This is a genomic window from Paenibacillus taichungensis (genome assembly GCF_003287275.1).
Lineage (GTDB): Bacteria > Bacillota > Bacilli > Paenibacillales > Paenibacillaceae > Paenibacillus > Paenibacillus taichungensis_A.
In genome coordinates, this window is sequence record NZ_QEVW01000023.1 from 1 (window position 1) to 53525 (window position 53525).

The following is a 53525-nucleotide window of genomic DNA, read 5'->3' on the forward strand; positions in this document are numbered from 1 at the left end:
AGTTTTCAAAGATCAAACTTGATAATTTTCTTGCTTTTTCGTCACCATTTTCTCTCAGCGGCGACTTTTATAATATACCATACTTCGTTTGTTTCAGTCAAGCTTTTTTTGAAATTCTTTTTTCAAGTTCGTATCGAACTCAATCATTTCGTCAAAAGCATTTAACCAAGCAAGCAAAGCAACGAGATATAATGTACCATATAAATATAGAAGGAGTCAACTACCCAAATAAAGAAATTTTCAAACCCAATAATAAACCAACACCCGGCAATCCCAGAATGCTTACAGTACCTATTGTGGCAGGGTTCAGTGGAATGTGAGTTCCGGTGATCCAACCTGAATAATTAACAACATATATCCCCACCGCAGCCAGTACGAGATGAATCCCCAATGATGTAAAAAAGGATAGCCCAATTCTTTTTCTAAATAAGATGATTATCAGTCCTAGTAACGACACAACAAGCACACTACCTAAAATAAGACTCTTCATACTTTCAACACCTCCATAATTGATTGTCACACCTCCACCTACATGCTCACTCCCCGATCACCTATAACTGCCTTATTAATCCCTACACGTTTAGCTCGCTTCAAGTGAATCTGATATTTACGCTCCGCCGCCTCCAGCACATAGATTGCATAATCGATCTCATCCTGCCCCTGCGCCTCTTCAAACTGTCTAACAGCCCGTTCCCACTCCGCCTTGGCTTTCTGTATATCTGAATAAATCTGGTCCTCTTCCATCTCCTTTAACATTCTTTCACGTTTCTCCACCGATCTTCCATTTCGCCATGTAAACATAAGCCATCCCCTTCCTGATCAGCACAGCATATTCTCATACATATCGGGGAAAGGACAAACTTAGAACTGAGCTATATAATTTATTGAATCGTTATTCTAATCTCAAAGAATTCTATGAATTTATAACCAGACTTCAGTAAAAACGAGAGACTTCACATTTAAGCAACGTTAGAAAGGGGATAAAACAAAAAAAGAGAGCCTGATAGGCCCTCTAAGTAATCCAAACTCATCTATTCTTTTCTTTTAGGAAAAAATTCATTATAGACACATGCTCTTATTCAGAAACACGCATTGCTATCTCATCTCTCTGCGCCCTTCCAGCGCCTTCGAAAGAGTCACTTCATCCGCATACTCCAGGTCGCCCCCAACAGGCAATCCATGAGCAATCCGAGTCACCGAGATCTCGAACGGACGGACCAGACGGGAAATATACATCGCCGTGGCCTCACCTTCGATATTCGGATTTGTAGCCAGAATCAGTTCTTTTACACGCTCATCGCTCAAACGGGTCAAAAGTTCCTTCAGACGGATATCATCCGGACCTATTCCCTCCATAGGAGAGATCGCACCCTGCAGCACATGATAGTATCCGTCAAATTCCTTGGTACGCTCCATAGCCACCAAATCTTTGGAATCCTGAACTACACAGATTACGGAGACATCCCTGGATTTATCCTGACAGATTCGACACGGGTCAGTATCCGTAATATTACAACACACCGAACAGTAATGAAGATTCCGCTTCACACTGACGAGTGCTTTGGCAAAATCAATAACGTCATCTTCCTTCATGTTAAGCACATGAAAAGCTAGTCGCGCCGCAGTCTTGGGGCCAACACCCGGCAAACGGGTGAAGGCGTCAATCAGCTTCGCTATCGGTTCGGGATAATACAATCGATTGCGTCTCCTTTGATAGGATCAATTTAAATTAAAATAATCCCGGAATTTTCATGCCACCTGTGAATTTACCCATATCCTGGTTCGCAATTTCATCAGCTTTGGTCATTGCATCATTGACTGCTGTCATAACCAGATCCTGCAGCATTTCTACATCTTCTGGATCAACCGCTTCTGGCTTGATAGTGATAGCCAGCAATTTCTTATGTCCATTAACTTCAGCAGTTACAACACCGCCACCAGAAGTACCTTGGACTGTTTTGTCCGCCAGCTCCTCCTGTGCCTTCAGCATTTGCTCCTGCATTTTCTTCACTTGTTTCATCATTTGGTTCATGTTGTTCATGATTATTCATCTCCTTTGGTATAGTTATCGCGCCAGGCGCATGTATATCTATTCTTTGATCACTACAAGATCCTCACCAAAGAGCTGGATGGCTTCATCAATCCAAGGCTGCTTGTTGCCTGAACCGCCGTCTTCATGCTCAGGTTCAAGCTTAAAGTCCTCCTTTGGCGTTTCAGTAGCTCCTTCCATCGCTCCAGTCCAATCTTTGAGCATCATCGTCACAAGACGAGCTGAACGTCCAAGCTGTTCAGACAGCACCCGTTCAATCACTTCGCGATTAGCCTGCTTCTCCGTAGTTTCACGGTGGATGTTGTTCTTAAACGCCACCAGAACATTGTCTTCCAGCAACGATACCGGTTCACCATCCATAAACCAGGCGTGAACAGTTACTTTCTCTTCTTTGACGCGCTGCAGGATCTGCCCCCACTTCTTGCTGACCTCCGCAAACTCAGGCGATCCCTTACGCGCAACGTACTGATCAAGCTGTGCAGGCAGCTTCGCTGGCGAATTGCCTCTCGACACCGGAGCTCGTGTTGCCGGGCGTGAAGGAGCACTTGATGCAGCCTCCCCACCAGACAAACCACCCTTAAGCGCGCGATCCAGCTTTTTCTCCAGTTCAGCAAGCTGTTGCTTCAGTCGGTTGATCTCCCCACCATCCGCTGGTGTGGTTACAGCAGGAGCCGCACCAACTGTACCCGCCATCTGACCCGATGACGCCCCTTGAGCAGGAATACTGCACAGTTTAAGAAGAGCTACTTCAAACAGCGTCTGCGGCTGTACTGCATATTTCATTTCACTCTGGTACCGATTAAGGGTATCAATCATCTGGAACAGCTGTTCCTTGGTGAATGATTCCGCCATATCACGGAACGACTCGGGATTAAGCACCCGATCCGTCAGTTTATCTGCATCCGGCACCATCTTAATCATAAGCAAATCACGGAAATAATAAAGCAAATTTTCCATGCACTTGTCCGCACTCTTACCTTCATGCATGAACCCTTCGATCATTTGCAAGATATGACCTACATCGCCTTTGAGCAGAGAAGCAGCCAACTTTGCAAACTGTTCGGAAGGAATGCCTCCGGTCATATCCATAACCTGCTGATAGGTTACCTTTCCATCTGTAAAGGAAGAGATCTGATCCAGGACACTAAGCGCGTCCCTCATTCCTCCGTCAGACAAGCGGGCGATATACTGGAGCGCATCCTGATCGGCTTCCATGCCTTCCTGTTCACAAATCAGCGTAAGTCGTGCTGTCTGTTCTTCCAGGGACACCCGGCGAAAATCAAATCGCTGACAGCGCGAAATAATCGTTGCCGGAAGACGATGGGGTTCTGTTGTTGCCAAAATAAACATCACATGTGGCGGAGGCTCTTCCAATGTTTTGAGCAGCGCATTGAATGCCTCTGTCGTCAGCATGTGCACTTCGTCAATAATATACACTTTCTGCCGGACTTCAGTCGGGGCGTATTTCACCTTTTCCCGAAGATCGCGGATTTCTTCAACGCCACGGTTGGATGCAGCATCAATTTCCTGCACATCCATCACAGCGCCAGTCGTAATCCTGCGGCAAGCTTCACATTCGTTACAAGGCTCAGGCGCAGGCCCGCGTTCGCAGTTTACAGCTTTGGCCAAAATCTTGGCGGCACTCGTCTTCCCTGTTCCTCTGGGCCCGCTAAACAAGTAGGCATGGGAAGTCCGCTGTTCACGTATCGCGTTCTGCAAGGTCTGAATAATATGCTGTTGTCCCACCATATCTTGAAACGACTGGGGACGCCAAGCCCGGTATAACGCGATATGCTCCATGATGCGTTACCTTCCTTCCACTTCGCATTCGAGTCCTTTGTCGTTCCCCCATTATACTATATTCCGGGGTGAATCCAAACTTTATCTGACTCATCATACGTGGTTTTTTTAGACATATCAAAAAGACCTCTGCATACATACAACTGCAAAGGTCTCTACATTTAAATGGTAAGCCGTGCACCTGCTATCGATATTTGCGATCCAAGCGGCACCCCTTAACAACAGCTCGGGCTAGGCGACCCTCCGGCACAAGAGTGATCTCACTTATGGCTGCTTCCTTCCGGACCTGACCAGGTTCATGAGTACTCATTGCGGAGGACCCAACCGTCAACACCACGTTAAGGGACCAAACCTCACATCGACAAAACCTCTAGCAGGAATTCAACCTCGCTGTAGCGGATTGCGAGTTACAGGGCACCGCTACCTCCCCATCTAGCACGGTAAGAAATAGTATAACTTAAGGTTGTCTAAATTGCAACCAGAGCAAAAAGGGCAGTGATATAATCACGCGAGAATATATAAAAACCCCTGCCGGAACGGCAGAGGTGATTTGGATGTAATAGTCAGACAATCCCCAGGGAATTGCTGAATTAGATTCCGTATTTTTTCTTGAAACGATCAACACGGCCGCCAGCATCGATAAACTTCTGTTTACCGGTGAAGAACGGGTGGCACGCGGAGCAAATCTCTACACGAAGTCCGTCTTTAACCGAACCAGTCTCAAAAGTATTCCCGCAAGCGCAAGATACTTGACCAATCGTGTATTTAGGATGAATTGCTGCTTTCATTACCTTTCACCTCTTTCCGCCCTGAGCCTCAAGCGGACCCAGAGTAAATGGCACAACATCGAAGATTATAACACGGCCTAATGCCGGTTGCAATCCATTATTGTCATGAGGTGATCAGACGTTTGGGACGTGCCATCCCAGCTGGCGGAACGTGCGTATAGGAGCCTATAACGACATCGGGCAGCTCTTCCTCAAAGATCTCAATCATTTGCTTCATGCCCAAAATATCACCTTGTGCTGGAGGAATCAATTCCAGATAGCTCTCCGGGTCTATATTAAGGTTACGCATTTGAATAAGACGCAAATCGGTTCTGCGAGCAAACTCAATCATCGCTTCAATCTCTTCCTCACGATCCGTTACTCCCGGGAAGATCAAATAGTTAATCGACGTATATACACCCTGAGAAGCAGCGTATTTCATCGATTTTTCTACATTGGCCAGTGTATATCCGCGAGGTTTATAGTATGCATTATAGTGGTCATCCAGAGCGCTGATTGTACTTACACGCATTAGATCAAGCCCTGCATCAACAATACCTCTCATGTGATCATTCAAACCAGCATTGGTGTTAATGTTGATATATCCCATGTCCGTAATGGAACGCACTTCGCGGATGGCTTCAATAATCAACTTGGCCTGTGTGGAAGGCTCTCCTTCACAACCTTGGCCAAAGCTGATAATCGATTCCGGCGTTTTCAAGTGCTCCAGCATGACTTCAACGATTTCGTCCACACGCGGACGGAAATTCATCCGGGTCTGTGGGGAAACGAAGCCACTATCATCCGGTTGCTCTGAAATACATCCAAAACAACCTGCATTGCAGGAATAGGATACGGGAACTCCGCCTTCCCAACGATTCAGGAAGGTGTTGGATGAAGTCAGACATTCATATCCGAGCGCACAATTGGACAAATGGGTATAGAGACGATTTTCGGGATACTGCTTCGTTAAACGTTTAACACCCGCACGTACGTCATCCCGATCACAGTTCAGCGGATTCCATTGATCTGGATGATCCGACATCCGGGCAGTGACGTAAAACTGACCATCTTTCCACACAACAGCCGAGTAACCGAACAAGGGCAGTTTGTACTCCTTATCGGTTTTTACATACCCGGGCAGACACAACCGAGTGAATCCTTGCGGAAGCAAAGCCCCAACCGCCTGTGTATCACTAGGCATTGGCAGCATTTCGCCAGTTTCCGGGTCCATACCAATTGGACGTGTACTCGGCAGTCCAACCAGCGTTGCACCTTCCGGTAAAGGAATCAGCTCATCCTCCATAATTTCGACGATCATATCTCCACTGCGGGCAAGCCCGTACAGGGATGGGTGATCAAATACATTACCTTTTTCATCTGCGTATACTAAATACATGATGTTCTCCTCACATCTAATGGGTTAAAGCCAAACGACGAGTATATTGTTAATTTCCAGCAGCAACGCTGCAAAATTCGAGTTAAATCAATGACGTAATACTAGGTAGTTGTACCGGACGCCGCAGTCTGTCTTGGCGAGCGCCGAGTCGTAGTCGAACCGGAGTTGCTGGTCGGACTGCTGCCCGCTGTATCAAACGCCGCTAGGAACTCAGCATTCGTTTTGCTATTACGCAGTTTCTTCAAGAAACCTTCGACAAAGTCGTGGGAATCGTTCATGTTTTTACGAATCGCCCAGATTGTATCAAGTTCTTCCTTGCTCAGCAACACTTCTTCGCGACGTGTACCGGAACGACGAATGTCGATAGCCGGGAAAATACGACGCTCGGCCAGCTTACGATCCAGGTGAAGCTCCATATTGCCCGTACCTTTAAACTCTTCATAAATGATATCATCCATACGTGATCCCGTATCAATCAAAGCTGTAGCCAGGATCGTCAGACTTCCACCCTCTTCTACATTCCGTGCAGAACCGAAGAAACGTTTCGGACGATGGAACGCTGCCGGGTCAATACCGCCACTAAGTGTCCGTCCGGACGGTGGGATGACCAGGTTATATGCACGAGCAAGACGCGTAATGCTATCCAGCAAAATAACAACATCTTTTTTCGCTTCAACCAGACGGAGCGCACGTTCCAGCACCAATTCCGCAACTTTGATATGGTTTTCTGGCAGCTCATCGAACGTAGAAGCCACAACTTCCCCTTTTACCGAACGCGACATATCCGTAACTTCTTCCGGACGTTCATCAATCAACAGGACAAATAGTTCAATTTCTGGGTTGTTGGTCGAGATGCTGTTGGCGATTTCTTTGAGGAGAAGTGTTTTACCCGCTTTGGGAGGTGCTACGATCAATCCGCGCTGTCCCAGTCCTACCGGGGCGAGCACATCCATAATGCGTGTGGACAAATGGTTGGGGGATGTTTCGAGAACCAGTTTCTTCTGCGGGTACAATGGGGTTAATGCCGGGAAGTGAAGTCTTTCCGCAGCTGCCGATGGATTCTCACCATTTACAGCGTTGACTTGCAGCAAACCGAAGTATCGCTCGTTTTCTTTAGGTGTTCTACACTTACCCGATACGAGGTCACCTGTTCTTAGGTCAAACTTGCGAATCTGTGAGGCTGAGATGTAGATATCTTCCGTACTTGGCAGGTAATTGATCGGACGAAGGAATCCGTAGCCTTCTGGTAGAATTTCGAGCACACCCTGCATGAACATCAACCCACTCTGTTCGGCTTGTGCACGTAATATGGCGAAGATCAATTCTTTCTTTTTTAAAGTGCCGTAGTAGGGAATTTGATATTTTTTGGCCAGTTTGTAGAGGTCCGTTAGTTTCATTTCTTCCAAATCGGAAATTTGTAGATCCATATAATAACCACCTATTCAATTAATAAGTCCGTGAAATGGATAGTTTCGCTTGATGTTCCGGCTATAAGAGCAGCATCGTTCTGCATTTCTCTTCTGTCCATTGTACGGAATGTAACCGTTATAATGCAAATACTTGTCTTTGAGTGTAAGTTTCCGGGCGGGATAGCCAACTTTCGGCAAGATCCGCTAGTGAGTGAACACGAATACATGAGGCGTTCGATCCGGGCAGACCGGCTATGGAGCGCAGTTCAAACAAAACCGGGGTTTGGGGAAAAGGAAATGATGTTCTTAAAGCCATATGAAGACTGACTCAAAAAAAGACCCTCCGGTAAAGGAAACAGGAACATTTCGTCTTATCCCGGAGAGACTGAAGAACTCTATTAAAACAGGTTTACCCAATTACTGAAAGGATATGCAGTTCTGTCAAAATAATCACTTTAATGCCGTAAAAATCGTCATGCAGTACATAATTAATCGGTTTCTCGCCACACATCTGCACCTAGCAGACGCAGATTGGTTACTAGATGATCGTACCCACGATCAATAAACTCAACGCCTGTCACTTCAGTCACACCTTCACTGACGGTGAGACCTGCGATCACTAGCGCTGCACCAGCGCGAAGATCGGATGCTTTTACCTTGGCCGCATTCAATGCACTGCCTTCAATAATAGCTGAACGCCCTTCCACACGGATTTTTGCGCCCATGCGTACCAACTCAGGAACGTGCTTGAATCGATTGCTATATACAAAGTCGCTCAGGACACTCACACCCGTTGCCTGTGTCAACACACTGGTCATCGGGGACTGCAAATCCGTCGGGAAGCCGGGATATACGAGTGCTTTAACGTCCACATGATTGTAGCTTGGTTTGCCAATGACGCGAATACTTTCATCCAGCTCTTCAATGCCAACGCCCATCTCCAGTAACTTTGCCGTCAAAGCCTCCAGGTGTTTGGGAATGACATTGTCAATCAGAACATCGCCACGCGTCGCAGCAGCAGCGATCATATACGTACCTGCTTGTATACGGTCCGGAATGATGGAATGACGGCAACCCTTAAGCTCCGACACACCTTCGATACGGATCGTTTCGGTACCGGCACCCTTAATACTGGCACCCATTGAATTCAGAAGTGTTGCTACATCTATAATCTCAGGCTCTTTAGCCGCGTTTTCGATAATTGTAGAGCCTTTGGCACGAGTAGCCGCCAGCATGATGTTAATGGTTGCACCTACACTGCTTACATCAAGATAAATCTTTGCTCCGCGCAGCTCTTTGGCATGCAAATGAATGGAGCCATGTTCGTTCGTTACGGTTGCGCCAAGCGCTTCAAACCCTTTGATATGTTGATCAATCGGACGAGGCTCAAAGTTACAGCCCCCAGGTAAACCAATGGTTGCTTCTTTAAAACGCCCAAGCAATGCCCCCATCATATAATACGAAGCACGCAGCTTCTTCACGGGACCATTCGGCATGGGAATGGATTTAATATCGGAAGGATCGATTTTCATCTGACTGCCTTCCCAATGTACACGAGCTCCGAGTTCCTCCAAAATTTCTGCATAAACCGCCACGTCACTCAAAAGCGGCAGGTTGTCCAGCACGACTTCTGACTCGGCAAGCAATGCTGCAGGAATAAGCGCGATGGCGCTGTTCTTGGCGCCGCTTATAGTTACAGTTCCCTGTAACGGACGTCCGCCACTAATCATCAATTTTTCCATAAAGCTTAATGTCCCCCTACGTGTTTTGCAGCCGGTTAACGGCAATACGTGCTGTTGGCTTTCGATGTAGAAATAAGGCGTGAAAATGGAAAGACACCGGCTAGGCGGTGTTCTTTCCACTTTCACAGTATGGAACTGGTAAAGAAAAATTACGCTTTGTTGTTGGAACCAAACTCGCGAATTTTACCTTTAACGGTTTCTTTGATTGCATCACGGCCTGGTACGATGAATGTACGTGGATCGTAAGCATCTGGTTTAGCTGCAAGCACTTCGCGAACCACTTTGGAGAACGAAATTTGGTTCTCAGTGTTCACGTTGATTTTGGAAGTTCCCAAGGAAATCGCTTTGTCGATATCATGTTTAGGGATACCTGTACCACCATGCAGTACCAGTGGTACGTTAACTGCATCGCGAACTTCTTCCATTTCTTTGAAGCCCAAGTTAGGCTCGCCATGGTAAGGACCGTGTACGGAACCAAGAGCTGGAGCCAATGTGTCGATACCTGTTTCTTTAACGATACGTACACACTCGTTCAGGTCAGCGTACATGATACCACCGATAACATCGTCTTCTTGTCCACCAACAGTACCTACTTCAGCTTCTACAGAAACGCCTTTAGCGTGTGCATATTCAACTACTTTTTTAGTCATTTCGATGTTTTCATCGATGGAGTGGTGGGAACCGTCGATCATTACGGATGTAAATCCAGCATCGATCGCTTCTTTACACTTATCAAAGCTGGAACCGTGATCCAGGTGAATAGCAACTGGAACAGTGATTTTCATGTCGTGAATGAGTCCTTCTACCATTTTAACTACTGTGTAGAAACCGCTCATGTGACGCGCTGCGCCTTCGGATACGCCCAAAATTACTGGGGATTTCTCTTCTTCAGCAGCAGCAAGAATCGCTTGAGTCCACTCAAGGTTATTGATGTTGTATTGACCAACTGCATATTTTCCTTCGAGTGCTTTGTTCAACATGTCTGTCATAGATACTAATGGCATGGTTTCAATCCTCCTAGGGGTGTTGGGTTGTGTCTATGGTTTTTAGCCGAAATCACATACGGGCTTATTATACCACATCCCATGTCAAATACTAAACAAGCATTTGCAAAAATGCTGTGCTTTGCAGCACAGTTTTCATAGACACAGCATGACGACGTCCCTATTTCCAATATTCCCCGGATGCTTGACCGAAATACCCTGCATACCCACCCGTAAACTCTCACAGCTTCACACGCAAAAAAATCCTGTATCTACAGGATTCAGCTGCACTTATTCGCAGTATCATTTCGAAGCTGCATATTGACTGCCACACGCATTTCATCGATATCAAACGGTTTCGTAAAGTGCATGAGCGCTCCAAGATCCGTCGCTTCTTTGATCATGTCCAGTTCACCGTAGGCCGTCATCATGATGACTTTGATATCCGGATCAATTTCCTTAATATGTTTCAGAATTTCCAGGCCATCCATGCCAGGAATCTTCATATCAAGCAGCACAAGATCAGGTTTGTCATTATTTACTATCTCCAGGGCGATCTTCCCATTAGGCGCTTGGAATGTATTATATCCTTCGCTGCTGAACACTTCCATTAACAGGATTCGAATACCATTTTGGTCATCAACAATCAAAACTTTTTTATTTTCCACTGAGTAACCTCCTAGAATTAGGAAAGCATGTACGTCTGAATCTGGATAACAATCCCATAGTCGTCATGATAAGTATTCTACCTTACCCATTGAAATCCTGCTTACATCCCAAAATGCCAAAAACCATTTTCGGTTAACTTTACGCACTAAAAAAGGATGCCCCCAGCACCCTTATCGGCTGCCAAGAACATCCATTTATTTATAACTTAATGATCAAAACTTATTTTCCAGCGCTCTCCAGGGAAGCTTTTACAAACTCACGGAACAACGGCTGTGGGCGGTTCGGACGGGAAGTGAATTCCGGGTGGAATTGTACTGCCAAGAACCATGGGTGTCCCGGAAGCTCCACGATCTCAACCAGACGTCCATCCGGGGATGTACCCGAGATAACCAAGCCGGCTTTTTCAATCGCTTCACGGTATTCATTGTTGAACTCGTACCGGTGACGGTGTCTCTCATAAACCAGTTCGTCATCATAACAAGACATTGCCAAGGAACCTTCCTGAAGCTTACAAGGATACAGACCCAGACGCATTGTACCACCCAGGTTTTCGATATCTTTTTGTTCAGGCAACAGGTCGATTACCGGGAACTCTGTAGCTGGATTAATCTCGGAGCTGTTCGCTCCAGTCAAACCAACGATGGAACGTGCATATTCAATAACGGAAACCTGCATACCCAGGCAAATACCGAAGAACGGAATTTGTTTCTCACGGGCATAACGAATCGCCGATACTTTACCTTCAATACCCCGATCACCAAATCCGCCTGGTACGAGGATCCCGCCTACGCCGTTCAGCAGATCGCCCACATTTTCATCCGTGATATCTTCGGAATGAATCCAGCGGATCTTCACATCAGCATTGGATGCAAATCCTGCATGAGACAAGGATTCAACAACACTCAAATAAGCATCATGCAAAGCTACATATTTACCTACAATGGCAATCTCCACTGTATGCTTCAGCTTGTTGATACGGTCAACCAGCCCTTCCCACTCGCTCATATCCGGTGCAGGAGTAGTCAGCTTCAGGTGATTCACCACGATCTCATCCAAACCTTCTTCACGCAGGTTCAAAGGCACTTGGTACAATGTGTCTGCATCACGGCATTCCACCACGGCATTTTCATCAATATCACAGAAGAGAGCGATTTTAGCTTTCATGTCTTTGGACAGCTCATACTCTGTACGGCATACAATGACGTTCGGCTGAATTCCGATGCTGCGCAATTCCTTCACACTGTGCTGCGTTGGTTTGGTTTTCACTTCGCCGGCAGCCTTGATGTAAGGAATAAGTGTTACATGGATGTACATGACGTTGTCACGACCTACATCACTCTTGATTTGACGAATAGCTTCCAGGAACGGCAAGCTCTCGATGTCACCTACCGTACCGCCGATCTCCGTTATAACAACATCCGAACCCGCTTCACGTCCTGCGCGGAATACGCGCTCTTTGATCTCGTTCGTAATGTGTGGAATGACTTGTACCGTTCCGCCCAGATATTCCCCGCGTCGCTCTTTGCTGATGACGGAGGAGTATACTTTACCAGTCGTGACGTTGCTGTTTTTGGAGAGGTTGATGTCAATAAAACGTTCGTAGTGGCCAAGGTCAAGATCCGTTTCCGCGCCATCATCCGTTACAAAAACCTCACCATGCTGATAAGGACTCATTGTTCCCGGGTCGATATTGATGTATGGATCAAATTTTTGAATGGTTACCTTCAACCCTCTGTTTTTCAGCAATCTGCCCAGCGAGGCAGCCGTTATCCCTTTGCCCAGGGAGGACACAACTCCGCCCGTCACGAAAATATACTTTGTCACTATTATTACCCTCCTAATATAAGTACAGAAATTCAGGCGATATATGGTATTATCGTAACCCGTTTCCCAGGTAATCATCGTTAAAAAGAGCAATGGCAGAAATTCCCTGCATCTGCGAACTGCTCTTTCATGCGAAGACCGTGTGTAAACAACGTTGTTCTACAGCGTAGAATGGTGCAAACCTTCCGGGAGCCAACTACCGGGCCTGTCCCTAAACAGATATCATTTCATCGATCCATTCGGTGTTTTGGATATACAAAAATAGACCACGGATTGTTGGCCGGGAGCATGCGGAATTCAAATCATTTTGCAAAATTCTGCCTCTAAAAATACAAAAAAAGTACTCCCGCAGGACGGGGCACTTTTTATAAAAAACATAAATATTTTGTCGCTCATTCATAAGCCCATGCAATAGTTTACCCGTTACCCCGTCTGCTGTCAAGGCTGACTATGCGGGGAAAACGGGTAAACTATCGACATCAAAAATGACTGCTACTTATCGGAATCGTCGTCAAATTCACCCTCGTCTTCGGACTCTTCTTCATCGTCTTCATCGAGGTCTTCCTCTTCCAAATCGTCATCTTCAACCAGAACTTCTTCATCGCCATCTTCTTCGTCAAAGATGTCGTCTTCGTCATCATCATCGTCATCATCATCTTCGTCCTGATCATCGTCAGAATTATCGAAGTCTTCGTCGCTGTTATAGCTGTCTTCCTCTTCCCCGAAGTCCTCATCTTCCAGATCATCGTCTTCATCGTTGATGATGCGCGGACGCTTCGCACCCGTCATGGTATCTTCCGATCCAGCTACCGGATACCAGCGCTTCAAGCCCCACAGACTTGTACCGACGCAAGCAAAACGGCCATCGATATTAATCTCGGTATATAGCTGGGCGATAAACTCGTTGATTTCTTCATCAGTCATTCCGCGCTGTTTAGCTACCTCATTCATCAAATCACGGTAGTAATACGGCGTATTGGCCGCTTTCAGCACCATAAAGGCGAGGTCCACCAAAGGAATCTCTCTGACCTTTTCTTTATCAATTTTCAAATTGAGCGAGGTACTCACTGACAGACACTTCCTCTCACACAAAATTCACTTTATATCCCTACGAACTGGAACGTTACGTATAACATATCCATTAACAAACCTAAGTAAAACCTATTTAGCCTCAAAAAGCAAGTTTTTATGTATGGATGTCTCATAATTCCAAGAAGCAACCTCAAACGAGCAATGTACACACCCGTAAGAGACATCTAACTCGTGGACTTAACGTCCTTTGTGCAAAAAAAGCGTCATCATATAAAAAAGACGGAGTCCCCTCCGCCTTCTGACTGTATACCCTTGAAAGGATCGCTCCTCACCAAGGTCCCCGCAAGAGCCCTCTAGCCCTCCATCCATCATATGTCCCTGCGCCCGTTTTGACACGAAGAGAATGTGTTTTTGTAAAAAAAGGGCAGGTTCCCCATGCGGCGGGATCAATGCATTCATAGAATACCTCAGCATGTTCTTCCCGAAGGGGGCTGCCCATTATGGACTATACTGGTTTTCTACATCAATTGGTTGAAGGAATGCAACGTCCCGAACCAGAACAGGGGCGGCGGTACCTGATCCGGTTCGCCAAACCGAAGCAATACGAAGCCTGCCTCGTGGAACTGTCGCGGATGAGGAATGAATTTACGGATCTTGGTATGGTACGCTCCTCCCGGCTGGCCCGCTCTATTATCGCCCCGGTGCATGACCCAGAAGAATTAGCTCGCTACAGTGATGAGATTACGGTAGAAGAAGATGTATCCATTTCCCTGCATGCCACCGCGCTTCACAGTAAACCGAGCAGTGCTCAGGGCATACCTTGGGGCGTCAAACAGATTCACGCTCCCAAAGTATGGTCCGTATCCACAGGACATCGGATCAAAATCGGCGTGATCGACACAGGTGCCGATTATCAACACCCTGATCTTCGCTATTCGCTGGCACGCGGAATCAATCTGTTAAACCGCAGTCTGCTCCCTCATGATGATAACGGTCATGGCACTCATATTGCCGGAACCATTGCCGCAGCCAATAGTACGGCAGGTATGATTGGCGTAGCTCCTCGCTCGCTGATCTACCCGGTGAAGGCATTCGACCATAATGGTTCGGCCTTCGTGTCAGACATTGTGCTTGGCATCGATTGGTGTGTTCGCAATCGGGTCGATATTATCAATATGAGCTTTGGCATGAAAACGCGTAGCAAAGCATTGCTTGATGTTGTGAACCGTGCCTATCAAGCCGGGATTGTCATTGTTGCTTCGTCAGGAAATGACGGCAAACGCCGCAGCATTGATTATCCGGCACGTTATCCTCAAACGATATCGGTTGGGGCAACCGACAAAAACCGGCGGATTGCCTCGTTCAGTAACCGGGGTGCATACGTCGATGTATATGCGCCAGGGGACAAAATTGTTTCCTCCTGGGTGCAAGGCAAGCACCATGAAATGAGCGGCACCTCCATGGCGACTTCGCATGTCAGTGGCGCCATAGCGCTCTTACTTGCTAAGCATCCAGGCCTGTCGCCAGCCGAGATCAAAACGCTCGTGAAGCGCGCAACCGTTCCGCTGCGCGCACGCAAGACCACCACCGCGAAGAGCAAAATACGCGGTGGGGAGATTGACGCCCTCAAGCTGATGCAGGAGGGCGGAGGGTAAACAGCGCCGCCTGCCGCAGGGAGCCGTGCCGTGAATCATCGCTAAGCGCAGCACTGCTGCGCGTTGTGATGATTCACGGTGGTTGCCCCTGGCGGCAGGCAGCGCTCGATCTGGGTGCCTCGGGGCCGTATGAACTCGGCCGCGGGCACAGCAAAAAGTCTCCATGTCCACGCTGCATTGCAAGCGTGGTGCATGGAGACTTTTTGTCAAAGCCATAGGGCGGTTGCACACCGCCAGGGCTCGAATTACATTTTGTCCGGTGCGGATACGCCCACCAGACGAAGCGCTGTTGCGATGACGGTGCGAACAGCACCGATCAGCGCCAGACGCGCCTGGGTTTGTCCTGCGTCTTCAGTAATGACGCGCTCTGCACGATAGTAACTGTGGAACAGGGATGCCAGTTCATATACATAACGAACAATACGATGCGGCGCATATCCCGTAGCAGCAGTCGCGATTTCTTCAGGCAGTTCACCCATTTTGCGAAGAAGGTCATATTCATGTTCCGTTGTCAGCTTCGAGAGGTCGATCTGTGCCAAAGGCAACAGCTCAATGCCTTGTTCTTCTGCCTGACGATATACGCTGCATACCCGAGCGTGAGCGTATTGTACATAGAATACTGGGTTCTCATTAGACGTCGAAATTGCGAGGTCCATGTCAAAGTCCAGATGAGAGTCCATGCTGCGCATGGTAAAGAAGTAACGAATGGCATCAATGCCTACTTCGTCCATCAGATCTTCCATCGTCACTGCCTTGCCTGTACGTTTGGACATCTTCACTTTCTCGCCGTTTTGGAACAAGCTCACCATCTGTGCAATCAGCACGACCAATTTCTCAGGATCGTTGCCCAGTGCTTTCATGGCCGCTTTCATCCGCGGAATATAACCGTGGTGGTCTGCTCCCCAGATGTTAATCATCGTGTCGTATCCACGCGCATATTTATCACGGTGATAAGCAATGTCCGGTGTAAGGTACGTGTACGTACCGTCATTTTTGATCAAAACACGCTCTTTATCGTCACCATACTGCATTGTTTTCAACCAAGTTGCTCCGTCTTGCTCATAGATTTCATTACGATCACGCAATTCGTCAAGTACACGCAATACTTCTCCGTTATCATACAGTGATGTTTCGCTGAACCAGATGTCGAAATTGACGCGGAAGCGATTCAAATCACGTTTGATCTTGTCCAATTCTTTTTCCAAACCGAAGTCGCGGAAATAAGCTGCACGGTCACCTGGATGCATGGACAGTAAAGAATCGCCTTTCTCAGCCACTAGCTCCTTGGCAAACCCTTTGATATCCTCACCATGATAACCGTCTTCCGGCATCTCTGCGTCTTGGCCCAGTTCCTGCAAATAGCGAGCTTCAATGGAACGAGACAGATTAAATACCTGATTACCCGCGTCATTAATGTAATATTCACGTGTTACATCATATCCGGCATAGTCGAGGATGTTGCAAAGCGCATCACCCACAGCCGCTCCACGCGCATGGCCCAGATGCAGACTGCCTGTCGGGTTGGCACTGACAAACTCCATCTCGACCTTGCGCCCTTCACCAACATTGATTCTTCCATAATTCTCACCCTGCTCATGTACAAGGCCCAGCACAGGGTAGAGATAACTCTTGTCCAACTTAAAGTTAATGAATCCCGGTCCGGCAATTTCCGCTTTCTCGATTCCAGCTTCAGTCAGGTTGAGATTGGCAATAATCTCTTCTGCGATCTGGCGTGGATTACGCTTAGCAATCTTGGTCAGTTGCATAGCGGCATTGGTCGCCAAATCGCCGTGTGTTTTCTCGCGTGGTACTTCAAGGGTGATGGTCGGCAGATCTTCCTGCGAAACAATGCCAGCAGTCACAATGGCATTGCCGATGGCTGTACTTACCCGTTCGTTAATCGTATCTAATGGATTACGTGTCATGAAATTGGTTCCTCCTGTATATGCAAACTAATCGCGAAATGTCCGGATTCTTCGTCAAAGCGGTAAAAGTCATAGCTCCACGCTGCGCGTGCGCTCAATCCCTGAATGGAAAGTTCCAGCTCCTGTGTATGCGTGGACAAGGCAAACGACATATACGGCGAGCGGTAAAAACCAGGGAGCTTCCGGTTTAACTCAAATGTTTGCTCCGATTCCACCTCGCCGTGACGTATAATCTTGATGGATTGTCCGCCCAGCTTCAATGTTGTTCGGGTAATACCGCCCTCGGGGCCAGCCTGTGGCTCTTCATAACGTACATAGAGCACAGATCCCTTCAATACGGCTTCACCCTGCATTTCCTGCAGTACATCTTCACCTTCATAACGGCTGTGCAGCCGGATCTGAACCGGTCGCATGTTCGACATGAATGTTAACCTCCATTATATTCGAGGCGACGCAAAATCAGGCACGGCCGGTGAGAACAGCCCTTCCTGTATTGTTGTGCCGCTATACGCGCTCATATTCCCGGATAGCTCGCTATCCTACACTCTACTGTATAACTATATCCAGTTCACCCGCTCAATTCAAATCCAAATTCAGAGTTTTTGCCCATCAGCACCAAAAAAAGCAGAGCCACACCTGTAAAGTGCAGCTCTGCCTTGCTTCATTAATAAAGAAATACGTTTCTGGATCAGGTCCATCGCGGCTCATATGGAAACGGACAGGTCGACTCTACCAGCTTGGCGCGCACCTGTACGAGACAACCACAATAACGACAGGTTGTACCGTATTGTAACCCTGGACAATCAGAGCAAGTGGACAACCGACGCTCATATTCAGCATCCTCGACGGCTGGACGTGAGCGTGAGGCCAGCTCCACGAGCCGGGCCATCTTGGATTCACTAATCTTCACATCATATTGATCGTTACATCCCTTGCATGGTTCCCGATTCCCAGCACTTCTACTATGCACAGATGAATCCATTTGTTCATCCCTTTATAGCGACCACGCCAACCGAGGCCGGAGGCAGTACAAAACGCAGTTTGTTATTTTCGAGTGTAATCCCCTTCCAGTCCTCAGGTTTAACCTGATCGGGCTGTTCAAATGTATTAAATGCACTATAATCTGCGTGATACAGAATTCGTCCCGATACAGCAGAAGCGTCCGTTGAATCAATCTGACAAACCACTTCAAGCTCATCCGTATGACTAAGGTTACACGCCGTCACATGAATAACGCCATCATTGCTGCGAGAAGCCGACAAACTCAGTTGAGGAATGGTCTCTTCTCCGAAAGTGTATCCAGGGCTCTCGTAATTCAGTTCCAACCGCTGCGCGTCCATGTGCACCTGATACATATCGAACACATGATATGTAGGGGTAAGCAGCATCTTCTCTCCTTCTGTCAAAACCAACGCCTGGAGCACATTCACGATCTGGGCCAGATTGGCCATATGCACTCTTTTATTATGTTGGTTAAAAATATTCAGATTGATCCCTGCAAGTACAGCATCACGCATCGTATTTTGCTGATACAGGAACCCTGGATTAGTACCTGGCTCAACGTTATACCACGTTCCCCACTCATCCACGATAATACCAACTTTGCCCTCAGGATCGTATTTGTCCATAATCTCGGAGTGCTTCACAAGTAACTCTTCCATATATAGCGTCTTTTTCAATGTGGTGAACCATTCAGCTTCTCCAAAACCTGTAGCCTGACCTTTATCTGCCCACTCACCAGTTGGAATGGTGTAATAATGCAGGCTGATTCCATCCATAAAACGACCAGCCTCCCGCATTAACACCTCCATCCAGTGATAGTTGTTGTCATTGGGGCCACATGCAATTTTATAAATTTCATTTCCAGAATAATTGCGTACATATGTAGCATAACGACGGTATTCATCTGCGTAATATTCCGGACGCATATTACCGCCGCATCCCCAGTTCTCGTTCCCCACACCAAAGTATTTCAGCTTCCACGGCTCTTCACGACCGTTGCTCTTCCGCCAGTTCGCCATCGGTGATTCTCCATCAAACGTGATGTACTCCACCCATTCCTGCATCTCCTGCACTGTACCGCTCCCCAGATTGCCACTGATATATGGCTGCGTATCAAGTAGCTCACATAGTCTCAGGAATTCATGCGTACCAAAATGATTATTCTCTTCTACCCCGCCCCAGTGAGTATTGATCATCCGGGCGCGCTCACTTTTTGGACCTACGCCATCTTTCCAGTGATATTCGTCGGCAAAACAACCACCAGGCCAGCGAAGTACGGGAATATGGAGTTTTTGCAGTGCATTAAGCACATCATTTCGGATACCTTCCGTATTGGGAATAGGGGAGTCCTCCCCCACCCAGATGCCTTCATAGATACACCGTCCCAGATGCTCTGAGAAATGACCATATATATTGCGATTTATTAATCCTTGTTCCGAATCAGCCTTTAAAATAACATCAACCATAATTTCAACCTCCCAAATAATATTGTTATCGCTTACAATAACTTGTTTCTGAACAGTATTCAACCGTTTTTATTTAAGCCAAAACAAGCCCCTTCCGGCTTCATTTGTCCGGAAAAGGCTTGTTTTTTTTCGCTGGCCTCATCAGGCCAAACAAGTTAAGATTTATACCATTTTAGATTGAAATCGCCTTAAAATTATTCCATGGCATGACGCCATTTACTCGTTTTCAGCGGGCAAAAACATTTTTTGCTTCCATGTTGTTCCACCATCTGTTGTCTCATAAATCGCAGGTGAATTGTCGCTTGTTACGACGAGCCAACCTATTTTGGCAGAAGGAAACGAAATGCGAGAGCTATAACCTGAATCTTTCAGGTCGATATTTTTCCACGTGGAACCTGCATCATAAGAACGCCCAATCCCCACTTTGCCTGCTGCAGGTGACCCTGCAGAGAGATAGGCCGTCTGATTACCGATCAACGCCATGTTCCCTGGGTGACCCCCTGGGTCTGCGGGGCCTTTTCCATTCCCTGTGCTGCTTGCACCTGGAGCCGGGCCACCACCTGCTGTCGATTGAGCAAAGACCTGTCTCCAAGTCTTGCCTTCATTCCCGCTAGCGTAGAGGGAATACGACTGCTGCGACATCCCTGCGTCGCCATAGAGAAGAGCCCATACCTGGTTACCACTTGCGTATAAATCTCCACCACTCCAAGTTGTTGAGGCCACCTTCAGCGATTGCGTCCAGTTCTTACCGCCGTTACTTGTCTGCATAATACGGTAACCCGCACCAGGAACCACCACAATGGCATAACCTTGCTTCTCTGTCGTGAACACAGCTCCGCGTGTATTGGCTGGTGTGGAGATTCGATTCCATGTTTCACCGCCATCCTTCGTCAAATAAGCTCCATTATAGGTGTATCCAAAGCCTTCGTTTTTATTGCGAAAATCAATACGTTTAAATTGTACCCCTTTAGTATCCATCCGTGTCCAGTGTGCGCCACCATCCGTTGAGCGGATGAGATATGTCGTTGGAGAATCCTTTACCTGTGCCAAAGCAAATCCATTCACATTATTCGGGAAATCAAGTTGTGTGAACTGCCATTGCCCCGTATAGATGGACTGCCAGGTGCAGCCTGAATTCGATGTGCCAATGAGGAAGCCTTCACCACCAGCCCGTCCGGTTGTATTGTTTAGAAAATCGATATCCGTAAATTGCAGTCGTTGGTCTTCCACACCACTGCCTTTTTTCAACGTAGCTGTTAATCCGTGATCTCCACTTCCACACGTTGGGGAGGATGCAGCGTTAGCGCCGGGTAGAGTATGTACCGGTCCCAGTCCCCAAGCCAATGTTACCGATAGTGCGAGTGCGCCAATCCGTTTCCATGTCATTCTGCTCTTTGTTGTCATTGTGACACCTCCTTCTATGTTTTTACCCCATTACGCAGGATTTAACGTAACAATTTGTTTAATTCGCGTGACATTATTGCAATTAAAAAACCACTCATGCCCACATTTTTTTCTCATGGGGATGAGTGATTCATCATTAATCTCTGCTAAGAGCTGAATTAAATGGGATATGTCTTAAATGCAATAATCACAAAAGTGATACTTAAAATAAGACACAGGACAAAATGAATTTTATTGTATTTAAGGGTCTTGACGCTAAAAGCAGCATATAACATGGAGAGATTAGCCAGTATTAACGTTAAATTGATGAACAAAGTCATTGTTAATATAAGATTGATGGTAAATATCATAAGTACCGCTATGAACCATTTGGGATACATACTCAATTGAGCCCGGATTGCATGCATAACAAAAACCCCTTCCTCTATTTCCATATTATACATAAGTATTAAAATAGATTCATCCCAAATACGTGTTTTCGCTTAACGCGGGGGCGGAATCAAATGGTAGAGGTACGGGAACGTACGTGCTACAATCAATGTTATGGGCTTGAATTGCAAGCCAAAACCCACCTCATAAGGTCGGAAGCCTGACGGTGGGTTTCGCTTGAATAGCAATATTTAATTCTTGCACGCCGTGGCAATCCACAGTCTTTCGCGGTCCCAAGAGTCTTTACCGTTGGCGCGGTGAAGGCTCTTTTTTAGTATACGTTCGAACCCAATCACCCTATACTTCACGAATGAGATCAGGAGGCAATCACAAAAAAAAAAAAAAAAAACGCCCTCTCCTACGCAGGCTCCAACCTGACGCAGACAGAGGACGCTGTTGTTTTGCGATTACTTCACAAATCCAAGCAGCATTTCACGGATCATCTTGGCAGCCACAATCTGTGTCTGTTCCGTTGGATCGTAAATCGGTGCCACTTCCACCAGGTCACAACCGACCACATTTACATCTGATCCTGCGATCATGTGAATGGCTTCAAGCAGTTCCTTGGACGTAATACCGCCCGCTTCTGCTGTTCCTGTACCCGGAGCCGCAGACGGATCAAGCACATCGATATCGATTGTAACGTACACTGGACGGTTACCCATTTTCGGAAGAGCTTCCTTCATCGGAGCTGCCACTTCAAACGGATAGAAGTTGATGTTCTCCCGTCCGAATTGGAACTCTTCACGGGAACCGGAACGAATTCCGAACTGATAAATATTTTTGCCACCCATCAGTTCAGCTGCTTTACGCACTGGCGTGGAGTGAGACAATGGCTCGCCTTCATAGTTTTCACGAAGGTCCGCATGTGCATCAATATGAATCAGGATAAGGTCCGGATATTTTTTGTACATTTGCTGAATGACAGGCCAAGTGACGAGGTGTTCCCCGCCGAGACCAATTGGGAATTTGTCGTCAGCCAGCAGGCCACCGATGTATTCTCCAATGACTTCGAGACTGCGTCCTGCGTTACCGAAAGGCAAAAGCAGATCCCCAGCGTCAAAGTAAGTCATATCCACAATGCTTTTATCCAGGTAAGGGCTGTACTCTTCAAGTCCAACCGAAGCCTGACGAATATGGGAAGGACCAAAACGGGACCCTGGACGGAAGCTGACGGTGTAATCCATCGGCATACCATAAATGACCGCTTTTGAGTTCTCATAGTCCTCCGAACTGCAAATAAACACGTTACCTGAATAAGCTTGATCCAATTTCATCTAATAACTCCTCCTTATTTCGTAAGGTCTTCCACGAATTTAGGAAGAACAAACGCCGCTTTGTGCAGACGTGGAGAGTAATATTTCGTATCCATCTCTGGAATCTGCGTCTCATCCACCTCAAGCGGATTATGTTTTTTGCTACCCATTGTAAAAGTCCACAGACCGCTTGGGTACGTAGGGATATTACAACCGTACACATGTACGATCGGGAAGATTTCTTTAACGTCTTTATTTACCTTTTGAATCAGATCCGCTTTGAACCACGGGTTGTCCGTTTGAGCAACGAAGATCCCGTCTTCTCTCAGCGCTTCATAGATACCTTGGTAGAAACCGCGTTCAAACAGTGGAGCAGCCGGACCTACAGGCTCTGTGGAGTCAACGATGATTACATCGTATTCATTTTTATGCTCTATAATATGCATGTAGCCATCGTTCACCAGCACTTCAACGTTAGGCTCGTCCAACTTACCGGCGATTTCAGGCAGATACTTTTTGGAATATTCAATCACTTTCCCATCGATTTCGACGAGAACCGCTTTTTCTACAGCAGCATGCTTAATGACTTCACGGATAACTCCGCCGTCACCGCCACCGACAACCAGCACCTTTTTCGGGTTCGGATGTGTATTCAGCGCAGGGTGAGCCGCCATTTCGTGATAAACGAACTCGTCTTTCACCGTCGTCATCACCATGCCGTCAAGCAGCAACATATTTCCGAATTCTTCGGTCTCTACCATAGCCAGATCTTGAAAATCCGTCTTTTCGCTTACATAGGTCTGTTTAATCTTCGCGGTGATTCCGAATGCGGGGGTCTGTTTCTCCGTAAACCACAATTCCATGATCTCTACCTTCTTTCCGTAAAGTTAATGATCAGCCATACCTGACAACGCGCGGGTGCGCTGCCGGTTCGCTCAAGCACGTCCAGCGTTCGGCGCCATACAGCGTTATGGTTGCTGGCTGCGGGAAAGGTCCGCGGTTCACTTCATTATATAGATTAAATTGACCAGAGCGTACATAGCGTCTGACTAATCAAAGAATCCAATCACTGACAATGGGTACTGTTCGACCTTCCTTACCTATTGTATGTTGTGCCGAACTGTTACTTTTCATTACCCTTTTGCATTATACGCGATTGACGTTTATACTGCAAAACGGTTTTTTCCTGCAAAAAAGCTATATTTTAACCCGTTGAACGGGCGGATTGAATATCCATGTCACTGAATTCCCATACTGGAAAGAAAAGAAAGGAGCCCGTTCCATGACCCAATCAAACCAAAAGACCCGCAAACGCGGGTTCCGCATATGGAAAGTCATCAAAAGCCTTTCTCTGCTCGCTATTCTAGGCCTAATCGCCATGGCAGCAGCATTGGTCTATCTATACGCCACCAGCCTGCCACTGGCGGACTCCGATCGCAATTCCAGGCTGCTGGACAGCCAGGGCGAAGTCATTGCCACTTTCTCGGCAGGCGGCAAAGACTCGGTACCGGTACAGTTGGGAGATATCTCACCTGATTTGGTTAACGCTACACTTGCTGTAGAGGACCGCAAGTTCTATGATCATGTCGGCTTCGACATCCGAGGGATGGGACGGGCCGTACTCGTCAACCTGGAACATATGCAGATGTCCCAGGGCGCAAGTACACTGACGCAACAACTCGCGCGCAACTTGTATTTATCCCATGAAAAGACATGGACCCGCAAAGCCAAGGAAGCCATGTACACGGCACAATTGGAGATGAAATACAGCAAGGATGAAATTCTGCAGATGTACCTGAACGAAATTTATTACGGTCACGGCGCCTACGGGATCGAAGCAGCCTCACGGATGTATTTTGGCAAATCGGCCAAACAGCTGACGCTCGCCGAAAGTGCCATGCTTGCAGGGATTCCAAAGGGGCCGACCTACTATTCTCCATATAATCATATGAAGAACGCCAAGGACCGGCAGAAGGTTGTATTGAATGCCATGGCTGACATCGGCAAAATCACGCAAGCGGAAGCAGACAAGGCTTATGAGGAAATGCTCTCGTTTAAACCCGAAAGTGAACGCAAAACCGTGGAAAGTGCACCTTATTTCCGCGATTATATCCGTAATTTGGCCATCAAAGAGCTGGGGATCAGCGAAGCGATGCTGGATCATGGAGGATTGAATATCTACACCACGCTGGATTTGCGTGTGCAAAAAGCGGCGGAAGACGCCGTAGCCAAAGGTATGGACGCCAAAAGCGAGCTCGAAACCGCTCTGGTATCGATCGATCCGCGTACCGGATACATCAAAGCGATGGTTGGCGGCAAAAACTACCGCACCAATCAGATTAACCATGTACTGGCGACTACACGCCAGCCGGGATCGGCTTTTAAACCAATTATGTATCTGGCTGCCCTGGAATCGAAACAGCTCACCAGTGCTTCCATGTTTAAAAGCGAGCCGACCCTGTTTCATTATGACAATGATCGCAAGACCTATAAACCCGGCAACTTCGGGGATAAGTATTTAGGTGAGATTGATCTGAGACAGGCTATCGCCGCTTCGGACAACATCTACGCGGTAAATACGATTATGCAGATTGGACCTGAACAAGTGGTGAAAATGGCCAAAAACCTAGGGATTACGAGCAATATGAGCCCGGTACCTTCCCTTGCACTCGGCACCTCACCGGTTAGTCCACTGGAGATGGCTTCAGCATTCTCCGCTATCGCCGCAGGTGGCCAAAGAACTCCTCCTGTAGCCATTCTGCAAGTGACGGATGCCGCAGGACGAGTACTCTATGAATCACCTCAGACCAAGGCCGAGAGGGTCGTTGAACCCGCTGCCGCTTATGTATTAACACGGCTGATGGAAAGTGTGTTCGAAAATGGTGGAACGGGCAATCGAGTATCTGCAACCATTAAGCGACCTGTCGCCGGCAAAACGGGTACAACCAATACGGATGCTTGGCTAGTCGGCTTCACTCCAGAGCTCTCAACAGCTGTCTGGGTCGGTTACGATCAAGGCAAAGCTATTTCCACATCCGACGGGCGTCGTGCGGCACCCATGTTTGCCCAATTCACGGAACAGGCACTCGCCAGTGTTCCGCCGAAGATTTTCACCGTACCGGATAACGTTGTCAGCGTATATATCGATCCCGAATCCGGCAAACTGGCTGGCAATGGCTGTGCCGAGAAACGGCTGGAAGTTTTTATTGATGGCACGGAACCGACCGAGGTCTGTCGCAGCGCTTCGGACGATCCGGGTTCAGAGAATGATAAAGACAGTCGCGAAGTGCAAAACCAGCAGGGCATACAGGAAGAGAAACATTCATGGTGGAAGGATTTCAAACGCTGGTGGGTTGAATAACCAAAGTGACGTAAATACGTAATGACGTAATTGCGTCAGCATCCGCAAAATTCAATTTTAGCATACAAGCAAAAGCCCCGAACCGATTATCTCGGTCACGGGGCTTTTGCTTCTTCTTTTTTTGAACAGCTTAGAACATTCATTAATTAAGCGAGCGCCTCTTTCAACTCATCCGGAGAAGTGTTCCACCATTCTTCGTTGTGCGTAATCAACAGCGTCTTGAGTGCTGCGCGATCCTCAGGTCCAAGATCATCCAGCATGAACCGCCGCTTCATAGCATAATCCATGCGGTTCACATGATCGGCCAGCAGTTTCCATCCACGACGCGCCTCTGTATCAATCCACATCTCACACGCAGTTGCACCACCATAGAACTGCCCCTGTTCGTTACGGTCCACAGCTACCCATACCAGCCATACCTGGCGTCCATTGGGTACGTCCTCACGGTTGGTTGAGAACTTGATGTTGCGCTCCACTTTACTCTTTGCATGCATCGCACCAATATCGATCTTAGCTTCTCCGTTATCAATAATAACTGGAGACAGGTTGTTCAGATCTATGGAACCTGCACCGAAGCCTTTGTGTTTGCTCTTTGCACTAACGATATTCAAGGCAATCTGTTTTTTGCCGTTTTGCTCGTTTTGGTCCATGTTTTATAGCCTCCAAGGGTTGATACAAATATTTTAACTAATAATCGCCCCAATGCAAACATATACATGCTGTAGATGCTTGTCAACGGGAGGTATTTAACGATGATTCCACGACGCGCCAAGAGCTGGCTCACCGCAATTATAACCCTGTGTGTAGTTGCCGGGGGGATATGGCTTGGTCTGGGTTCCACACGCTCCATTCATTCTGACTTGCCTGCGCTCGCCCCAGAATCGGGCAAGCCTACGGCACCCGTCAAAACCCAAACATCTCCGGAAAGTATACAAACACCTACCGCTGAAGTGTTCAGCAACCGCGTAGTGGAATATCACATGGATGTGAAGCTGGTAGACGGAAATGTACTTCAGGGGACTCAGACGATAACCTGGACACATCCAGGTAAGAAAACTGTCAGCGAGCTTTATTTTCACATGTATCCCAATGCCTTCTCTTCTGCTGACACCACTTTTATGAAAGAATCCGGGGGGAAACTTCGTGGTGATGTCATGCCCACGAACGGTTATGGTTCCATGCATATTACAGAAATGAAAACAGAGGACGGGCTTTCTCTCTTGCATCGGATGCAATATGTGCAACCGGATGACGGAAACATGAAAGATACTACCCTCATTAAGGTACGGCTGCCCAAACCCGTTAAAGGCGGTGAAAGCATAACGCTTCACACCCGATTTGAGGTCAAGCTACCGAAAATTTTTGCCCGCATGGGAACGGCAGATAATTTTGTAATGGCAGGTCAATGGTTCCCTAAACTTAGTGTATATGAGCCAGTAGGCACACGAGGTCAGACGACCGAAGGCTGGAATCTGCATCAGTATCATGGAAATTCAGAGTTTTATGCTGATTTCGGTATCTATAGTGTGCGTATTCGGGTACCGGAAACATACAAAGTAGCTGCTACTGGTTTCCCGACCCAGCAAGCTGTTGTGAAGAACGGAGAAAAAATATATCAGTTCTATGCCGATGATGTGCATGACTTTGCCTGGTCAGCCTCTCCTGATTTTGTTTATGCGGAAGAGCCCTTCTCCGCTCCCAATGTGCCAGGCGTTCGAATCAAGCTGTATCTCGACCCTGCTCATCAGGATCTGAAGGAACGTTATTTCTACGCCGCCAAAGCAGCGCTATCCAATTATAGCAAGTGGTTTGGCCCCTATCCGTATTCCACACTGTCCATCGTTGTCCCGCCCAAATCGGGGAATGGCGCAGGAGGAATGGAATACCCTACTTTGGTCACTGCCTTCGGTGCGGATGATTCTGCACCTGGTTACGATCTGGAACGCACGGTTGTGCACGAGATCGGGCATCAGTATTTTTACGGCATGGTCGCGAGTAATGAATTTGAAGAGGCTTGGCTGGATGAAGGATTCACCTCCTATGCAGAAGACAAAGTGATGGAACAGGAATACGGACTTATCCCGAATCTGCCTGTACAATCAGGTCTCATTACTTCTCCAGCTTCACTGACACAGGACTCCTGGAAGTTTGATTCCCAGAATCAATATGCAGCGAACGTATACACACGAGGCAAGCTTGTATTACTCGGGATAGAACAACAGGTTGGTGCCAAAACGATGGAGCGTATTCTCTCGACCTATGTAAAGAAATACCGCTTCAAGCACCCTACTTCGTCTGATTTTCAAAAGGTCGTGGAGCAAGTAACCCGTACATCCTGGACTGATTATTTCAATCAGTATATATACGGAGACGGAATGGCTGACTTTGCAGTGGAGAAGATCGCAATCAATTCTATCCTAAAAGACGGTCAAACGTTGTACGAGTCGTCCATTACAGTCCAGAAAAAAGGCAGTGAATATAAAAAGGTGCCTGTTCGAATTATGTTCGAAGACGGGAAAACCATGACGAAAGAATGGGATGGCAGCGAGGAGCGCATTACCTACAAACTGACCTACACTTCCCCTGTTTCCTGGGCTATGACTGACCCGCTATACACAATTGTGCTGGAGAACCATCATATAAACAATTTCCTGAGAGCCGGACTGGATGAGCCAACCAAATCCCGCTGGAGCATGAGCGCAACCAAACTTATAGAAGCCATATTCGGAAGTCTGTCATGGTGAGGTGGATACAGTGAAAGCGAAAATACGTGAAGGCTGGTTTCTCGTCCGTCAACATATGTTTATTGCAGCACTCTTATTTCTCTATCAATTAGTATGGGGATACTTTCTTTATCGAATGGTTCAGTCAGCTGTGGTCCCGCTGCTCCTGCGTTATCCCGACCCTGATACAGGGGAACTCAGTACGATTTTATTCAAAATGGAGAGTCAACTCGGCCTGACTATGAATCCAGAGGTCCATCGCTATTTATGGATTTTAGGGGCTATGCTGCTGCTACGGATGCTAATTAGCCCTCTTATTCAGGCAGGGCTGCTCTATTCGCTCCAGCATTATAATCATTCGGAAGAGCGCATTCCATTCATTCGCGGCATCAAAAATTTGTGGAAACCATTGCTGTTGCTCCACACCATTCGCACCCTATTGCTGCTGCTACCGGCTTATTGGCTCGCACCAAAACTTTATTCCATCCTTATGGAAGGTTTTCATTCCCTCCATCTGCTCCTGCCTGGTATTCCCTATGTTGCTGGTTGGATTGTATACGGGTGGGTTATCCATCATATCCTGCTCTACATGCAGTTTGGTATCTCAGCACCTGATGGGGAAGGCGGAGCACGTGGTACGTTTCAAGCTCTATGGATTGCACTACGCCAGGTCATCACTCTAATCGGCATTGCTGTCCTGCTGGGTGGCCTTCATCTCCTGGTATTTGGTGCCTTTACTTCAGCTTCATGGTTACTAACGGGCTTAACCGGTCTTATACTACAACAGACGTATCCACTTGCCCGGTGCTTGCTGAGCCTATGGAAAATATGCGCCCATTTCCGGTTATGGCAGTCCAACTCGGTCAAAGATTAACGTGCATAGTTAAAAATTGTTACCATCTCTATGTAAAGTTGTTTTCATTAAACGCCTTTAAAAAAGCAAACCTCGACCTTTCCCCGTCAAAGGTCGAGGTTTTTTTTGCTAATTTTGCTGTTAAACGTTGCCAAAGTGGTATACCTCTGTTACAATAATCGCAGTGAGTTTTTAGTAACAACTTTGTAATCTTTACCTTCATATTTGTAACTACTTAAAATTTAATCGTCATTTCTTGTTTTCACAGGTGCATAACTAGCAGCCAAATTCCTAGCACCTGGGAAGCGGGGGAACCAGTTATGGGTGAATTGATCTTGCAACAGAGGGATCATAGGGGACCTTCAACCGAATCCTTAAGCTAACCTCGCAGGCATTGGAAGGGGTATATCTCTTGTTTAAAAAGAAATTAACCGCAGCTGTACTCAGCATCACATTCGCATTATCGCTTGGAGCAGGCAGCGCATTCGCAGATTCAAAAATGGACCAAGTCATTGATTCGGCAATGGGAACTACATACAAAAGCGGAGGAACAACGCTTAACGGCTTTGACTGCTCTGGGTTTACAAGTTATGTATTCGACAAGCTGGGTATTGATTTGGCTCGCCAATCGAGTTCGCAATTCGACATGGGTGATTCAGTATCCCGTATGGAAATGAGACCAGGTGATCTGGTATTCTTCAATACAACGGGCAAAGGGGTTTCACACGTAGGTATCTTTGTAGGGGATGGAAAGTTTGCACACTCTTCTTCTTCCAAAGGAGTTACAATCAGCGCATTAAGCGAAAGCTACTGGGCTAACCGCTATGTTGGCGCTAAACGCATTATGAGCACGGACGCATATGAGACATTGGCCATCGACTAGGGACAAGCTGAGCAACGTCATGCTGTAACAATAACACTACTGTAACGAAGCATAATAGAACCGTCTGGTACATTCTCCGCAGGAATGTGTCCGGCGGTTTTTTTGTGCTTCGTTTCCTTTAACGTATTCGAGACAGCTATCAAATCTAACTTTAACTTTTTTTGAGCTATTTTTTGTTGCTTCGTCCGTGCTCTTATAATGTTTTTACCCATCCCACTATAATATAAACGAAATTACCGGAACTTTTGTTTCACTTTTTTTTCTAAAACGGGGGCTTGCCAAATGAACACCTCTTTTGTAGAGTGGAAACAAGCTTAGATACGGAATGACATATGTATATGGACAAATCAGAATCATTATAGCTTGTTCACAATGAGAGGAGCGTACAGTTGTATGGATGAAGCCCCTGTGACGTTTCACGTTGTGCCCATGCAAGAAGAACATGCGGAGCTCATCTGCGATTGGCAGTATGACCCGCCTTATAATATTTATAGCTGGCTGCCCTGGGAGCAGATGAAAGCACTTGAAGTAGAATTCGGCGATCCCCAGCTGCGGAAGGAACAATATGCGGTAGTGCTGGGAGAGGATCAGCAAATTTGCGGTTTCGCTCAATATTTCCCGCTTGAAGGTGTCACCCGCATTGGTCTGGGTATGCACCCTGAACGCTGTGGTCATGGACAAGGGAAGGCTTTTGTATCGGCCATTGTGCAGGAAGCCATTCGCCGGAACCCTGCAAACGAAATTGATCTGGAAGTTCTGACCTGGAATGACCGGGCCATTCGCGTCTATCTTAAAGCCGGATTTGTTACGCAGGATACATATGAACGACAGACGCCGAGTGGTTTGCAACCTTTTTACTGCATGGTCTATGAGGGTCCTCGCGGGTAAATAAGGCTTAAAATCACCCTAAAAAGTCCCCTGTTATGTGATTAGTTCAAAAAATTACCACAAAATGCTATGATGTCACTACAGGTTCCGTTATAATGATATGGATAGTTTCAAGTTAGATGATCTTTCATTCTGGAGGGGACATAAGGGATGCACAAATGGATCATGAGCGGGGTATTTTTTGCAGCGTGCGCTTTAGCTATTGTACTAATGTTTACGCTTCCAGGGAAAGAGGAAGTTGCTGAAGAAGCGAAACCGACGATGCCGCAAGTTACAATGGATGCAGGACAGGCCGAGGCACTGGTCAAAGCAAACTGTATTACCTGCCACGGTGATCAGCTTCAAGGGGGCATGGGCCCTAGTCTGCAGAAGATTGGCAGCCAGGACGATGTGGAGAAGATTTATACGACCATCGTCAAAGGTAAAAGCGGCGGCATGCCTTCGTTCAAAGACAAGCTGAAGGATGAAGAAATCGCGAATATTGCGATGTGGCTGGCGGAGAAGAAGTAATCCAAGACGCCCCAGGCGTTCAGATTGTGGAGAGTTGCAGGTATAGAGAGTGTGGTGGCTTTAGTCACCTCCTGCTCTTTAAGCATGCTATAAACCACGCTGACGCTTGACGCACACGTAGGCAACCCTTATTCGTCTTTCAGGGTTGCTGGATTTATCAATGGTCATACAGAGAAGAGGCTCTTACTCTCCCGTACTGGGAAGTAAGAGCCTCTTGCTCATTTCAGGGATGGGATGCTTGGATGAAAACGTATACCGTGCTAATGCTCCTCTGTTGCAGTGGCTCATCCCACCTACCGCCTCTGATTCAGCTAAAGCATGCATAGACTACTGGGCCTTTGCCTTCTGCTCGGCAAGAAAAGCCTGCACTTCACGTGCGGACGGCATCCCGGACTGGGCGCCGAGCTTCGTCACGGACAACGCGGCTGCGCCCATGGCGAAGCTTACCGCCGCGTCCAGCGTCTCTCCGCGCGCGAGGGCTACTGCCAGCGCGCCGTTGAAGCAATCGCCAGCGCCGGTCGTGTCGACGGCGCTTACGGCGTAGCCGGGCGCACGGCACGCGCCGGCTCGCCCTGCCTGTACGCGGCCGTTAGGCGCTGCCGCGTACACAGCCCCCTCGGGGCCGAGCGTCGTGACGACAGCGGCCCCGAGGGATGCGGCGAGCTCTGCGACCGCCGCATCCACGTCTTCCGGCCGGAGATCATCCCGGCCGGTGAGCACGGCGAGCTCGCTGCGGTTCGGCGTAATGACGTCGACGCACCGCAGCAGCTCCTGGGGCAGACCCGGCACAGCAGGTGCCGGGTTGAGCACCACCAATGCGCTGCCTTCAGCCGCCAGTTGGGCGGCGCGGGTGACCGCAGGCAGCGGGATCTCCAGCTGCAGCAGCACCGCTGCGGCTGCAGTCAGGCTTTTTACCGTATCCGCCTCTTCCAGCATCGCAGGCACAACCTGCCCATTCGCTCCAGGAATAACAATAATCCGGTTATCTCCTTTGGAGAGCCAGATGGAGGCCGTACCAGTAACAGTATCATCGAGAATGCGAACTTGCGAGGCATCTGCCCCGCTTTCCGTTAGACTGTGCAGTAGGCGTTCACCAAAACCATCCGAACCTACCGCACCAACCATCGTTGTCTGTCCGCCCAGTCGTGCAGCAGCAACCGCCTGATTAGCGCCTTTGCCCCCGGCCAAATAATGCAGTTCCTCCCCGCTCACCGTCTCGCCTTCCTCAGGAATGATGTCCGTCTTCACCACCAGATCCATATTAAGGCTGCCTACGACAGCAATAAGAGGTTTGTTCTGATTATCGTCTGACATGTATGTTTCACTCATTTCCGGTAGTGCGATAATAACCGATCCAGGTTATTCCGACCTCATTTTTTCAAAAGCCTCATTATATTGTTGTGCTTCTTTAATATCTACAGATGTGATGCCACCTTCATCCCACGACGTGAGACGCAGTGTGACCGTTGTATAGTCAATCGTAATGAAAGGATGATGATTGAATGCTTCCGAAATCGCTGCGACCTCATCCACAAATGCAATCCCTTTCATGTAGTTGGAAAATACGAACTTGCGGACAATCCATCGTCCCTCTTCCAGTTCCCAGCCTTCCAGCCTTCCCAGATGAGCTTCGACTTCCTCTTGCGTAAAAACCATACGTTATCTTCCTCCCCATATGATGGCTCATCACAGACAACTGTCCATGCTGCCACCGAAACCTTTGGTGCTACCCATAGCAATCCAAACGCATAGGTCCACCGCCCTGCGGTTCGCCCGTTTCATGACTATCATCTTACCACGGACAAGCCTCAAATTCCAATAGTACAAATGGCGCTAGATCCAATAACCATAAGGCTTTAGGGAGATTCTCCAACTCAGGTTTCCGTACCAAATATCTTATGGGAGCATACTAAATGAGAGGTACAAAAGTCAGCTCTTCTTCCCCAATTAAGATATGAATTCGGTGCTGATCCTTGTCATGAATGACCACTCCACTTCCTACCGGAATGACCGACTCCTCACCCAGCGCGTAGAACAGATCTTCCGCGAGCGCCTCATCCACTTCGAGTTGCTCTGTTACACCAAGGCGTGACCATTCTTCCTCATCCATCTCAAAGAAAACATAGCGGTCTGGTATTCGTCCTATAGCCTCTGTCAAATCTGTCAATATTCCTTCATAATCCCGTCCATGCTTTACGCCCATTGGCTTTTCACTCCTATTTAGCCCCTAAGGAGCAGATTTGTTCTTATTATACCTGAAAATAACCCTTAAAAAAAAAGGCCATCTGGTCGATAAATACTATACATGACCGTTTTAACTGTTTCTGCAACCCTAAAGGATGCCTAACATTAAACGGATTGCGGTGTAACGTTCGTCCGGAAGCCCGAATAAAGCCGCTTGAAAGGATTCAATTTTATCTCATGGATGAGGTGTATGATGGAAATTTCAACGATTATCGGACTAGTTTTAGGGCTGGTTTCACTTGTATTGGGTATGTTCCTGAAGGGTGCGCCCCTAATCAACCTGGTTAACAACCCGGCAGCCTACGTTATTATTTTTGTTGGTACGGCAGCAACTATTTTCATGGCGTTTCCCATGTCTGAAGTTAAAAAAATCCCCAAGCTTTTCGGGGTACTGTTCAAAAAGCAACAACTGATTGACCGTGTTTCTCTAATCGGCACATTTATGGACTGGGCTTCCACTACCCGTCGTGAAGGTTTGCTCGCACTTGAATCGAAAGTCGAAGATATTGATGATCAGTTCCTGCGCGGCGGTATGCGTATGATTATTGACGGCAATGATCAGGAATTTGTAAGTGATGTACTCATGGAAGATATTCATGCTACAGAAGAGCGCCATCGTGGAGGTGCATTGATCTTCGCCCAAGCGGGGATGTATGCACCAACGCTCGGGGTACTCGGGGCCGTTGTAGGTCTCATCGCAGCGCTTGCCGATCTCAGTGATATGGAAAAGCTCTCGCATGCGATTGCAGCGGCGTTTATCGCAACACTTCTCGGTATCTTTAGTGGTTACGTGTTGTGGCATCCAATGTCCAATAAACTGAAGCGGATGTCCAAAAAAGAGATGGAAATCAAGCTGATGATGGTTGAAGGCTTGTTATCCATACAATCCGGTGTATCCACCATTGCCATTAACCAAAAATTATCTGTATTCCTGACACCTTCCGAACGTAGACAGTTGGAAGAGAAGGAGGGCTCATCAGGTGAAAAAGGCTAAAAAACACGAACCGCATGAAGAGCACATAGACGAGAGCTGGTTGCTTCCCTACTCCGACTTGATGACGTTGCTGCTCGCTCTGTTTATCACATTATTCTCTATGAGCTCTATAGATGCAACGAAGTTTGAACAGATGGCTTCCGCACTGAGCAGCGCATTAAATGGTGGTTCGGGTGTACTGGATCATACCTCCATGAACCCTACAGAATCTACTATAGATTTGGGTAAGAGCAAACAGCAGCCCGAAGATATCAAGAAGACACCGGCTCAGATTACAGATGCGCAGATGGCTCAGAAAGAACAGGAAGATCTGGAGAAACTCAAGAAACGGCTTGATCAATATATTCAGAAAAACGGGCTTTCCGATCAGCTGAATACGAAACTGAATCAGTCGGAGCTCAAAATCACGATTAGTGATAACGCCCTGTTCTCCTCAGGCCGGGCTGATGTTAAACCAGAGTCACGCTCGCTGGCGAAAGCCATCTCGAGCATGCTGCAGGAGTTCCCGGAATATGAAGTCGTTGTGTCTGGCCATACTGATAATGTTCCCATTTCGAACAGCCAATATAAGGATAACTGGGATTTGAGTGCCGATCGAGCACTGAATTTCCTCAAAATTCTGTTATTGAATGAGGCGCTGGACCCTTCGAAGTTCACACCTAGCGGTTATGGAGAGTATCACCCAGTCGCTAGCAACCAAACAGATGCTGGACGAGCTCAAAACCGTCGGGTAGAAGTTTCAATTATCCGGAAATATCAGAGTAACAACACAGCCGTGAAAGCAGTCGGAAAAGATAACTAAAGAGTTGTTCCGTTGTATCAAACTAATGCTTAAGTCACTCTCCTTCATTACAGGAGAGTGGCTTTTTTCTATCCACTGATATGAAAAAGCGCTGCTTCCCCTGAGGGAAAACAGCGCCTTGGATATTATCATTTATTCCATATTATAATCCAGCAAACTGCTCAATTCAGACTTTTCTGCCAGTGTCAGCTCTCTCCAGGTCCCTGTGGCCTGCTCACCGAGATGAATGTTCATAATACGAATTCGCTTCAACTTCCGAACCTCATAGCCAAATGCGCTGCACATCCGGCGAATTTGACGGTTTTTCCCCTCCGTCAGAATAATGCGGAACACCCGCTCTGATATACGAGTTACCGTACAAGGCAGCGTCATTTCGCCAAGGATCTTGACTCCTGTGCTCATGCCTCTTAAGAAACTCGGCGTTACCGCACGATCCACGGTGACAATATATTCTTTCTCATGACGTCCTTCTGCCCTTAGAATTCGATTGACGATATCACCGTCATTGGTCATCAAAATCAAACCTTCCGAATCCTTATCCAAGCGACCAATTGGGAAAATTCGCTCTGTGTGCCCTACAAAATCAACGATATTCCCTTGAATATGCTGTTCGGTTGTACTGGTTATTCCGACAGGTTTATTAAGCGCAATATATACGTGTTTCCGTTTTTCCTTAATAGGTTGACCATTAATTCTTACATCATCGCCATCTTCAGCTTGACTGCCCAGCTCTGCCTTGACTCCATTAATTGTTACTTTCCCACTTTCCACCAATCTGTCGGCTTCCCGACGGGAACAAAAACCTGTTTCACTGATAAATTTATTAATACGCAAAAGGTAATCTCACCTCGTCTATTTCTCTTCGTCTGTAGGTTCATTGTCCGTCTCATGCTCTTCCTCTATACTCTCCGGTTGCTGTTGGGAAGCAGGCAGCTCGATAATGACGGTCGTTCCCTTGTTCATGACGCTTTTGATATCCATCATGCCCTTATGTGATTGAATAATGCGCTGGCTGACCATCAGGCCAAGCCCTGTTCCCGATTCCTTGCTTGTAAAGAATGGTTCCCCCAGCTTAGGCATCAGTTCTTCTGGAATTCCAGTGCCTTCATCCTTAATTTCAATCCGAACCCGACTATTCTCTATGTCCTGATTAAGTTTAATTCGAATATTACCTCCGTCTGGCATGGCCTCCATGCCGTTCTTCAGCAAGTTAATGAAGACCTGCTTCAACTGGTTCTCTTCACAATGTACCATAACTGAATCGGATGAAGCATTTAATACAAACTCCACACCATGCAGATGCGCCTGGCTATCCAGTAATGATATAACATCTCCCAGAATGAAGCGAATATCCCGTTCCTGAAAATGAACTGCCTGTGGTTTGGCCAGGATCAGAAACTCACCCACAATAAGATTGATTCGATCCAACTCAGACAGCATCAAGTCCAAGTGACGATGATTAAGCTTGTTCGTCTCTTGTTGGAGCTGGAGAAACCCACGTAGGGTCGTAAGCGGATTACGTATCTCGTGCGCAACCCCCGCTGCCAGCTGACCAACGGTCGTCAGTTTCTCGGAACGTCTAAGCAGTTCCTCCATACGGTTACGGCTGGTAATATCTCTTGAAACGCTGATCAGTGCTGTGATCTCGCCTGCTTCATCGCGGACTGGTGCTGTACTCACGCTGACTTCGACACGGCTACCATCCTTCTTCATCCATGTCGTTTCATTGGACGTAATTGACATACCCTCAATCAACTGGGCATGCTGCTCTTCCATCTCCTCTTCAGTGCCAGGAGGGATAATTTTTAACTTACGGCCTTCTACCTCACGACTGCGCCAGCCGTACAACTGCTCAAAGGCACGGTTTACCCGCAAAACATTTCCATCCAGATCCGTAATATGAATCGCATCTGCCGTTTGGTTAATGATCGATTCCAAATGTTCTTTTACCGCACGATTTTCTTCATACATCTGTTTCAGACGATTCGTATAATGGCCCAAATTACGAATCATGGCATTAATGCGATTCGCTAATTGGCCCAATTCGTCTTTCCTTCTCACTTTCAAACGGAAATCAAAGTGACCGTCAGCTACATCATTCACTTTGCCCAGAATAGATTGAATAGGACGCGTAATGTATCCTGCGAGCAAATAGCTGCCAAAGATCACAATCTCCAGTAACACAAGTGAAATCGAGGCATGGCTAACCAATTGTTCCGATACCATGGAGGATATTTGCTTATAGTCCATAACAATACTAATCACATAAGATGATTCATTGGGGGTGAATATCGGAATAAAACTTTTGAGCACCTTCTGTTCATGAGTTTCACTAACAAAGGATACATTCTGCCCAGTACGAATTGCCCGTACTACCGCCTTGTGATCCTCTTCTGCCGCACCATATTGATAGGTACCGAAACGAATTGGCCTGTTATTCAACTTATTGTGGTTTGTATCCCTTCCGTCATTGCTCATGCTCGAGCTACCGAAGGTCAATGGATTGATGCCTGTAATCTCCAGAATAGAAGGATTCACTTCACGAATCTTATTCAAAATCTCGTCTGGACCAGAGATCTTCACATAGTCGTCAACAGCGGCATTATTATAGAAGGGATTGATTATGTAATTCCTTTTCCCATCATGATAGTAACCCCAGATATCAACATCCGACGGATTGGATGTAGAGTATTCGAATCCATCCGACCAAAAATGGTCTAATTTCTGTCCCTGTGAAATCGTAACCTGATGGTTTTCGAACAGCTGTTTAAATGCCTGATACCAGTAAGTCATGGATTTGGTAGATAATCCAATCTCCTTTGGATCGGAAGACCGGGTAACCACAATATCATCAGCCGTTTGCTCCATCAATGAAATGTGGGAGACACCGACTTTTTCGCTCATGCGAACCAGGTCTTCATTTGTGATATTATTAATATTCGGGTCCAGTTCTTCTGCTGCCATTACTGAGGCCAGCCATAAATTGTTCCCAATTTGTCGTTTTACATATTCCGAACTGGACTGACTCTGTTCGACAGCGATTGCAATCTGTTTGGCCGTAAGCACCATCTTGGTTTCGCTGTCCTGCCTTAGATTCTCTTCTGTAGTATAATAACTCAGTGCTATATTTAAAATCAAAATGACGAGCACTGAGCACGACATAATCATGGATAATTTCGTTTTAATAGACAACTTTTTCGTTCACCTCTCGGCTTGTACCCTCTGGCGATATATGGCAAAACCTATATCCATCATAACTGTTGTATGTCTATTTGAAAAGGATAATTGACCCTTGTCCAAAAGTTACCGCTTGGCTGAAAATGGCGAAATCAATTGTATTTTGTCTATTCCATGCCTACAATGGGAATAACCACTAAAAATTATACACAAATCCACAGGCATGTGGATAGTATGTTCATAACTATGTGAGCAACTCGTCAGTTATCCACAGACTTATACACAACATGTTAACAAACGAATGTTTGTTCGCCGCACAAATTACTCTTTGGAAGGAGTTTTACATTTTAATGAAGGATGACGTTCTCCAACCCGATCTTTCGCATCTCTCGGAGGAGGCTCAGCACGAGCACTGGATGCGTGAAGCCATTGCTGAAGCGTACAAGGCAGAAGCACTCGGGGAAGTACCCATCGGGGCTGTAATTGTTCAACATAACCGTATTATTGGTCGTGGATATAACCTGCGTGAGACGACACTCGATTCTACAGCACATGCGGAGATGGTAGCCATCCGGCAGGCTAGTGAAGCCATCGGCGCATGGCGACTGCTGGATTGTAGTCTGTACGTTACACTGGAGCCCTGCCCGATGTGTGCAGGTGCCATTGTGCAGTCCAGAGTGCCTCGAGTTATATATGGTACCGCTGATCCCAAAGCCGGATGTGCAGGAACGCTGATGAATCTGCTGCAGGAACCTCGTTTTAATCATCGAACCGAAGTGGTTGCTGACATTCTGCAACCAGATTGCTCCACCATGCTGACTCAATTTTTCCGGCGTTTACGCAAAAAATAGAATTTTATATCTATCTAGAAAGGAAGTGCATTCCATGCCGCTTACACTATACGACACACCAAAAGGGATAAGTCTCCGTCTACTTACTCCACAAGATACGGAGGCATATCTTGCTCTTATTCAAATCACACGTCTTCCCTACCAAGCCGTAGAGCCTATCCGGGATGATGAGTTCTATACGCTGCATGCGCAAACCAGACGCATTCAGGATAGAATGCAGGCGGCTGAGGAAGGAACGGGGTATCAATTCGGAATTTTTACAATCGACGATGGTATTCTGATCGGTCAGGTTAGCTTGAACAATGTCGTTCAGGGCGTTGCCAATTATGCAGACATGGGATACTTCATCCATCCAGATTACCAAGGCGGAGGACGAATGACCGCGGCCGTGAAACTCGCTGTATCCTACGCCTTCCGTGCTCTGAAGTTAAATCGTGTTCAAGCAGCTATTCTATTATCCAATACGGGTTCAAAACGTGTTCTGGAGAAAAATGGCTTCCAGGCTGAAGGCATTGCTCGTAAATATCTCAAGATTAACGGAGAGTATCAGGACCATCAGATCTACGCTGTGCTCGCCGAGGACATGGGTGAATCTTTACAGTAATTGAACAGAACTTGGAACAACATACAAAGAGCCGCTCGACCCTAAGGTCGAGCGGCTCTTTGCTTTAAATCATAATCTGAGAACTTAGTATCCGTAAGATGCGTTCATTAGTTCTTCAAACTGTTCCATTGTAATGACGTCTTCGCCAGTAGGAATATTAATTTTAAATGCTGGCTTCTCGTTAATTTTGGTGTATGTGTTCGAACCAGTGAAAGCAAGTTTAACTTCATCCTTGGTATCAGGTTGTTTAATCAACAGATCAGCAACCAATTTTTGATATACCGGGAAATCTTTTTTGTCCAAAGCAAAATCAATGTGGAACTGGTTAATAGTCAGTGTGTCTTTCAACTGGTCCAGATCTTTAGCCATTTCAGCTTGATCTGCTTCAGTAATTTTTAGATCCTCTTTAGCTTTGTTGATATCTTCCTGACTCATTTGCAACATGTCACGATACTCTTCTTTAGAGATAATATCCAAAACTTTAGGCAATGCTTTGGTTACCAGGACAGTAACGGCTTCCTTCACATTGTCATTGTTGACAGAAAATTGGACAACTTGTTTGGCATCCAAACCTTCTGGAAGCTGTGCATCCTTCACATCCAGGTTTTTAAAGAATTTATCCTGATCGTACTCGCTCAGGACCGCATCCATAACTTCATTGCTCAGCTTTTGTGTTTTGGCTGCATCCATAGCATTTGGATTCCATTCCGTTCCTTCTTGCTCAGCCAGTTCTTTCAGATCCAGCTCCAGGAATTTACCAACAACCGTTTCCGGAATCGGGAAGAACGGAATACTTGGTACCTTAACATATAACTTCTCAGCGGTCATAACCATTGGAATGGTAAAAGTCATCCCCATATCGCCTTTAAGCTCAATCCCTACCGTCATTTCGGTCTGCATCGGCTCACTTTGGTATACGCCAGTTACATTCAACTGAGCATCCTTCAGCATGCTCATAAACTGAGACATCGTTGGATCCTGTTGTGACTCGTCTGCAGCTTTATAGCTCAATTCATTAATAGTGAAGTTAGAACTCATCTCATACGAAGTCAATTTGGAAGCATTGGCTGCCGCCGTCTTCAATGCCTCTTTTGGCTCTTGCTTGCTGCTACATGCTGTCAGTGCCATGGATACGGTTAACAGCAACGTAAGAAGAAGCGCCCCCATACGTTTAGTCATTTGTTTCTCTCCTCTCGTGATAACCCCAAAAAAAATAATTCAATATCAATGATATACCATTTATTCTGAAACGGAAACACGATTTGGGAAATTTGTGATCTTTACTCTGTAAATTGGCTACAAAGACCTATGTAAGCTTTAGATATCAATGGTGTGCTTCTCTAAATCATGTATGAACGCGCAAAAACCCCGGTTTGTTAACCGGAGTTATAGGTTATCGTTATTCATTAATATGTGCTAAAGAAGAGGAATGATTGTTCCTTTAATCTTAGCCTTGAGGATTATGATGATCCACATGGTTCTGGTTTTTCACTTTTTTGGAGCCGGACAACGGTTCCTGCATGGAAGAATGCTTTTCCGGTTTTCGGTGCTGCTCAGCAGCCTGAGCTTCAGGTACAGGTGTTGTTTTGGGTTTACTCATGTAGTTCCCTCCTCTTCTTTGGATTAGGAATGGGACGGGTCCATATCTTCCGTTTTATCATGATTCATGGAATCCTGATGCCGACGGTCATTTGAGTCCTGTTGAATTTGCTGGGCATGGTGACTATTTACAGGTGTCTGATCCAGATCTGCGACTACATTTTGCAGGTTTTTATCTGTTCCAGCTTTCGCTTTACTCACGTATTACCACTCCTTTGACGTCTGCCTAATGTCTAGTTTTGGGTTGCAACGACTGGGCACACTCATGAATATGACGCGTGTAATCCTGAGCCAATTCCTGAATGGGCTCTGTACGCTCATCCGTCGTTCTTCCATCGCGCTCCACATCAATTAGCTGTACACTGACTTCACGAGAATCCACATAGGCACACTTGAAATCAAACGAGTACATCTGGTGTCCCGCTGTTGCGATGTGAATTCGAATAGCCTGTTGATCAGCCTCGTCAGCCATAACCTGAGCCCGATCTCCGACATTTAGGACCTCAGGCAATCTTTCCTGCCAAGCACCTACAAGCTCCGTCTGATCTATGTTTAATTCGCGGTTCATCTTACCACCTCCACTCTTATATAAAGTGCGGCGATTCGGATGTTTTTATTCATCACACAGATATTGAAACCAACTGATTTTCTAGCGCAAAAATGCTCTGGAAGATACAGCGTGTATGCGGCTGCACTAAATGATAAATAAATGCAAAAAAGGACCCGAGCTTATCGCTCGGACCCTTATCATAATTGTAGTATGGCGGAGAGGGTGGGATTCGAACCCACGTGGAGTTGCCCCCTAACGGTTTTCAAGACCGCCCCGTTATGACCGCTTCGGTACCTCTCCAGGACATTAACTTTTATAAACTTGCCACGAAATAGATCATACCATAATTGTATGGCAGAAAGCAACCTTTTTATATGATTTATTATTTGATACATCAAAAAGGGGATTTTCACCTACTAAGTAAAGATAACCAGCGCTACCTAACGATTGAATGGTTGTTCAGAATCGGTTCAGCCCTGCTCTGTATAATTGAATTTTAGACTTTTCATTACGAGGTGGTTGCTTGTTTATAGGTGTGTATCGTAAAAATGACCCTTTGAACACATTGCCTGAGGAGCGAATCAGTGAATTGATCTCAGAGGGAATGAAACAAGGCGCAAATGTTTTCTTCTTTGATGCCGGCAGCATCGATATGGAACAGGAATTACTCCACGGTACCTTCCCTGAGGGAAACGCATGGGTACAGAGGAAGGTGCCTCTCCCTGACGTGGTACTTAATGAAGCACCTGAGCCTGTTAATAACAGGCCGGAATGTGAGAATTGGCTGCGTCGCAGGGTTCCCTTTACAACATATCTAATTCACGGAAAATACGACATTCAGAAGAAGCTGGACCCCCTCTTCAAAGATCACCTTATTCCGACGGAGCGCTTGCAGGATCTCAATCAATTTCTTGCTTTTTTGGATGTTCACGAGGAAGTTTTAGTTAAACCTGATCAAGGGCGCCGCGGCAATTCCATTTTCACAGTCAAAAAGATAGATGATCGCTATGTATGGCGTCAGCAAAATGAAGCGATCTGGCTTGATTATTCTGGATTACAGGAACTTTTGCAGGAAGGGCTCGCTCAAAACTCCTCTATTATTCAGCCCTACCTTCCATGCCTTACCGAGATGGGAGAAGTTGTTGATTTTCGAATACATATTCAGCGCGATGGAACGGGACGATGGGCTCTGACCAAAATGTATGCCCGCACTGGTATTACCGATTCCATCATCAGCAATATAAGTAAAGGTGGTGGCATGGAGGACGCGGCTAATATGCTCTATCGTTTATTCCCAGTTCAGGCCGACCAGCTCAGAATTGAAATGGAGCGGCTGGCTATTCGTATGGCAGAGACAATTAACCGTTCATATTCCTTTCTTATTGATGAGCTTGGTATGGATTTTATTGTGACTCCCACAGGCCAAATCCTGTTCCTGGAGGCCAATATAAGCCCCCAAACGCGGTTTCATGAGCAGGCACGGGCAGCACGAGCGATTGAATACGCACAATATGTAGCCAAAGCCGGGCAAATAGCGCCCCATCCCGTTATTGCCATGCTGACCAACGACCACTGTGATAAGCAACTCGCTACCGCCTGCGCATATTCAGCAAAATGGAGTGATGCAGTGTTTTATTATTTTGCTCCACACGATGTTCATGCAGAATTGCGCTATATCAAAGGATATGTCCTGGAGGACGGAGAGTGGGAGGCACGGTATTGTCCATTCCCTGATGTGGTCTATGACCGATTGAAAGCACGTGGTAATGCGAATTACAGTTACGTTTATGAGGCTTTAAGACATGTGCCCTTCACCGATGAACGAAACGGAGGTTCCTTTAGCAAGAAAAAAAGTTATGAAATGCTTGAAGACAATGCAAAGCTTGTCTCCCATATAATCCCGTATGCTGCAGTAGAGAGCGTTCAGGAGATTTTGGCCTTCATCGATACTTACGGGACTTCCATCATCAAGCCCTCTATAGGCTCGTTCGGCAACGGAATCATCGTTGTTCAGCGTGAACAGGAAGGCTTCGCCGTAAAGGCTCACGAGCATGTTCACATGATGAACGATGAGGAGTTCGGGCAACTGATCTCCATGCTTGCGACCAAAAAGGGCTTTATTATTCAAAAATTTATTCGAAGCGAAACCCGGAACGGACTTCCCTTTCATATAAGACTGCATCTGGTCCGGAACGGAAGCGGGAAATGGTCTTTCATTTCCGCATTTCCTTTTCTCTCTACCCAAAGCGAGCATAAGGTAGTTAACCACGCTGATTCACTCCGTGCATTTACGACATGGGACTGGCTGTCTCGGCATGAGTTTCCTCAAAAGGAAGAAGTCATGCTGACGAGACTAGAACAGATGGCGACAATGACGGCTAATCATATTGCTGACCATGTGAAGGAGCGAATCTGCGAGTTGGGCATTGATGTAGGCATTGATTCGTCGGGTGAGATTTGGATTTTCGAAGTCAATATGAACAAAATCGGTTCTACGCACAGGGAGTTTGAAGTCGCGCAACATATGATTCCTTTTGCTCTTTCTTTGCGTTAGTTCTACTTTTAATAAGGAGTGAAGAGATGAAAAAGAAAAGAAAGAATGTTCATCAGCAAATGCTTAAAGCCGGAAACGCTAGAAAACGTGCCGTTAAGACGACCGTATTGGCTGCCGGGCTAATGACACATGTATTGGCGGGTAACGCCATTGATTACAAAGCTGACGACATATACAAGGGAGATTCGATTAGCTATTTTCAGCATTTCTTCGGAATGGAAAAAGCATCAGCCGATCCTGATGGAGATGATGAGGGGAGCAGCGAGCCTGAATCTGGCGGTGGTGAGCCTGAGTCTGGCGGCAGTGAGCCTGAGTCTGGCGGCAGTGAGCCTGAATCTGGCGGCAGTGAGCCTGAGTCTGGCGGCAGTGAGCCTGAGTCTGGCGGCAGTGAGCCTGAATCTGGCGGTGGTGAGCCCGAGTCTGGTGGCGGCGAGCCTGAGTCTGGCGGTGGTGAGCCCGAGTCTGGTGGCGGCGAGCCTGAGTCTGGCGGCAGTGAGCCTGAGTCTGGAGGAAACAGACCTGAGAGCAGCAGCTCGTCATCACAAACCTCCAACTCAGCCACAGTTGGCAACTCAATTATTGATTCTTCCGCATCTATGGGTTCTGCAGCCAATAGCCTAAACCAATGGATACATGGGAAATTGGATAATGGCACTGTTACCGTATCCGTAGATTCGAGTGTCGTACGTAAGTTATCTACTCTTGATCATCTGAATGATTTGTCTGTAACTATATTGCCAAGTGTTCCGCACATTCAATTGACACTACCGAAGGAAGTTCTTTCTTTTCTGCGCTCACAGGAAAAAGTTTCTTCATTCACTCTGTACAGCAATCAGTCCAAAATGGCGTTAGCTTTGAATAAATTAAATATTCAACCTGCATCATCTCTACTGCATGTGCCAACCGAAAAGCTTGATCTCCAGATTAACATTGATATCCTGTCCAACGATGAATTGTCTAACCTAAAACAATCATTACCAGCCGGCCTAAAATTGTTGGTACAGCCTTTACGTTTCAATGTACAATGGGTGGCTGGTGACCAAACGCTCAAGCTGGATCAAGAAGAATTAAAACATGTGACTCGGGTCATCCACCTTGGTACTACAGATCTTGACCCACAGACAGCAACCGTTCTCGGGTTCAATGAAGAAACGCGGACATATTCCTACGTGCCAGCCTATTTCGTCCAAGATAAAGGACAATGGGAGGTAAGAATACGGGACATGCAATACAGCACTTATGTTATTGCTTCAGACGAACAGATAGATACTTCAGACAATGATTCGTCGATAAACAGCATCCAATACATGCAGAACAAACAACTACTTGCTTTGAATCAATTGAAAACGGGTGAACCGATCACACGCGGACAGGTCGCCCAATTATTAGTTTCCGCCTTAGGAGCAAACGGAATCGTATCTAAGAATACCTCTTTCCGGGATGTGACTGAGGAACAATCGTATGCGGCAACCGCTGCACACCTTGGAATTGTCAAAGGCTATGCGGATGGAACATTCCGTGCCGATCGTCAGGTCACCCGGGAAGAGCTCGCAAGCATGGTCTATCGGGCAATTCAGTATGCAGGAGGAGATTCTGTCGCTAATAGCTCAGCTGTGATATCCTATCTGGACCAAGATTCTATCTCTCCTTGGGCCACAGCCCAAGTCCAGGCTTTGACATCGCTCGATTTGCTTCAAGATACATTCGGGACTTCCTTCGAGCCGAAAAAAGCAGCATCCACAGACGAAGCACTTATGATCTTGGTGCGTACGCTTCGCTCCATTGAGTATATGAACTAATATTTACGCTTTCGCTTAGGGGAAATCATGGCTAACGTATCGTCTTCATAAAAAATAAACTACAAAAAACCGTCGCCCTGTGAAAATGGAACGTTCTAAATTCCCATTTGTCAGGAGACGGTTTTTTATTTCAATCATTTAGTTGAAAATCTTAGGATCGACGGGCAATCACGCTGACTCCACCCATGTAAGGACGAAGTGCTTCAGGAATAACCACTGTTCCATCTTCTTGTTGATAGTTCTCCAGAATAGCAGCTACTGTACGCCCCACTGCCAGTCCTGAACCATTTAATGTATGGACAAATTCCGGTTTCGCTTTTGGCTCTCTACGGAAACGGATATTAGCTCGACGTGCTTGGAAGTCTTCACAGTTGGAGCAAGACGAGATTTCGCGATACGTATTGCTTTCCGGCAACCAAACCTCAATGTCATATGTTTTGGCAGATGTGAAGCCCATATCTGCTGTACACAACGTCAGAACACGGTAAGGCAGCCCCAATAATTGAAGCACACGTTCCGCATTTAGAGTCATGTTCTCCAATTCCTCATAAGAGGTCTCAGGAGAAGACAGTTTCAACAGCTCAACTTTATTGAACTGATGCTGACGAATCAAGCCGCGTGTATCCCGTCCAGCAGAACCTGCTTCAGATCGGAAACATGAGCTGTACGCCACAAAGTGTTTAGGCAGTTGGTCTGCATTCAAAATCTCTTCGCGATGATAGTTCGTTACCGGAACTTCAGCGGTAGGGATCAAATAATACTCGGTATCTTTCAGCTTAAACAGGTCTTCCTCGAATTTCGGCAGTTGGCCAGTTCCAAACAAGCTGTCACGGTTAACGATGTATGGAGGCAGAATCTCTTCATACCCATGCTGATCGCTGTGTAGATCCATCATAAAGTTGATCAAAGCACGTTCCAAACGTGCACCCAATCCTTTATAAAAGGTAAAACGGGAGCCTGTTACTTTGGCAGCCGCTTCAAAATCAAGAATGTCGAGATCCTGTGCGATTTCCCAGTGTGCTTTTGGTGTAAATGAAAAGGACTTCGGCTCTTCCCAACGACGAATCTCCACATTATCATCTTCGGACGCACCAACAGGTACACTCTCGTTAGGGATGTTCGGAATCGCCATAGTCAGTTCGTTGATCTTCACTTCCAACTCACGCACTTCTTCATCCATTGCTTTGATTCGATCGGAGACTTCACGCATCTCAAGGATCAACTCGTCGGCATTTTCACCACTCTTTTTAAGCTTGGCCACTTCTCCAGATACCGTATTCCGGCGACTTTTCAGGTTTTCACTCTCTTGCAGCAAATCGCGACGCTTGGCATCCATATCCGTGAACCCGGCGATTAGATCCAGCGACTTGCCACGTTTCGTCAATGCTTCTTCAACACGTGCATACTCATTCCGCAATATTTTCACATCAAGCACTAAATACCCCTCCTAAATAACACCACAAAGTAGAAACCTTCCTCATTAACTCCTGCCAAAACTTTGCAGCCTTATAACTTCATCATTTCTTAATGGTAAAAAATAACCTATGGCCTCCGGTGCTGCCCTATGCTGCGATTCCCGCTTTGGAAGCAGATACGGGCAACATCAGGCATCTGACCAGACAGCACCTTGCCAGTAAGCCTTGTGAGCCTCTGGAGGACCGATCCGGTTCAACGGCAGTCATAGGTTGTATATCAATCACTATTGGTTCTGTACAGGCTGTTTATACGACCTAGCCATGTCCACAAAGTAAGCATGCAGTCGATAATCATCTGTCAGCTCAGGGTGATAGGAGCAAGCCAGCAGATGCCCCTGGCGGGCAGTAACAATCTCATCCTTGTAAGTGGAGAGAACTTCCACCTCTTCTCCTACACTCTCAATCAGGGGTGCCCGGATGAACACAGCCCTCACCGTCTCCTCAATGCCTTTTACTGGGAGATCCGTTTCAAAGCTTTCCCTCTGCCTTCCAAATGCATTTCTAGAGACGGTCATATCCATTAGCTCCAGATGAGCTTCCTCTTGTCCTGCAATATGTTTGGCCATAACAATCAAACCAGCACAGGTGCCGAATACCGGTTTCCCCTCAGCAGCGAATGCCTGAATGGCCTCCATGAAACCATATTTACGCATCAGTTTGCCAATCGTGGTACTCTCACCGCCAGGAAGAATCAACCCATCCAGCTCCTCAAGTTGCTGAACCTGTTTGATCGCCAATCCTTCTGCTCCGGCCCGTTCAATACTACGAATGTGCTCGGTGACTGCCCCTTGAAGTGCTAAAACGCCGATCTTCATATAAAATCCACCTTTCTCTTACCAGCCGCGATCCTGCATGGGCTCGGAAGGTGCAAGTTTGGAATTGGTACCGATCATGGAAGCACCTTCGCCAATCAGGCGCAACGCTTCACCCAAGTCCTTGGCGCCACATCATGTCCGATCCGCGCTTTGGCACCTCTTTTAACGCGTGCTATTCCCGTTTCCATACCCCAATATACCGTAATGGATGTATCGTTCTTGTCCATAAACAGGATGTGGAATATGCAGTGTCAGTTAGAAGAACAATAGACTTTTTAACTGATTTATACGTAGAATTCTAACTTGATATTTTACCGGAAAAATTGTAAATATACAATCCATCCGGTCGGAAATACTTGTATTTTGTCAATAGTCTAACGACACTATATTGAAAATGTCATATTAATCTGTCTTCTTTCACCTTTTCTATTAGAACAGGTTTTTGATGCCATCAAACAGATCAACGAAAAAATCTTTCACTGCACGGAAGAAGAGACGGAACCAACCACCTTTTTCCGCTTCTTCTGCGGTGATGAGATTCACTGTCTTCTCTTGTGGCTCAATTCCCTCTGCTTTGTACGTATAAGTAACCGTACCAACCTTGGTTCCGGCCTTAATTGGAGCAACCAGCTTATCAGCTTCAGTAACATTCGCGTTAAATGTCACGTTCAGGTTTTGAGTACCTTTAGGTACAACGAAACTTACTGCATTATCTGTCACAACAGGTACTGTTGTTTCCTTCCCTTTTTTCAAAGGTACAGCTTCCCAGCCTGTGACTTTAGTTTTGGCAGCAACCGCCTGTTTCACTTCAAAATTGTTGAATCCGAAGTCCAATACTTTCTTCGTTTCTCTGAAACGCGCTGGCTCCGAATCTGTACCCATAACCACACTGATCAGACGCATGCCATTACGCTCAGCCGTACCGGTAAAGTTATTCCCTGCGTTCGTGGTATGGCCCGTTTTCATCCCGTCCAGACCCTCATAGGCATAGCTTTTGAAGTTGGTTATATTTTTATTCGCTTCCAGCATCCAGTTATAGTTAATAATTGGATCTTTGTCATTGGGGCGGAATTTATAGGATTGAATTGTCGTGAAATCTTTGTAGTCCGGGTGATCCATGATGATATATCTGCACAAAATGGCTGCATCCCGTGCCGACATGACGATTTCCTTATCCTCGGTAGGGCGGAAATCCGCAGGCATATCTGCACGATCCAGTCCTGTGGAGTTGATGAAGTAGCTATCTTTCATTCCCATACGCTTCGCTTCATCATTCATCATTTTCACAAAAGCTTGTTCAGAGCCTGCGACATGTTCAGCCAAAGCAACCGTAGCATCGTTGGCAGATCCTACAGCCATAGCAATGTACAGCTCTTTGACTGTATGTTGATCACCTTCTGCGAGGAAAATCCGTGAGCCAACACTTTGCGCTGCGTTCTTTTTAACTGTAACAACATCATCCCAGTTTAATTTTCCCTGTTTGACTTGTTCAGCTACAATATACTCTGTCATCATTTTAGTCATACTAGCAGGCGGCATAGCTTTATCCGCATTAACATTGAGTAGAATTTGACCCGTTGAAGCCTCCATCAGTACGGCTGATTTAACATCGAGTCCCAGGGAGTCTGCCGAAGGAATGTCCACGGCTTTTTCGGTCTTCGTTGTTGTAGCCGCCGCTGTTAATACCTGACCGGAGTCATTGGCAGCTGCCATAACTGGCATTACCGCAGACATGCAGAGCATATTAATCAGCATAACCGAGGCTACGCTTTTTTTGAGCATTTGACGTTTTTTCTTATTCATTTGTTTGGCTTTCAATGATGAATACTCCCTTCGGTCCGAAGCTTTCTATTGTGTGCTTCAGTACAGCTTGAGCTGCAATATTTTCTTAGTCCCTAACAGGTGAAGATGATGTGTGAGATGTGTGTTGTATATGCGCTGTATCGAAAGAGCAATGTCATTGCTCCTAAAGTTCGAATCGATTGTCACTTAGTTAGCATTAAATGAAATGCTTATGTAAAAGGACGTCCGCGCTTCTTTTTTCGCTGGGCAACCTTCAACCTTTTTCTACCACTCAAAAATCATTGTCAGAAGCAGTTTCATAGACTCACGTCAAAAAACCGCCGCAACGCCCTAATCCATTAAAGGATCATCACCGCTTGTTCTATTCTATCACAGGGGTATCCGCAAAAAAAGACAGGCCCGGCGAAAATCGCCAAGCCTGTCCTGGAAATGATTAACACAATTCAGATTACAACGAGTAGTTAGGAGCTTCTTTCGTAATCTGTACATCATGCGGATGGCTTTCACGAAGACCCGCACCTGTAATACGAATAAACTGAGTGTTGTTACGAAGCTGTTCCAAACTGCTTGTACCACAGTATCCCATACCTGAGCGTAGACCACCAATCAACTGATGAATCGTATCAGACAATGGACCTTTGTAAGCAACACGTCCCTCAATTCCTTCCGGAACCAGTTTCTTGTCATCATCCTGGAAGTAACGATCTTTACTTCCTTGTTTCATCGCAGCCATTGAACCCATACCGCGATAAACTTTGTAGCTACGTCCTTGGAAGATTTCCGTTTCTCCCGGGCTTTCTGCCGTACCTGCAAACAAGCTTCCCAGCATTACTGCATGAGCACCTGCAGCAAGAGCCTTGGTAATTTCACCAGAGTACTTGATACCGCCGTCAGCAATGATTGGTACGCCATATTCACGCGCTACATTTGCACAATCGTATACTGCTGTAACTTGAGGAACACCAATACCTGCAATTACGCGAGTTGTACAAATGGATCCTGGACCAATTCCCACTTTGACAACCGATGCCCCAGCTTCAATCAACTCACGTGTTGCATCGCCTGTAGCAACGTTACCCGCAACAATTGTCAGGTTCGGGAAACGTTCGCGCAGCTGACGAACCGCATCAATGATGTTAATGTGATGTCCATGTGCCGAGTCTACCGTAATCAGGTCCACACCGGCTTGAACCAATGCATCTGCACGTTCAAAGGTGTCTTTGGAAATCCCGATCGCTGCTCCAACCAGCAAACGTCCTTGTGCATCTTTAGCTGCGTTAGGGAATTGAATTGCTTTTTCGATATCTTTAATAGTAATGAGACCTTTCAGTGTGTTGGACTCATCTACTAATGGAAGTTTCTCAATTTTATGCTTCTGGAGAATGCCTTCTGCTTCTTGCAGTGTAGTACCTACAGGCGCAGTAACCAGATTCTCACGAGTCATGACTTCGCTAATTTTAATGGAGAAGTCGTGGATGAAACGCAAGTCACGGTTTGTCAGGATACCAACAAGTTTTTGATCTCCTTCAACAATTGGCACACCGGAAATGCGATATTTTGCCATAACCGACTCTGCATCAGAAACCAAATGTTCGGCTGTCAATGAGAACGGGTTGGTAATAACACCACTCTCCGAGCGCTTAACCCGATCCACTTCCTCTGCTTGCTGCTCAACAGACATATTTTTATGGATGATACCAATACCGCCTTCACGGGCAATGGCAATAGCCAATGTCGCTTCAGTAACAGTATCCATGCCAGCACTAATCAAAGGAATATTCAGTTTTACGCTGTCACTCAAACGAACAGATACGTCCACTTCTTTAGGCAGTGTCTCGGATTTCCGTGGCACCAGCAGTACATCGTCGAAGGTGAAACCTTCCTTACCAAATTTATCTTCCCACACGCGGGCGTTCCTCCTTATGTTTGCTCAGCTTTACGGTCCAAAACCCGAAGATCTCAGGCTGTATTTTATGCCGAAAATACGTTTTCTGAAAAATTTATTATTGCCATCTTAGCAAAGCGTTATTTAGACTGTCAAGGGAAACTCCCTGGTTATATTAGGTGTATTGCCTGATGCATACAACTGTATTTGTCATACGGACAGGTTCATTCTATATATAAAAAATACCACTCGATATGAGTGGCGTTACTCTATGTTAAGTAATTTAGTTCACTGTCTCTCAACTAACAGTTGTTTCTAATTTTTGCTTATAAACAAATAAAAA

Annotated in this window: 48 protein-coding genes, 1 tRNA gene, 1 other RNA gene, 1 pseudogene and 1 riboswitch; of the genes and pseudogenes, 14 read left to right on the forward strand and 37 right to left on the reverse strand. The window is 46.6% G+C overall.

Going from position 1 to position 53525, the window contains the following annotated elements; translation table 11 throughout:
• Positions 1 to 320: hypothetical protein (locus tag DC345_RS32000; RefSeq protein WP_220095258.1), on the forward strand; the 320-nt coding region annotated here is incomplete at its 5' end.
• On the opposite strand, the gene DC345_RS26755 is transcribed toward DC345_RS32000, so the two are convergent.
• The 14 genes from DC345_RS26755 to rpoE form a co-directional block, all read right to left on the reverse strand.
• The gene (locus tag DC345_RS26755) at positions 221 to 490 is read right to left on the reverse strand and encodes a pro-sigmaK processing inhibitor BofA family protein (protein WP_113055803.1); all 270 of its coding nucleotides are present in this window, start codon (positions 488 to 490) and stop codon (positions 221 to 223) included. The two genes, DC345_RS32000 and DC345_RS26755, sit on opposite strands and share 100 nt — an antisense overlap.
• 38 nt (positions 491 to 528) lie before the next feature.
• Positions 529 to 756 carry a DUF2508 family protein gene (locus tag DC345_RS26760; protein ID WP_079697741.1) on the reverse strand — a complete coding sequence of 76 codons (228 nt, stop codon included), beginning with the start codon at positions 754 to 756 and terminating at the stop codon, positions 529 to 531.
• A 339-nt stretch (positions 757 to 1095) separates the two neighbouring features.
• Positions 1096 to 1695: a recombination mediator RecR gene (recR, locus tag DC345_RS26765; RefSeq protein WP_062329683.1), complete on the reverse strand. Its 600-nt coding sequence runs from the start codon at positions 1693 to 1695 to the stop codon at positions 1096 to 1098.
• 34 nt (positions 1696 to 1729) lie between these two features.
• Entirely contained in the window at positions 1730 to 2041 is a 312-nt protein-coding gene (locus DC345_RS26770; RefSeq protein WP_024628773.1) for a YbaB/EbfC family nucleoid-associated protein, read from the reverse strand.
• A gap of 48 nt (positions 2042 to 2089) precedes the next feature.
• Positions 2090 to 3850: a DNA polymerase III subunit gamma/tau gene (gene dnaX, locus DC345_RS26775; RefSeq protein ID WP_113055805.1), complete on the reverse strand. Its 1761-nt coding sequence runs from the start codon at positions 3848 to 3850 to the stop codon at positions 2090 to 2092.
• A 173-nt stretch (positions 3851 to 4023) separates the two neighbouring features.
• Positions 4024 to 4291: signal recognition particle sRNA large type (gene ffs, locus DC345_RS26780), an RNA gene on the reverse strand.
• Between the two features lie 149 nt (positions 4292 to 4440).
• Entirely contained in the window at positions 4441 to 4638 is a 198-nt protein-coding gene (gene rpmE / locus DC345_RS26785; protein WP_024628775.1) for a 50S ribosomal protein L31, read from the reverse strand.
• 103 nt (positions 4639 to 4741) lie between these two features.
• On the reverse strand, positions 4742 to 6016 hold the full coding sequence (locus DC345_RS26790; RefSeq protein WP_113055806.1) for a radical SAM family protein: 1275 nt from the start codon (positions 6014 to 6016) through the stop codon (positions 4742 to 4744).
• Between the two features lie 101 nt (positions 6017 to 6117).
• The gene (gene rho / locus DC345_RS26795; protein ID WP_076292185.1) at positions 6118 to 7443 is read right to left on the reverse strand and encodes a transcription termination factor Rho; all 1326 of its coding nucleotides are present in this window, start codon (positions 7441 to 7443) and stop codon (positions 6118 to 6120) included.
• Between the two features lie 470 nt (positions 7444 to 7913).
• A complete protein-coding gene (locus DC345_RS26805; protein ID WP_063567653.1) occupies positions 7914 to 9167 on the reverse strand; it encodes a UDP-N-acetylglucosamine 1-carboxyvinyltransferase in 1254 nt (417 codons plus the stop codon).
• A gap of 149 nt (positions 9168 to 9316) precedes the next feature.
• Positions 9317 to 10171 carry a class II fructose-1,6-bisphosphate aldolase gene (gene fba / locus DC345_RS26810; protein ID WP_024628780.1) on the reverse strand — a complete coding sequence of 285 codons (855 nt, stop codon included), beginning with the start codon at positions 10169 to 10171 and terminating at the stop codon, positions 9317 to 9319.
• A gap of 260 nt (positions 10172 to 10431) precedes the next feature.
• On the reverse strand, positions 10432 to 10818 hold the full coding sequence (locus tag DC345_RS26815; protein ID WP_024628781.1) for a response regulator: 387 nt from the start codon (positions 10816 to 10818) through the stop codon (positions 10432 to 10434).
• 220 nt (positions 10819 to 11038) lie between these two features.
• The gene (locus DC345_RS26820) at positions 11039 to 12643 is read right to left on the reverse strand and encodes a CTP synthase (protein ID WP_076292186.1); all 1605 of its coding nucleotides are present in this window, start codon (positions 12641 to 12643) and stop codon (positions 11039 to 11041) included.
• Positions 12644 to 13135: 492 nt separating this feature from the next.
• Positions 13136 to 13711 carry a DNA-directed RNA polymerase subunit delta gene (gene rpoE, locus DC345_RS26825; RefSeq protein ID WP_076292187.1) on the reverse strand — a complete coding sequence of 192 codons (576 nt, stop codon included), beginning with the start codon at positions 13709 to 13711 and terminating at the stop codon, positions 13136 to 13138.
• A 464-nt stretch (positions 13712 to 14175) separates the two neighbouring features.
• Between rpoE and DC345_RS26835 the strand changes: the two genes are divergently transcribed.
• Positions 14176 to 15330, forward strand: coding sequence for a S8 family peptidase (locus DC345_RS26835; RefSeq protein ID WP_113055809.1), 1155 nt, complete (start codon positions 14176 to 14178; stop codon positions 15328 to 15330).
• 245 nt (positions 15331 to 15575) lie between these two features.
• Here DC345_RS26835 and argS read toward each other — a convergent pair whose 3' ends face one another.
• From argS to speE, 7 genes are all read right to left on the reverse strand, one after another.
• Positions 15576 to 17255, reverse strand: a complete 1680-nt coding sequence (argS, locus tag DC345_RS26840) for an arginine--tRNA ligase (protein WP_113055810.1) — start codon at positions 17253 to 17255, stop codon at positions 15576 to 15578.
• A complete protein-coding gene (locus DC345_RS26845) occupies positions 17252 to 17677 on the reverse strand; it encodes a YwiB family protein (RefSeq protein WP_063567645.1) in 426 nt (141 codons plus the stop codon). Before DC345_RS26845 ends, argS begins: the two co-directional genes overlap by 4 nt.
• A gap of 266 nt (positions 17678 to 17943) precedes the next feature.
• The gene (locus DC345_RS26850) at positions 17944 to 18165 is read right to left on the reverse strand and encodes a DUF6171 family protein (RefSeq protein WP_258530824.1); all 222 of its coding nucleotides are present in this window, start codon (positions 18163 to 18165) and stop codon (positions 17944 to 17946) included.
• A gap of 76 nt (positions 18166 to 18241) precedes the next feature.
• Complete coding sequence (locus DC345_RS26855; protein ID WP_113055812.1) at positions 18242 to 19723, reverse strand: alpha-N-arabinofuranosidase; 1482 nt, start codon at positions 19721 to 19723, stop codon at positions 18242 to 18244.
• A gap of 216 nt (positions 19724 to 19939) precedes the next feature.
• Positions 19940 to 21127 carry a WD40/YVTN/BNR-like repeat-containing protein gene (locus tag DC345_RS26860; RefSeq protein ID WP_113055813.1) on the reverse strand — a complete coding sequence of 396 codons (1188 nt, stop codon included), beginning with the start codon at positions 21125 to 21127 and terminating at the stop codon, positions 19940 to 19942.
• Between the two features lie 836 nt (positions 21128 to 21963).
• Positions 21964 to 22833: an agmatinase gene (speB, locus tag DC345_RS26870; RefSeq protein WP_024628791.1), complete on the reverse strand. Its 870-nt coding sequence runs from the start codon at positions 22831 to 22833 to the stop codon at positions 21964 to 21966.
• A 14-nt stretch (positions 22834 to 22847) separates the two neighbouring features.
• Positions 22848 to 23675, reverse strand: coding sequence for a polyamine aminopropyltransferase (speE, locus tag DC345_RS26875; RefSeq protein WP_064641349.1), 828 nt, complete (start codon positions 23673 to 23675; stop codon positions 22848 to 22850).
• A gap of 419 nt (positions 23676 to 24094) precedes the next feature.
• Here speE and DC345_RS26880 point away from each other — a divergent pair, with 419 nt between their 5' ends.
• Complete coding sequence (locus DC345_RS26880; RefSeq protein ID WP_113055815.1) at positions 24095 to 26173, forward strand: transglycosylase domain-containing protein; 2079 nt, start codon at positions 24095 to 24097, stop codon at positions 26171 to 26173.
• Positions 26174 to 26319: 146 nt separating this feature from the next.
• On the opposite strand, the gene DC345_RS26885 is transcribed toward DC345_RS26880, so the two are convergent.
• Positions 26320 to 26823, reverse strand: coding sequence for a YwhD family protein (locus DC345_RS26885; RefSeq protein ID WP_113055816.1), 504 nt, complete (start codon positions 26821 to 26823; stop codon positions 26320 to 26322).
• A gap of 102 nt (positions 26824 to 26925) precedes the next feature.
• Here DC345_RS26885 and DC345_RS26890 point away from each other — a divergent pair, with 102 nt between their 5' ends.
• From DC345_RS26890 to DC345_RS26910, 5 genes are all read left to right on the forward strand, one after another.
• Entirely contained in the window at positions 26926 to 28917 is a 1992-nt protein-coding gene (locus tag DC345_RS26890) for a M1 family metallopeptidase (RefSeq protein ID WP_113055817.1), read from the forward strand.
• Between the two features lie 10 nt (positions 28918 to 28927).
• On the forward strand, positions 28928 to 29770 hold the full coding sequence (locus tag DC345_RS26895) for a hypothetical protein (protein WP_113055818.1): 843 nt from the start codon (positions 28928 to 28930) through the stop codon (positions 29768 to 29770).
• 250 nt (positions 29771 to 30020) lie between these two features.
• A riboswitch (cyclic di-AMP (ydaO/yuaA leader) is annotated at positions 30021 to 30158 on the forward strand.
• A gap of 3 nt (positions 30159 to 30161) precedes the next feature.
• On the forward strand, positions 30162 to 30632 hold the full coding sequence (locus DC345_RS26900; RefSeq protein ID WP_076292199.1) for a C40 family peptidase: 471 nt from the start codon (positions 30162 to 30164) through the stop codon (positions 30630 to 30632).
• A gap of 393 nt (positions 30633 to 31025) precedes the next feature.
• The gene (locus tag DC345_RS26905) at positions 31026 to 31520 is read left to right on the forward strand and encodes a GNAT family N-acetyltransferase (RefSeq protein WP_113055819.1); all 495 of its coding nucleotides are present in this window, start codon (positions 31026 to 31028) and stop codon (positions 31518 to 31520) included.
• Between the two features lie 150 nt (positions 31521 to 31670).
• A complete protein-coding gene (locus DC345_RS26910; RefSeq protein ID WP_063567633.1) occupies positions 31671 to 32030 on the forward strand; it encodes a c-type cytochrome in 360 nt (119 codons plus the stop codon).
• Between the two features lie 327 nt (positions 32031 to 32357).
• On the opposite strand, the gene rbsK is transcribed toward DC345_RS26910, so the two are convergent.
• The 3 genes from rbsK to DC345_RS26925 all read right to left on the reverse strand — a co-directional run bounded on the left by rbsK (position 32358) and on the right by DC345_RS26925 (position 34233).
• Entirely contained in the window at positions 32358 to 33359 is a 1002-nt protein-coding gene (gene rbsK, locus DC345_RS26915; protein ID WP_258530825.1) for a ribokinase, read from the reverse strand.
• A 30-nt stretch (positions 33360 to 33389) separates the two neighbouring features.
• A complete protein-coding gene (locus tag DC345_RS26920) occupies positions 33390 to 33686 on the reverse strand; it encodes a 4a-hydroxytetrahydrobiopterin dehydratase (RefSeq protein ID WP_064641360.1) in 297 nt (98 codons plus the stop codon).
• A 253-nt stretch (positions 33687 to 33939) separates the two neighbouring features.
• Positions 33940 to 34233, reverse strand: a complete 294-nt coding sequence (locus DC345_RS26925) for a hypothetical protein (protein WP_063567630.1) — start codon at positions 34231 to 34233, stop codon at positions 33940 to 33942.
• Positions 34234 to 34467: 234 nt separating this feature from the next.
• Between DC345_RS26925 and motA the strand changes: the two genes are divergently transcribed.
• Positions 34468 to 35268: a flagellar motor stator protein MotA gene (gene motA / locus DC345_RS26930; protein WP_090905357.1), complete on the forward strand. Its 801-nt coding sequence runs from the start codon at positions 34468 to 34470 to the stop codon at positions 35266 to 35268.
• Positions 35255 to 36070 carry a flagellar motor protein MotB gene (motB, locus tag DC345_RS26935; protein ID WP_113055821.1) on the forward strand — a complete coding sequence of 272 codons (816 nt, stop codon included), beginning with the start codon at positions 35255 to 35257 and terminating at the stop codon, positions 36068 to 36070. The genes motA and motB overlap by 14 nt, the downstream gene beginning before the upstream one ends.
• Positions 36071 to 36202: 132 nt before the next feature.
• Here motB and rluF read toward each other — a convergent pair whose 3' ends face one another.
• Both rluF and DC345_RS26945 read right to left on the reverse strand, forming a co-directional pair.
• Positions 36203 to 36904, reverse strand: coding sequence for a 23S rRNA pseudouridine(2604) synthase RluF (rluF, locus tag DC345_RS26940; protein WP_113055822.1), 702 nt, complete (start codon positions 36902 to 36904; stop codon positions 36203 to 36205).
• Positions 36905 to 36922: 18 nt separating this feature from the next.
• Complete coding sequence (locus DC345_RS26945) at positions 36923 to 39262, reverse strand: PAS domain S-box protein (protein ID WP_113055823.1); 2340 nt, start codon at positions 39260 to 39262, stop codon at positions 36923 to 36925.
• A gap of 335 nt (positions 39263 to 39597) precedes the next feature.
• Here DC345_RS26945 and tadA point away from each other — a divergent pair, with 335 nt between their 5' ends.
• Both tadA and DC345_RS26955 read left to right on the forward strand, forming a co-directional pair.
• Positions 39598 to 40098, forward strand: a complete 501-nt coding sequence (tadA, locus tag DC345_RS26950) for a tRNA adenosine(34) deaminase TadA (RefSeq protein ID WP_113055824.1) — start codon at positions 39598 to 39600, stop codon at positions 40096 to 40098.
• Between the two features lie 34 nt (positions 40099 to 40132).
• A complete protein-coding gene (locus tag DC345_RS26955; protein ID WP_113055825.1) occupies positions 40133 to 40702 on the forward strand; it encodes a GNAT family N-acetyltransferase in 570 nt (189 codons plus the stop codon).
• Positions 40703 to 40786: 84 nt separating this feature from the next.
• Here DC345_RS26955 and DC345_RS26960 read toward each other — a convergent pair whose 3' ends face one another.
• From DC345_RS26960 to DC345_RS26975, 5 genes are all read right to left on the reverse strand, one after another.
• Complete coding sequence (locus DC345_RS26960) at positions 40787 to 41881, reverse strand: hypothetical protein (RefSeq protein ID WP_113055826.1); 1095 nt, start codon at positions 41879 to 41881, stop codon at positions 40787 to 40789.
• 268 nt (positions 41882 to 42149) lie between these two features.
• Positions 42150 to 42302, reverse strand: a complete 153-nt coding sequence (locus DC345_RS26965; RefSeq protein ID WP_053779025.1) for a small acid-soluble spore protein P — start codon at positions 42300 to 42302, stop codon at positions 42150 to 42152.
• 23 nt (positions 42303 to 42325) lie between these two features.
• Entirely contained in the window at positions 42326 to 42502 is a 177-nt protein-coding gene (locus DC345_RS31880) for a hypothetical protein (protein WP_175382032.1), read from the reverse strand.
• Positions 42503 to 42527: 25 nt separating this feature from the next.
• Entirely contained in the window at positions 42528 to 42869 is a 342-nt protein-coding gene (locus tag DC345_RS26970; protein ID WP_064641367.1) for a hypothetical protein, read from the reverse strand.
• 193 nt (positions 42870 to 43062) lie between these two features.
• Positions 43063 to 43151, reverse strand: a tRNA-Ser gene (locus DC345_RS26975).
• Positions 43152 to 43374: 223 nt separating this feature from the next.
• On the opposite strand from DC345_RS26975, the gene DC345_RS26980 reads away from it, so the two are divergent.
• The gene (locus tag DC345_RS26980; RefSeq protein ID WP_113055827.1) at positions 43375 to 45405 is read left to right on the forward strand and encodes a YheC/YheD family protein; all 2031 of its coding nucleotides are present in this window, start codon (positions 43375 to 43377) and stop codon (positions 45403 to 45405) included.
• Positions 45406 to 45431: 26 nt separating this feature from the next.
• Positions 45432 to 47204 (forward strand): S-layer homology domain-containing protein, encoded by a 1773-nt coding sequence (locus DC345_RS26985; RefSeq protein ID WP_113055828.1) that lies wholly within the window; start codon positions 45432 to 45434, stop codon positions 47202 to 47204.
• Positions 47205 to 47355: 151 nt separating this feature from the next.
• On the opposite strand, the gene serS is transcribed toward DC345_RS26985, so the two are convergent.
• The 5 genes and pseudogenes from serS to guaB form a co-directional block, all read right to left on the reverse strand.
• Complete coding sequence (serS, locus tag DC345_RS26990; RefSeq protein ID WP_113055829.1) at positions 47356 to 48639, reverse strand: serine--tRNA ligase; 1284 nt, start codon at positions 48637 to 48639, stop codon at positions 47356 to 47358.
• A 264-nt stretch (positions 48640 to 48903) separates the two neighbouring features.
• Entirely contained in the window at positions 48904 to 49494 is a 591-nt protein-coding gene (gene pdxT, locus DC345_RS26995; RefSeq protein ID WP_113055830.1) for a pyridoxal 5'-phosphate synthase glutaminase subunit PdxT, read from the reverse strand.
• A 57-nt stretch (positions 49495 to 49551) separates the two neighbouring features.
• Positions 49552 to 49626, reverse strand: a pseudogene (locus tag DC345_RS32375) (hypothetical protein); the annotation flags it as partial.
• 297 nt (positions 49627 to 49923) lie between these two features.
• A complete protein-coding gene (locus DC345_RS27005) occupies positions 49924 to 51312 on the reverse strand; it encodes a D-alanyl-D-alanine carboxypeptidase family protein (RefSeq protein WP_113055831.1) in 1389 nt (462 codons plus the stop codon).
• 433 nt (positions 51313 to 51745) lie between these two features.
• Entirely contained in the window at positions 51746 to 53203 is a 1458-nt protein-coding gene (gene guaB, locus DC345_RS27010; protein WP_024628817.1) for an IMP dehydrogenase, read from the reverse strand.
• Positions 53204 to 53525 lie beyond the last annotated feature (322 nt).

Coding starts and splice junctions, on each gene's coding strand:
- DC345_RS26755 (WP_113055803.1), bottom strand. CDS start 490: ATGAAGAGTCTTATTTTAGGTAGTGTGCTTGTTGTGTCGTTACTAGGA.
- DC345_RS26760 (WP_079697741.1), bottom strand. CDS start 756: ATGTTAAAGGAGATGGAAGAGGACCAGATTTATTCAGATATACAGAAA.
- DC345_RS26770 (WP_024628773.1), bottom strand. CDS start 2,041: ATGAACAACATGAACCAAATGATGAAACAAGTGAAGAAAATGCAGGAG.
- dnaX (WP_113055805.1), bottom strand. CDS start 3,850: ATGGAGCATATCGCGTTATACCGGGCTTGGCGTCCCCAGTCGTTTCAA.
- rpmE (WP_024628775.1), bottom strand. CDS start 4,638: ATGAAAGCAGCAATTCATCCTAAATACACGATTGGTCAAGTATCTTGC.
- DC345_RS26790 (WP_113055806.1), bottom strand. CDS start 6,016: ATGTATTTAGTATACGCAGATGAAAAAGGTAATGTATTTGATCACCCA.
- rho (WP_076292185.1), bottom strand. CDS start 7,443: ATGGATCTACAAATTTCCGATTTGGAAGAAATGAAACTAACGGACCTC.
- DC345_RS26805 (WP_063567653.1), bottom strand. CDS start 9,167: ATGGAAAAATTGATGATTAGTGGCGGACGTCCGTTACAGGGAACTGTA.
- fba (WP_024628780.1), bottom strand. CDS start 10,171: ATGCCATTAGTATCTATGACAGACATGTTGAACAAAGCACTCGAAGGA.
- DC345_RS26835 (WP_113055809.1), top strand. CDS start 14,176: ATGGACTATACTGGTTTTCTACATCAATTGGTTGAAGGAATGCAACGT.
- argS (WP_113055810.1), bottom strand. CDS start 17,255: ATGACACGTAATCCATTAGATACGATTAACGAACGGGTAAGTACAGCC.
- DC345_RS26845 (WP_063567645.1), bottom strand. CDS start 17,677: ATGTCGAACATGCGACCGGTTCAGATCCGGCTGCACAGCCGTTATGAA.
- DC345_RS26855 (WP_113055812.1), bottom strand. CDS start 19,723: ATGGTTGATGTTATTTTAAAGGCTGATTCGGAACAAGGATTAATAAAT.
- DC345_RS26860 (WP_113055813.1), bottom strand. CDS start 21,127: ATGACAACAAAGAGCAGAATGACATGGAAACGGATTGGCGCACTCGCA.
- speB (WP_024628791.1), bottom strand. CDS start 22,833: ATGAAATTGGATCAAGCTTATTCAGGTAACGTGTTTATTTGCAGTTCG.
- speE (WP_064641349.1), bottom strand. CDS start 23,675: ATGGAATTGTGGTTTACGGAGAAACAGACCCCCGCATTCGGAATCACC.
- DC345_RS26880 (WP_113055815.1), top strand. CDS start 24,095: ATGACCCAATCAAACCAAAAGACCCGCAAACGCGGGTTCCGCATATGG.
- DC345_RS26885 (WP_113055816.1), bottom strand. CDS start 26,823: ATGGACCAAAACGAGCAAAACGGCAAAAAACAGATTGCCTTGAATATC.
- DC345_RS26890 (WP_113055817.1), top strand. CDS start 26,926: ATGATTCCACGACGCGCCAAGAGCTGGCTCACCGCAATTATAACCCTG.
- DC345_RS26905 (WP_113055819.1), top strand. CDS start 31,026: ATGGATGAAGCCCCTGTGACGTTTCACGTTGTGCCCATGCAAGAAGAA.
- DC345_RS26910 (WP_063567633.1), top strand. CDS start 31,671: ATGCACAAATGGATCATGAGCGGGGTATTTTTTGCAGCGTGCGCTTTA.
- rbsK (WP_258530825.1), bottom strand. CDS start 33,359: ATGAGTGAAACATACATGTCAGACGATAATCAGAACAAACCTCTTATT.
- DC345_RS26920 (WP_064641360.1), bottom strand. CDS start 33,686: ATGGTTTTTACGCAAGAGGAAGTCGAAGCTCATCTGGGAAGGCTGGAA.
- DC345_RS26925 (WP_063567630.1), bottom strand. CDS start 34,233: ATGGGCGTAAAGCATGGACGGGATTATGAAGGAATATTGACAGATTTG.
- motA (WP_090905357.1), top strand. CDS start 34,468: ATGGAAATTTCAACGATTATCGGACTAGTTTTAGGGCTGGTTTCACTT.
- tadA (WP_113055824.1), top strand. CDS start 39,598: ATGAAGGATGACGTTCTCCAACCCGATCTTTCGCATCTCTCGGAGGAG.
- DC345_RS26955 (WP_113055825.1), top strand. CDS start 40,133: ATGCCGCTTACACTATACGACACACCAAAAGGGATAAGTCTCCGTCTA.
- DC345_RS26960 (WP_113055826.1), bottom strand. CDS start 41,881: ATGACTAAACGTATGGGGGCGCTTCTTCTTACGTTGCTGTTAACCGTA.
- DC345_RS26965 (WP_053779025.1), bottom strand. CDS start 42,302: ATGAGTAAACCCAAAACAACACCTGTACCTGAAGCTCAGGCTGCTGAG.
- DC345_RS26970 (WP_064641367.1), bottom strand. CDS start 42,869: ATGAACCGCGAATTAAACATAGATCAGACGGAGCTTGTAGGTGCTTGG.
- DC345_RS26985 (WP_113055828.1), top strand. CDS start 45,432: ATGAAAAAGAAAAGAAAGAATGTTCATCAGCAAATGCTTAAAGCCGGA.
- pdxT (WP_113055830.1), bottom strand. CDS start 49,494: ATGAAGATCGGCGTTTTAGCACTTCAAGGGGCAGTCACCGAGCACATT.